Origin of the sequence: Streptomyces sp. NPDC086766 (assembly GCF_044746005.1) — a bacterium.
GTDB lineage: Bacteria > Actinomycetota > Actinomycetes > Streptomycetales > Streptomycetaceae > Streptomyces.
The window spans coordinates 1-56,857 of the sequence record NZ_JBIVBI010000011.1; the positions used below are offsets into that span (position 1 = coordinate 1).

Here is a 56,857-nt window from a genome sequence, read left to right on the forward strand (position 1 = left end):
CCCGCGAGGTCTACAAGCAGCTCACCCGCCCCCACCACACACCAAAACCGCTCACACAGACCACTTGACGGTCTATAGGAGCTTCATCAACGACAGCGGACACCAGCGGATCGCCGCGGTTCTCGGCGGAGTAGGTGCGGTCGTACAGCCGTAGCGATCCGGGGCTGGCGCTGTCGCGGATCGAACTTCTCAAGCGGTGCTCACGCACGAGCGCTCTCCGGGGCCGTCCAGGGCTCGCGGAGGGGCGCTCTGATCAACTAGGCGGCCGCAGGTCATGGGCGCCCGTGATCAGGTGTGGCCGAACCGGCGCCTACCGGGGCGACGCTCCGCGTCGACGCCCTCCTCCGCCTTGCATCTGGGCGCCCCAGACCCCGCTCGCCTACGCTGATGAGGCGCCGTTGCCTCTCTGCGACTTGATCCGCCGGACAGCCCCTGGTGGATCCCCGTTTCCGGCCCCCGGTCACCACCCGTACAGCACCGACCCGCGCGGGCCGGATTGCTGCGGTTGCTCGGGACTCGCGTGAGCATGACCCAGCCGGTCACCGTGCCCGGGCAGCGGCTGCGGTCGATGGGGCGACCTCTACGGGCGACCTCTACGGGCAGGCCAGTGTCGACGGCCTCTTCGGCGACCCACCCCCCGCCGGTGGCCAGGCACGGGTCGGTCTCCGGGGAGACGGCGCGCGTGGCCTCCTGGAGCCGGCCGAGGATCTGCAGGCACTCGTCCCAGCCGCGCATGATGAAGTGCTCGGGGCTGGGATCCTGGGAGCGGGTCCACAGGTCGCCGAGCCAGGTGTGGTGGTAGCGGGTGCGGTTGTCGTAGGCGTACGAACGCAGTTGGCCGACGAGTCCGGCGGGGTCGGTGCCCTGGGCGAGCAGGTGCACGGCTCGGGCGGTGAGGTCCGAGGCGGCCAGGGCCGTGGGGTGGCCGTGGGTGAGCGCGGACTGCAGCTGGGCGGCGCCGGCGCGGTGTTCTGGCGAACGCCGAGTCCGATTCTCGCCAGCTTTCGACGACGACGTCCGCAAAGCTCCTCAGCATGAAGCGACTTGAAGGAAACGTAGCCATGGTCACGGGCGGAAGCCGGGGCATCGGTGCCGCTGTGGCGTTACGACTGGCCGAAGAAGGTGCGGACGTCGTCCTGACCTATGAGAACAGCGCGGAACACGCCACCAAGGTTGCGGAGCAGATCAAGGCCGGCGGACGCCGGGCGCTTGCCGTCCAAGCCGACAGCGCGGTCCCTGAGGCCCTCACCGCCGCGGTGAACGAGGCGGCCGCGACGTTCGGCAGGCTCGACATCCTGGTAAACAACGCCGGCGTCTTCCTCGTCGGCCCCCTTGAGGACTTGGGGCCGGCCGAGATCGATCGCACTCTCGCGGTGAACGTCCGGGCGCCGTTCGCAGCCTCCCAGGCGGCAGCGCGTCACATGGGCCAAGGCGGCCGCATCATCAGCATCGGCAGCAATGTCGCCGAGCGTGCGGTCTTCCCGGGACTGGCGCTGTACTCGATGAGCAAGACGGCTCTGGTCGGGATGACCAAGGGGCTGGCCCGAGAACTCGGCCCGCGAGGAATCAACGTCACTCTCGTGCATCCCGGTCCCACTGACACGGACAGCAACCCCGCCGATGGGCCGAACGCCGAGATGATCTCTGGCTTCACCGCTGTCGGCCGCTACGCGGAAGCGTCCGAGATCGCGGCCACCGTCGCCCACCTGGCGAGTCCGGACGGTGCGTACATCACCGGAGCGTCGATCCACGTCGATGGTGGCTTCACCGCCTGACACGCGGACCGGCTCTGCGACCACGCTGCTGAGGGGCAGCCGAGGGCGGCAGCCGCGTGATCAAATGGGAAACTGGGCACTCCCGCTCGGGCCGTCTCCGGGCTGTGCGGGGGTGCTCATAGACAACCAACGCCGACAACCACCGACAGCCACGTCACAGGTCGCAGCGTTGATCGTGCACACGGACGCAGGTCGGAGACCGGTCTGTACCTCTTCCCCGACTGTTCGCGTCCCACGGCGCTTGACTCGGTCATTGAGACGTGACCGACCGCGTGGTCACCTTCGACACGCAGCGGAACTCAGGCGAGCGCCACCGGGACAGCGTCCAGAGGAGAGGGCGAGCCGACCATTTTTCACCAGGTAGAAGGCGCAGTCCCCGGGTACCCGCGGTAACAACATGTGCCGTACGGCAATCGTGCCGCCACGCCCCTGGGAGAAAAATGACGACCCCTCCGGATGCCCGGTTTCCTGATGCCTCTCGGGCTTCCAGGCTCGCAGGTCGGTACGAACTGGGTGAACATCTGGGGGCCGGCGGTGCCGCGGACGTCTATCGTGGCACTGATCTGCGGCTTGGCCGTCCGGTGGCGGTCAAGGTCTTCCGGCCGGGGAGCGGCACGGGCCTGAAGGACCGGTTCGAGGACGAAGCCCTCGTACTGGCCCGCCTGCAACATCCGGGACTGGTCACCGTCTTCGACGTCGGCCGCCACGACGGACAGGCCTTTCTCGTCATGCAACTGGTCGAGGGCAGCACCCTGCGCAGGCGCATCACCGGGACCACAATGGTCGTTCCCGCTTTGGTCGAGCTCGGGGTCCGGCTGGCCGACGCCCTCGGACATGTACACCGGGCGGGGATCCTGCACCGTGACGTCAAGCCGTCCAACATCCTCCTGGACGCACAGCACCGGCCCTACCTCACCGACTTCGGCCTCTCCCGGGCGATTGACGCCACTGCGTCCACGCAGGCCGGCGCCCTCGTGGGAACCGCCGCGTACCTGGCCCCCGAGCAGGTCGCCGGCCGTCGCGTCGAGCAGAAGGCCGACGTCTACGCTCTCGGTCTCGTGCTACTGGAGTGCCTGACGGGCCGGCTGGAGTACGAGGGAGCCCCGTTGGAATCCGCGGTCGCCCGGCTGCACCGGGCGCCGCGGATACCGAGGCGACTGCCTGCGGAACTGCGCGATCTCCTGCGCTCCATGACCGCGACCGAGCCGGCGGACCGACCCGATGCACTGACCTGTGCGGCAGTCCTGGCGGGGTTGCAGCGCAGCGGGGGAACGGGCGGCGCTTCGATGACCACAGGCGGCCTGCCGGACGGCATACGGCCCGGTTCCGAGTGCGGCACCCGTCGCGAAGGGAGCCGATCGGCTTCCCGACGTCGCGGGAGGAGGCTCGCCGCGGCCGGAGCGATGGTCGCCGCGACAGCGCTCGGGATGACGGTGCCGACCTGGGGCTCCGAGGCTCCTGGCGAGCACGGAACGTCCGCGAGCCGGTCCACCCCGCAGAAGGACTCGGCGTCCGCCGAAAGCAGGGAGCACAAGGCTGGGAACAGCACTGCCCCGCCTGCCCGGACGGGGGAGCCGGTGCCCACAATCGGCGTAGCGGCCGACGACTTGATTCCGATCTCGGCTCGGTTCCCGCAGTCAGAGCCGGCCGGCAACAGGGGCCACCATCACGCCGAAGAGGTTTCAGCCGCACCCATCTCCTCTCGGTTCCCGCGGTCGCAGCCGGTCGGCAAGAGGAGCCACCATCACGCCGAAGGGGGGGACGAGGGACATAGGCAAGCCATTCGGTCCGGCGGCGGACACCCGGCCGGGAGTGGGCCAAAGGCAGAGGAGGACACGCCGGGCCAGGGCGGAAGCCGAGGTAAACCGCACCGGTAGTGACGGGTGGAAGAACGCACCGCATCGGCCCAGCCGAAAGCCCTCCCAAGCCAGGTGAAGGTGCCGCCGACTCGCCGTAGCGTCTGCCGTCGGGGCCGACTGCGGGCCGTCCGAGGGCGGCCGGCGACGACAGATGGTTCGAGGCCTGGGGGATCTGGTGGGTCGAGCGGCTCACTCTGCGGTCTCGTAGCGAGCGACGTTCTTCGAGACCGCTTTGGGCAACGGTTCCAAGCGATCTACCAGCTTCTGGTACTCGCTCGTCCGGCCGTCCGACCACTGGCCGAGTCCCGCCACCATGCCACGGCCCTGCCCGGTGAAGGCCCCCTGCGCCCGGCCCGGCGTCGCACGAGTTCGACGGTCTCCCACGACGCGGAGGCGACGCCCACCAGCGCCAGGAGCAGGTAGAAGACGAACAGTTTGTGCAGGTCGTCGAGGAAGTACCAGATCGATGCGGTGGCACTGAACCAGAAGGCGACCAATGAGCCGGCGCCGCGCTCCCGGCTGCGTACCGCGCTGATGAGGCAGCAGGCGGCGGCCAGTGCCAGCAAGGCGGCGACGGCGACGTAGGAGCCGGCCCATCCGGCCTCGGCGCGCCGCAATTCGGAGTTGACCGCGACGGCCTCGGCCACCGGCCCCCAGCCCACCGCGCACGCCAGGCGTGTCGACCATGGCAGCACCACCATTCCCAAAACCCCGGCGACGACGGCGACTTGGCCGAAGTGAGCGGTCTCCACCAGATCGCCGCGTGCGCACAGCAGGGAAAGGAGGCATCCGAGCAGGGCCAGAGCGCTGTCGGCGAAAGGGCGCAGTGAGATACGGAACCTGTCGCGGTGAGCGGTTCGGCCGCCGGACCACGTCGCTCGGGGCGGGGGCGGAGGAGCGATGGCCTTGACCGTCGGCATGGAACTCCGGGTGAGGGTGTCGGCGAGGGCCGCGCGCATCTCTCCCGCTTCGGTGAAACGTTCCTCCGGGTCTTTGCGCAGTGCGCGCAGGATCACTGCCTCCACCGCCGGCGGTATCTGCGGCCGGAACCGGGCGGCCGGCTCGGGTTCGGCGTACAGGTGTTGATGCATGACGGCGAAGGGCGAATCGCCGCGGAACGGCGTCTGTCCGGTGAGCAGTTCGTGCAGGAGGCACCCCATCGCGTACAGATCGGCCCGATGGTCGATTTCCGCCCCGTTGATCTGCTCGGGCGAGAGGTAGGCGGGGGTGCCTATGGCCGCGCCGCTGCCGGTGATGCGGGTGGCTGCCTCGGTGAACGCCTTGGCGATGCCGAAGTCGAGGACCTTCACGGTGCCGGGTCCGGTGAGCATGATGTTCGAGGGCTTGATGTCCCTGTGCACGATGCCGCGTTCGTGGCTGTGCCGCAGCGCGTCCAGTACGGCGCATGCCGTGTGGATGGCGTCGGCGACAGGCAGTGGACCGTCACGCAGGGCCTCGGCGAGGGTGACGCCCTGCACGTACTCCATGACCAGGTAGGGCCGCGGGCCGTCCGGGTGCGGTTCCTCTCCGACGTCATGGATGGTGGCCACCGCGGGGTGGTTCAGCGCGGCGGCCGCGTGCGCCTCGCGCCGGAAGCGGGCCCGCGAAGGCGGGTCGTGGGCCAACTCCGAGGAGAGCAGCTTGACTGCCACGGTCCGGCGCAGCTGCCGGTCCACCCCCCGATGAACCGTTCCCATACCGCCCTGCCCGAGCTTCTCGGCCAGTTCGTACCGGCCACTGAGGATCACATCCCGCCCCACTCACGCCTCCCGTGAATCGGAAACCCGGCGCAGCTTACGGCGCGACCTCGGCGGCCCCGTCACCACCGCTGCAGCCCGGCGGGTCGCAGTGCGGCGTCGGCACGCTGTCGAGCCTTCGTGACCAGTCGGCCAGGGCCTGGACCCAGGAGGCTCTCGGGGCAGGGTCACGCAGACGCGCCGTGCAGCAGGATCGCGTGGATGATGTCCGGGGCCCGACGCGCGCCCATGTGGCCTTCGAGTGTCAGCTCCCACGCGGTCTCGGCCAGACCACAGAACGTCGAAGCCAGCCAGGTGGCCGGCATATCTCCCCGCAGCAGCCCGGAGTCCTGGCTCTGCCGCGTCGGTACGCAACGGGAGCGTGCGCCTGCTCCCACGGCACGCCGCCGCCGGGAGCCACCGGTGAGGACCATCCCCCGAACAGAGGCGTCCCGTCGTTACGGAGGCCATTGGGCCGTTCGACGGAAATCGAGCCGGCGATACCGCCCCCGGTTTCGCGGACCGTCAGCTGTCCTTTCTCCTGCTCTCGGCCTTGATTCCAAGCCGGGACGGGGGCGGCACACAGAACCCTTCCCGGTATCAATGGCCCATACAAGGGAGAGTTACGGATATATCTGCGCTTTGTAACGCGAATCCTGTCCTCGGTGTCGTCCCGCCGTGGCGGGCCACAGTGTGGGGCCTCGGCACCGAGCCGGGAATTTCGGATCGCACATCCGGCTCCGACCAGGGTCGGTGTGCACGAACGTGAGGTGACAGATTCATGTCTGTTTCTCGTACGACGGTCCGTCTGATCGCCACCTTCGTGGCTTCGGGCGCGCTCGTCGGCGCGGCCGCCATGCCGGCGCTGGCCGCCGGATCCGGCCATGACCGCGACAGCGGGAGGGGTTACTCGCAGAGCTACAGGATCGACCACGACCGCCACTTCGGCGACCGGGACGGCGACCGGGACGGCGACCGCGACCGGGACGGCGACCGGGGCCGGCACCACGACCGGGACCGGGACCGGGGCCGGCACCACGACCGCGATCGCGACCGGGACTGGGACCACCGTTGGGACCGCCGCTGGGACCATCGCTGGGACCGGGACTGGGACCGGCGCTGGGACCGGGACTGGGACCACCGCTGGGACCGGGGCTGGCACCACGGCTGGTACAACGACCGGCGCTGGGATCACGACCGCTACCCCGGCCGCCGCTAGCCCGCCTCGGAGGCCGGACTGTGACGCGGAGGCCCCCCTCTGCCACCCGTCGTCATAGCCGGCACTGCGGCTGCACCCGTCCGGAGAGCCGGAGGCCGTCCCCTGCGGCCTTCGGCCCTCCGGGCCCTGAGGAGCCCGACTGCTGCCGCGCCACCCAGCCGCCCGGTGCCCGGCACACCGGTCCGACCAGCACCCCGAACCTGCGCGAGCGGGTGCGCTGTCACTCCCGGAGCAGCGCGGCGCTACGCGGCCGGCTCGCGGCGCAGGAAGAAGAACCCCCCAATGATCAAGCCCCCTACCGGCGGAGTACCGCGAGTAGGGGGCTTGTTGCCGTGGTCGCCGATCGACTGTCAGGCCGCCGGTCGGACCATCAGCGATCGCGTGACGAGGAACTCCCGCGATCCGGCGATCCGGAGATCAGAAGGAGACCGTGAGGCCGGCCGAGTGGTACTGGCTGACGGTGTCCAGGACCTCGTCCTTGGCCGCGCCGAACTGGGCCGCGAGGTCCGTGGTGCTGATCGCCGTGGGGCCGGCGGCGATGCCGACCTGCGGGCTCAGGCCGCCGGAGACGGCGTCGAGGTCGGCGTCGGAGATCTCAAGGGTCTGAACCTGGGGAGCGGAGTTCATGATGAAACTGCCCTTCGTATGAATGTTCCACAAGGGGGGAGCGGCCAAGCTGGGGACGGACGGTGGGCCGCTACCGCAGCGCGCGCCATCCGTTTCCGGACGCCTTGGCGCGATCCCGGCGGTGCGAAGGATCAAATCACGTGGCGTGCCGGGCATCCAGTCGTTCGCTGCTCCGAGCAGGGCAGTTGGAACATTCGGCTACGCATCCGTGCGCCCGTGTACACGAATTGGGGGCAGTTTCTCTACAAGTACCGCCCCCCGGGAAACCGGTGGCTCTTGCCAAGGTGGCTCCGTCCAGGACAACTCGCCATCAACAGAACGCATCTGTGTCGCAGTTGAGCCTTCGCTGTGCAGATTCGGTTGCAGAATCAATTGCACACGTATCCGCGCGCCCTTCAGGTGTCGGCGTCGCTTCGCCGCGTCAGGGCCCGTGCCAGTCCAGGCACAGCACGGTGGCGTCGTCGCGCGGGTCGTGGCCCGTGGTCTCCAGGACGGCTTCGGTGAAGGTACGCACAGCATCGCGTGGGTGCCGGTCGCCGGTCCGCTCGATCAGATCGCGCAGGGCGGAGTCAGCACCGTGGGGTTCCAGCATGCCGTCGGTGAGGAGGACCAAGCGGTCGCCCGGACGCAGGTCGAGGCTCTGGACGCGATACCCCGGGTTCGGAGTGATACCGAAAGGCAAGTCGACCAAGGGCGCGATCTCCTGGACTTTCCCGTCGCGCAGACGCATCGGCCAGACATGGCCCGCGTTGACGAAGGCAGTATGGCCGGTGTCGAGAGCGACACGTAGCAGTTGACCGGTGACCATGGCCTGGCCGCCGTGCTCGGCGAGGGCCTGATGCACCCGGTCGGACTGGTCGGCAACGGCTTGATGGGCCTGGTCGGCGTAGTGGGCGACCGCCCGATGTGCGTCCTCGGCCTGGGCGACCAGGTCGGCGCCCGCACGCCGGGCGTTGCGCAGGGCGCCGACGACCACGGTGGCCAGCAGTGCGGCCTGCACGTCGTGGCCCATGGCATCGGTGAGGGACAGGTGCAGGGCGCGATGGTCGAGGGTGTAGTCGAAGGTGTCCCCGCCGATGTCGTGGGCCGGTTCCAGCGCTCCGGCGACGGTGAACCGACCGGCAGCGCAGGTGAAGGAATCGGGGAGCAGGCGGTGCTGGATCTCGGCCGCCAAGGACAGGCGCGTGGTGCGTCGGCCCCATTCGTACAGGTCGGTGAAGCGGCGATTGACGATCACCACGTAGGCCAAAGCGTGGGCGGCCTCCGAGATGAGTTGTGCCGTTCGCCGGTCGGGAGGAGCGGCCAGGGTCAGCTCCAGCACACCGATCGCGTCCCCCCGGTCGGTCACCGGCGCAAGGACCCGGACCGGGGCCGACCCGGCTTCTCCCGCCCGCTCACCGACCTCCGTCTGCACGTGCTGGGAGTGAATCACCCGGTCGTAGACAGTCCCCGGCAGGTCGATCCGCTCCGGCTGCCCCCTGTCTTCCTCACCAACCGCCCCGGTCAGCCGTACGAGAGCTTTGCCACCGAGGTCCGTGATCAGGAAGGACACATCGACCGCGGCAATCCGTTCCTTCAGGGTCAGTGCCATAACGGCGATGGATTCCGCCGGCGGTGCCTCCTCCACCGACGCCAGCAAGCCGCCCAGCCACGTCCCTTCATCAGCCACGTTCCGTACCTCCCTCGTCGGCGTCAGGGGCCCACGGGACAACCGGCGTGGGGACATGGAGATCCGCCGCGACTGGCCCCTGCCCGTTCCACTGGAGCGGCAACGGGTCGCGGCGGTGGCCCGGGAGGCCCGCGGCGCACCCGCACAGGCCGGTCCGTCGGGGTCAGGCGGTGGGCCCCGCGAGTCGGTCTTCCGCCGAGGCCGTCGCCATGAGCCGCTCGGCCTCCGCCTCCGTGGCGGCGGGTGGCACGACGAGCAGGTCCCAGCGGCCGTGTCCGGGAGCGAGCAGGCAAACGGTGTGTCCGGCTCGCGGCGAGTCCGTCCCGCGCGCGTGCACCCACTCGTCGTCGATGAGCATGCCGTCCCCGGACAGCGACCACATCGCCCCGTTCACGAGGACGCTGCTGATGTGTCCCCAGCGGTGCGGCAGAGCGGCGAGCAGTTCGGGGAGTTCGGCCGTCAGGTCGTACGACCTCGGCCACCAGGCCCCGTCGATCTGCCGGGCCGAGCCGCCCCGCTCGGACTGCTCCCCCAGCCGCAGCCGGACGTCAGGCGGTGGGAGCGAAGGGGTGGTCGTCATGAGGACTCCTGGAGTCGTGGGGGCGGAGGACTCGCCAGGGTCGGGGGTCCGGCGGGCGTCGGCCGGTCCGGCGTCCGCACGCGTCGCATGGTCTCGCCTTGATGTGTCCGGTCGACGAGCGGTCTGCTGGCCTCCAGCCAGGACAGGAGCGGGCCGGCGTCCCGCGCCGGGTCGAGCGTGAGGTGCAGACGCGTCCCACTGCCGGACGGAAAGGCCGGATAGCTGCGTTGCTCGCCCCCGGCGAACAGCAGCCGGAGGGCGTCCGCGACGAGGCGGGCCGCCTCGGCGTCCGTGGAAACGATGCGCACCTCGACCCTGCCCTCGGCGGGAGCGTCGTTCGGAATGTCCGCGGGTGGGTGCGGGGATTCGTTGTTCATAGGGCACAGCCTGCCCCGGGCCGTGGAAACGGCTCGTGTCGTGTCGCGCGGCGCTTGCCGTGCCGCGCGCCGAGGACGAGACCAGCCCTGTCACCGGTGTACGAAGTACCCTCGACGCTCTCCAGCGTACTCCCGGCACGCCCGGCGCAGCGGATTGCGATCACGGGCTGCTCACGGACTGTTCACTGGAAGGGCGTACCGGCTTTCTGAGCCGAATGGCGGTCACGGCCCGGCGCCCCGGCTTCGCACTGCCGGTCGCCGGGACCGCGGCGCCGCTCGGCCGTGCCCTCGGCTCTACGGCCGGCGCGGCGCCCGTACCGGCCGGGAGGGGCACGCCGCCGGGACGAGCACGCGGGCGTCGTCCGCCGTACGAGCGGTGTCCGTGCGCGACGGCCGCGCGTCACGCCGTCCGCGCCTCGGCCGGGAGTAGCCTGGTCACCGAGAGCCTTTCGGGCGCGCGTACGCGGCTGCGCCCGTTCCCGGCGAGTGACAGACACGGGCAGCACGGAAGCCGCCCGGGACGGGATCGCACGATGGGAACCGTCACCAGGCCCGCCGAAGGGACGCCCCCGGGCGCCGCACACCCACCGGATGCCCTTGCCCCGGCCGAGCCGGCCGGAACGGCCGCCGAGTCGCTGACCGCTGCCGCCGCTCCCGGGAACACGCCGCCCGGATGACGCCCGGCCGCCGCACGGACCGCTCCGAGGGCTTCGGGGAAGCTCTGCTGGGCGAGATCCTAGATCGGGCGCACGAACTGCCGCCCCATCTCATCGGGCCCTTGGTCGCCGACGTGGTGGAACGGCTCGGGTGCCGCCGACCGCAGGTGCTGCTGCAGGACTACGGCCAGCTCCTGCTGGTACCCCTGCCCGGCGACGGCCTCACGGACGGGGAACCGCAGGTGATCGACGACTCCGAGGCGGGCCTCTGCTTCCTCGACGCCCACCCCGTCGAAGTGCCCGAGGACGACGGGGTGCGGGTCCACCTGCCGCTGCTGGACGGCGGCGACCAGGTCGGTGTCATGGCGGTGACGTTGGACGGCGTCGACGACGACGACCGCCGCCTGTTGCGCAGGATCGCCGGCCTGGTGGCCGACCTGCTGGTGACCAAGCACGGCTACTCCGACCTCTTCTTCGGTGTCCGGCGCAGTGAACCGATGGGCGTAGCCGCGGAGATCCAGTGGTCCCTGCTGCCACCGCTGGCCATGGCCATGCCCCGGGTCGCCGTGGCCGGGATCCTGGAACCCGCCTATGACGTGGCGGGGGACAGCTTCGACTACGCCCTCAACGGAGACATCCTCCACGTGGCCATGATCGACGCGATGGGGCACGGACTGGACGCGGCCACGATGGCCACCGTGGCCATCGGCGCCTACCGCCATGCCCGGCGCGCCGGCACCGGGCTGCCGGAGATCTACGACTTCATGGACCGGGCGGTGGCGAACCAGTTCGGCCCCGAGCACTTCGTCACCGCGCAGATGCTGCAGCTGGACACCACGACGGGACATCTTCAGTGGGTCAACGCAGGGCACCCGTCGCCCATGCTCGTCCGCGATTACCACGTCGCGCTCCGGCTGACCGGTCCGACGACCCTCCCGGTCGGCTTCGGCGGTTGGGAGCCGCAGATGAGCGAGATGACGCTGGAGCCGGGGGATCGCCTGCTCTGCTTCACCGACGGGCTGATCGAGGAACACATGACAGGTGAGAAGCAGTTCGGCGAGGATCAGCTGATCGACTGGGTGAACCAGTTGGAGAGAACCGGCCGCGGGATCCGGGCGGTGGCGCGCGCCCTGTCCCACACGCTCAAGCGGGCGCGGGGCGGGCACACCACGGATGACGCGACGCTGCTCCTGGTGGAGTGGCGCGGCTGACCTCCCACGCGTCATCCGTGTCGGTCCGGCGCCGCTGCACCGGCCACGGCCCGGTCGTCACTCCGGCGCCACCCGCGCGCTCGCGGTGTCGATGAGAATCTGCTCCGCCTGGGTGACGTTGTCGGCCCGGACGGCCTGGGCCATCGCGGCGCGGGCGGCCTCGGGTGCCGTGTCCGGCGGAACCACCAGCAGCGAGAAGATGTCCTTGTCCCCGCGGGTGATCAGGACGGTGTCGTCGCCCACCGGAAAAGAGTCGATACGCACCACTTGGTCGTCGACGACGATCCGCGTCGGGAGCCCGTCCCAGGCCGCGGTGTCCAACCCGACGCGCGTGATGGGGCCGAGGTGGCCGGTGAGGGCGCTCAGCAGCGCGGGCAGCTCGGCACCGATGTCGCGCGACTGAGGCCACCACGCACCGTCGAGGACGCCTTCGCGCGACTCCGTGGTCTGCAGCCGGAGCAGCGCGCTCCCCGGCCGTACGGCCTCGTGGGCGCCACTGGGCAGGTGCCGGTCAACCGGAGGTGGAGGGGGGCCGGTCATGAGGATCACCCCGCGTTCGGGGAATCGGTGCGACGACGGGACTCGCCTCGCGCTCTCCACGCTACTCCTCGCGCCAGGGGCTCCGATGTTGTTGGTCATCGCCACCATCGGCCGTGGACTGGCCGTGAGAACCGGCGGAGCCCAGCCCTCGCGTGCGGATCAGTGCCCGGCCTGTAGCGCGTGGTCGGCGGACGTCGGTGGCGCCCGGGTGGCGGGGGGAGCCGTGGGTCACGCCGCGCGGCCGAAGGTGCGCAGGCGGGTGAAGGAGGAGTCGAGGCCCCGCTTCAGCAGGCGCGCGGACGGCCGCTCCACGAGGTGATGGACCAGCCAGCTCAGGACCAGGAAGGCGGCGATGAGGAGGGCGACCAGCAGCCGGGCGTCCATGGTGTCGCGCAGGCGGCTGATCAGCGTCGTACCGGCGACGTAGTGCATCAGGTAGAGCGGGTAGGTCAGACAGCCCGCCGTGGCGAGCCACTTCCAGCGCACGCGGTCGGTGTGGCCGAGCGCGACGGCCACCATGAAGAGAAGGAACGCCGTGAAGATCAGCAGGGACCCTCGCCAGCTGGAGACGCCTTCGTAGGCGACCCGCAGGCCCAGCTCCCGCTGCCCCATCAGCCATGCCATGGCGAGGATGCCCCAGAGCAGGAGGTCCTGGCCGAAGCGGTGCATGAGGTAGAGGGCCAGGCCGGCGACGAAGTACCAGGTGCTGCCCGGGTCGGCCACCAGCACGAGCAGCGGGAACCCGGACACGGGGGCGAGCATCGCGGCCGCGCCCCACACGCAGCAGAACACCACGACCCTGCGGTAGGTCAGCCCCATGGCGACCACGACGGTGAAGAGCAGGTAGAACCGCAGCTCCGACCAGAGGGTCCAGTAGACGAGGTCCACGTTCGGCACGCCGGAGCCGGACTGCAGCATCGTGAGGTTGAGCAGGATGTCCCGCCCCTGCGGCCGGCGCCAGGCGCCCGGCAGGACGAGCAGGACGGTGGTGGTGAAGGCCACGGCGGCCCAGTAGGCGGGGTAGAGGCGGGTCACCCGCGAGACGAAGAAGTCCTTCGGAGCGCGGCCCCAGCACGACATGCAGATCACGAAGCCGCTGATCACGAAGAAGATCTCCACGCCGATCCAGCCGAAGGACGCGAGGTGGAAGACCGTGGGCATGATCTCGGACACCGGCCGGCCCCAGATCGCGTTGCCCGGCTGGTTCAGCCGGCGGGTGCCCGCGTAGTGGTGCAGGACGACCATGAGCGCCGCGATCAGGCGTATGCCGTCGATGACGTAGAGCCGGGGCCGGGCCCGTACGGCGGTACCCGCCTTCCGCATCGGCGCCGTCCACGGCGGCGGCTCGGCCAGGGCGAGGCCGGCACGCCCGAGCGCGTCACCGGCCGGGGGAAGCGGCTGCTGAAACCTGCTCCGCATCAGAACTGAGCCATCCTCACGAGGTGAACCGACGGGGGCCCGGGCCGGATGGCTCCGGACGGCTCACGCTACGTTCCCCGCGATCGCGCCAAACCGGGCGAACCATGGCCATCCGCCTGTACGCCGGCCGAACTCCCGAAGACTCTCGCGGACACGCCACTCGGCGTTCTCCGCCGCTTCACCCGACGCGGACCGCCCTCACCCCAGCCGACGCGGACCGCCCGCGCTCCAGCCGACGCGGGCCGCCCTCACCCCAGCCGACGCGGACCGCCCGCGCTCCAGCCGACACGGACCGCCCGCGCTCCACGCGACCGGACCGCCCCCGCGCCACCCGACACCCGACACCCGACACCGGCCACGCTCCAGCCCGTACCGCCTGCCGTCGGGGCTCGCCCCTCCCGGGCTCCCTGTTCCCGGCAAGGCAGGAGCCCCGGCCGCACGGGGGGAAGCGGCCGGGGCTCCTCTGGGGGAAAGGTCTGGCGGTGGGAAGCTCAGGCGGCGAGGGGGACCTCGGTGCCCGGGGTGGCGGCCGGGTAGGCGTCGACGACCAGGTTGAGCTGGCGCTGGATGTACCAGATGTTCAGGCCGAAGACGAAGGCCAGCCAGGTGCTCGCGGCGGGGCTGCAGGTCACCGGGAGGCCGGCCGCGCGCTGGGCGTTCGCGATGGCCTTGCCGGTGTTGTGGTACGAGATCAGCGGGGCGATCAGGGTCCAGCCCAGGAAGATCATGACGAGCACGCTGCCCGCCGGGCTGAGGGCGCGGCGCCGGTCGAACTCCTGCAGCTCCTTGTGGATCTTGTAGTACCAGACCAGCGAGTAGATCCCGAAGGTGATCAGCGGCAGGCCGAGCCACACCGCGACGGGGCCGCGGCGCTTCATGGCCAGGCCGGTCAGGCGGTGCGCGACAGGGGCGCCGGGCGCGACGGCGCCGGCGGCCGGGGCGGCGGCACCCTGGGCGGCCTGCGCGGTGGGCTGGATGTCGTCCATGTGGTCTGCTCTCCCAAGACTGGTGCTGATCTCAGCCGGAGCAGACTGGCAGGCAAGTCGTCGCGTTGTGAAGGTAGTTGTCGATTGAAGTGATTGTTTGTCACATGATCGTGATCAAGGCGGGATCTTTTCGGTCAGACACCCCGATCGGGGCCGGGTGACGACCCCGCACCGACCACGTGACCGGGGCACACGGACGGACCGGTCCGGTGCGCCGGGCGGGCCATAATCGGCGCGTGATCGTTTCACTGCGCGAGGTCCGCGGGACGTGTCCGGGGGCGAGGGGCCGCCGGGTGTCCGGGGGCCGCGGTCGGGAGGGCCGGACGGATGGATGAGGAGCGCCGGCGGCTGCTGGTGGATGTGCTCGCGGTGGGCGCGCCGTACGGTCTGCTGTTGGCCGGCGGGCACGCGGTGCGGGCGCACGGGCTGGTGGACCGGCCGAGTCCGGACGTGGACGTCGCCACCGAGAGCGCGGTGGACACGCAGGACATCGTGGGCGCGCTGCTGCGCGGGCTGGAGGAGCGCGGCTGGGGGGTGCGGGCACCGGAGACCGAGCCGCTGGGCGGGCGACTGGTCGTCAGCGACCCGGTGAGCGGTGCGGAGTGCGCGGTGCAGGTGCTCAAGGAGGTGCTGTGGCGGCCGCCGGCCGAGACCGGGCTGGGCCCCGCGCTCTCCCTGGAGGACCTCGTCGGGACCAGGGTGCGGGCGCTGGCCGAGCAGGGCCTCGCCGCCGACCTCGTCGACGTGCACGCCGCCGTGGACCGCTGGAGCCACCCGGAGCTGGAGGAACTCGGCCGCCGCCACGCCGGTGACGCCTTCGACCTCGCCGACCTCCAGGCCCGCCTCGACGGTACGGAGTTGATCGACGACCGGGAGTTCGCCGCCCACGGGCTCGACGACGCGGCCGTCGCCGGGCTCCGCCGGTGGGCGCAGGAGTGGGCGGACGACATCGGCGAGCGGCTGGCGGAGTCCGCCGCACCCGAGGACGAGTGACGGGCCGCCGCCGCTTTCTTGACGAAGTCCTGACGCTGACGGCCGCATCCTTTCCGTCGTGCGCCATGTCCTCATCGGTGTCTCAGCCGACACTTTGAGGAGTGGAGTGCCATGGAAGGCACCGTCGTCGCGATCGTGGTGGTGGCCGTGCTGGCCCTGCTCGTGCTGCGCAGTGGGATGAAGGTGGTCAACCAGGTCGAGCGCGGGGTCGTGTTCCGCTTCGGCCGGGCGCGGCCGGGCTACCGGCAGCCGGGCGTCACCTTCCTCATCCCGTTCGCCGACCGGATGCGCAAGGTGAACGTGCAGGTGGTCACCATGCCGGTGCCCACGCAGGAGGGCATCACCAAGGACAACGTCTCGGTCAAGGTGGACGCCGTCGTGTACTTCCGGGTGACGGACCCGGTGCGGGCCTCCATCGAGGTGCAGGACTACGTCTTCGCCGTCGGCCAGGTCGCCCAGTCCTCGCTGCGGTCCATCATCGGCAAGAGCGACCTCGACGACCTCCTCACCGACCGGGAACGGCTGCACGAGGGGCTGGCCCTGATGATCGACAGCCCGGCCGCCGGGTGGGGCGTCCACATCGACCGCGTCGAGATCAAGGACGTACAGCTGCCCGAGTCCCTCAAGCGGTCCATGTCCCGGCAGGCGGAGGCCGAGCGGGAGCGGCGGGCGAGGGTCATCACCGCGGACGGCGAGTTCCAGGCCGCGCAGCAGCTCGCCAACGCCTCCCGGATCATGTCGGACACCCCGGAGGCCATGCAGCTGCGTCTGCTCCAGACGGTCGTGGAGGTCGCGGCCGAGAAGAACTCGACGCTCGTGATGCCCTTCCCGGTGGAGCTGCTGCGGTACTTCGACCGGGCCGCCCAGCACCTGGGCGGTGGGGCACCGGCTGCGGCGGGCGCCGCGCGGGAGGCCGCGGCGCCCGCGGTCCCCGCGCAGGAAGCGGTGGTGCCCACGGCGCCGCGGCCGGCCGGCGAGAGCCGGGAGGCACCGGCCGCTACGGCGCCGGAGCCGGCCGTGGAGCAGGGGCCGGCGTCCGCCGAGCTGCCGTAGCCAGCGCCAGCGTCACCACGGCCGACGCCAGGGCCATCGCCGTCATCGCCACGGCGGGCGAGGTGAGTTGTGCCACCGAGCCCGCCAGCGCGGCGCTCACCCCCTGGAGCGTGAGCATCCCGGCCGAATGCAACCCCAGCGCGTGGCCGCCGAGTTCGTCCGGGGTGAACTCCAGCAGCCGCTCCTGCTGCACCAGGCTCGCGCCGAAGCCGACGGAGGCGACCGCCACCAGGCAGGCGGCCACGGCGAGGTTCGGGTGCAGGGCGAACACCGCGTACGGGGCGGCCAGCAGCAACAGCAGCGGGGTGGCCAGGCGGCGGCGCCGCGCCGGCGGCAGCAGCCGGCCCACCGTCACGTCCCCCGCGAGCATCCCGAACGCCGCGCACGCGAACAGGGTGCCGGCCGCGCCGGGCGCGTACGACACGTAGAGCGACTCGCAGCCGACCACGAGGCCGTTGGGCAGCCACAGCCCGAGGTAGGTCAGACGGCGTGGACGGTGCGACCACAGGCGGGCGTTGGTGCGCCACGTCGCCGACACCGACGCGCGGCCCGCTGACCGGGGCGGACGGCGGCCGAGGCCGAGGCGGAACCCGGCGGCCGCGGCCGTGTGGAGCACGGCCGCCAGGGCGAGCGAGAGCCGCGGGGACAGGACCGCCACGAGCAGCCCGCCCGTCGCGTATCCGGCGATCTGCATGACCCCGTTCATCATGTTGAACACCGAACGCCCCAGCAGATAGCCGTCCTTGGCCAGGATCTCGTTCAGCAGGCCCCAGCGGACTCCCCCGCCCAGCGACGCGACCAGACCCTCCACGAGGACGACGGCGAAGACCGCCCACAGCGGCAGGCCGGGCAGCGCCAGGAGCGCAGTGCCCGCCGCGAACGCCAGGGAGATGCCCGCCAGCGCCCGGCGCGGGGGTAACCGGTCGGCACCCGAGAGGAGGAGGGTCGCGCCGAGCACCTGGGCCAGCGACGGGCCGAACATGCTCACCGCGGACAGCAGCGGCGAGTGGGTCGACCGGTACACCAGCGTGCCGAGCGACAGACCGCCCACCGTCTGGGCCACCGCCTGCGCCGAGGAGGAGAGGAAGAGCGGGGTGAACTCCCGCGTGCGGAAGAGGTCCTGGTAGCTGCGCATGGTGCGGAGTCTCGGCCGGGCCCGGCACCGGACGTTATTGTTTCGCGCGGGTGCGAAACGTCGTGTGACGCCGGGGGGACGATGGGCTGGTGGCAGGTCAGCGCGGACACGCTCGCCGGCAGCCGTTTCGTGCTCTCCCCGCTCGCCGAGACCTTCGCGTGCCTGAAGCTGCTGCACGCGGGCGTGGGCGGGCACCCCGGTGAGCAGGCGTGGCTGCGCGCGCACCTGCCCGCCTACCGCCGGCGGCTGGCGCGCGACCCCGTCACCGCGTGGCTGGTGCGCGCCGGGCTGGGCCGGAGCTGGATCGCCGACTTCCTCACGCCCACCCCGAAGGACGCGGAGAGCTTCGAGGAGGGGGTCGCCCGGGTGCGCGCGACCGACCCGGCACGGGCCCGCGCGGACCTGCGGGTCTCGCTCGCCGAGCCGCTGGCAGCCGGCGCCGCCGAGCGGCTGGGGGAATCCTCGTGGCAGGCCCGGGACGACCTGCCCGAGCGTGCGGCCCGGCTCCTGGAGTACGTCTGGGCCGAGGCCGTACGCCCGGACTGGGACCGGCGGCGGCGCGTCCTGGAGGCCGATGTGGTGGCGCGGACCGCGCAGGTGAGCCGGGGCGGCTGGGTCGCCGTGCTGGACGCGCTGAGGCCCGGGACACGCTGGCTGGGCGAGAGCCGGCTCCAGGTCAACGCGCACGAGTACCCGCCGCGCGAGATCTCCGGCGCCCAGCTCGTCTTCGTGCCGGTCACCCCGCAGACCGGCTGGGTGTCCTGGGAGGAGCCGCGCCGGTACGCCGTCGTCTACCCGTGCGCGGGCGCCCTCGCCGGCACCGGCGGGCGGCGGACCCGCGTGCCCACGGCGCTCGGCGCGCTGCTGGGTCCCGGCCGGGCCCGGGTGCTGGTGCTGCTCGACTCCCCCCTCAGCACGACCCAGCTGACCGCCGTCACCGGACAGGCCCTCGGCTCCGTCGGCCGCCACCTGAGGGTGCTTCTGGACGCGGGCCTGGTGGAACGCCGCCGCGCGGGCCGCTCGGTCCTGTACGCCCGCACCGGCGCGGGCCAGGTCCTCGTGGACGCCGCGGGGGACACGGGTGAACGGGACGGCGGGGCGGGGCGTGGACGCCCGGACGGGCGGAGTTAGCATCCGGCCATGACCACTGCAGACAGCAACGGCGCCGCTCCCCTCGAGGTGGAGATCGGCGCCCTCCAGGGCGGACCGGCGGACCTGAAGAGGTACGCGGGCCGGCCCGTCCTCGTCGTGAACGTGGCGTCCAAGTGCGGCCTGACCCCGCAGTACGCGGGCCTGGAGAGGCTGCACGAGCGGTACGCCGCACAGGGCTTCACCGTGCTCGGCGTGCCGTGCAACCAGTTCCTCGGGCAGGAGCCGGGCAGCGCCGAGGAGATCGCCGAGTTCTGCTCGGCGACGTACGGCGTCACCTTCCCCATGACCGAGAAGGTCGAGGTCAACGGCGCCGGGCGGCACGCGCTCTACGACCGTCTGGTGGGCTTCGCCGACGCGGAGGGGCACAGCGGGGACGTCCGCTGGAACTTCGAGAAGTTCCTGATCGGGCGGGACGGGCGGGTCGCCGCCCGCTTCTCCCCGCAGACCGACCCGGAGGCCGCCGAGGTCGTCGCGGCCGTAGAGGGGCAGCTCGGCCGGCCGTAGCCCGGATCGGGCGGTGGCACGGCGCGGACCGCGCCGTGAGGCGGACCGGGCCGTGACGCGGACCGCGCCGTGACGCGGCTCGGTCCCCGCCACGGCTCACCCCGGCGTCACCTCAGTTCCTCGGGGCACGGGGTGCCCCGGGGCAGCTGGTACGGCGCTGCCAGCCGGTAGGTGCCCGCCTTCGGCGCCAGCAGTTCCGTCCACCGGTCGCCCTTGGCGTCCTGCTCGGTCTCCCGCAGGCACCCGTTGACGTTGACGTACGTCTTCGGCGCGCCCTCGGGCCGGTGCCGGGAGGCCTCGGTCTCCTGGGGCGGCTTGAGGCTCTTGCCCTCGGAGTCGACCAGGCTCAGCCACGGCGAGTACGGGATGCGGATGAGGATGCGGCCCGCGTGGCGCACCTCGATGGTCAGTTCGCCCTGCTCGGCACGGTCGACGACGGCGCCGGGCTCGGCGAGCGGCGCAGGGTCGGTCACCCGGAACAGCTGCCAGTTGGCGTCGCCCCAGACCTGGGTGAGGTACGGCATGCCCCGCTGCACGAGCGTGCGTTCGCGTTCGCCGCCGTCGCCGTCCGGTTCGCCCTTGGGCAGCACCACGTAGTGGACGGCCCAGCGCTGGAGCCATTCGTGGTAGTTCGCGGAGTTGAGGGTGTCGTCGTAGAAGAGCGGGTTGCGCTCCATGTCGGCCTGGCGGTTCCAGCCGCGGGCCAGGTTGACGTACGGCGCGAGCGCGGAGGCCTCGCGGTGGGACCGGGCCGGGACCACCTCGACGCGGCCCTTCTCCGCGCCGACCTGCTGCAACTGGTGGACGAGCGGGGCCAGCTCGCGCGTCCAGGAGGCGACGGGGGTGGTGTGGACGATGTCGTCGACCGACTTGAAGCCGATCCAGCCGACGAATCCGGCGAGGGCCACCACGAGGGCGTACCAGCTCCGGGAGCGCGGCACGGCGAAGGGCAGGGCCGCCACCAGGACCACCCCGGCGAACAGCATCGACAGCCGGGTGATGTTCGAGCCGATCTGGGAGCTGACCAGCCAGACCAGGACGACCGACAGGCCGTAGACCGCGGCCGTCAGACGGATCGTCGTCCACTCCTTCGGGACCAGGGCGACACACAGGACCGAGTAGAAGAGGGGCAGGAGCACCGAGGCGAACGTCATGGGCTGGGTGCCCGAGAAGGGGAACAGCCAGGCCGACACGGCGACCACCGCGGCGGGCGCCAGCCCCAGCGCCCAGGCGCCCGGCCGGCGCTTCTGCAGGAACAGCGCCACGGCCACCAGGCCCACGAACAGCCCGGCGACCGGTGAGGACATGGTGGCGAGCGCGGCCAGCGGGGCCGCCACCAGCGCCTTCGCCCAGCGTTTGTAGCGCCAGCGGTACGGCCAGCAGAAGACGGCCGCGACCGCGCCCAGCGCGAACGTCGTGCCCAGGCCGAAGGTGACCCGGCCGGACACCGCGTTGCACAGCAGCCCGAAGACCCCGGCCAGCGCGGCCCACAGCGGATTGCGCACCGAGCGGCTGCGGATGAGGACCATCGTCAGCAGGCCCGCCGACACCGTCCCCGCGATCATCATGGTCGTACGGACGCCGAGGACCGACATCAGATACGGCGACACCACGCTGTACGACACCGGGTGCATCCCGCCGTACCAGGCGAGGTTGTACGCCGAGTCGGGGTGGCGGCCGACGAACTCGGCCCAGGCGTCCTGGGCCGCGAGGTCGCCGCCGCTGTTGGCGAAGGTGAAGAACCAGACGACGTGGAGCAGGCCCGCGAGGGCGGTGACGGACAGCGCGGGGTGCCGCAGCATCCGCTCCCGGACGGCCAGGACGGCGGTGCCGCCGCCCCAGGACCCCCGCGGCGTAGGGCCGTTCGGGTGAAGGGGGCCGTGGTCACCGTTCGTGCCGGTCGTGGACAGGCGTATTCGCGGGCCGGTCTCCGGGCCCGGATCGGCGTCGTCGGCGTGTGTCGGCTCCGCAGTGGCCACCTGAGGCACTCCCCGTGTCCCGTCATTCTGTTCTCGGCCGCGTCCCGTTCGGGTGCCCGGCCTTTCCCCGTCCGTGCGCGGCCGGGTCCCGCGACCCACGACGTGCCCCGTTTCGTGACGCTAGCACGCACCCCGCCGGGCAGCCCCTGGAGTGGGGCCGCTCGGCGGGGAGTGCGCGTCGGCCGGTCCGGTTCCCCGGTGACCGGCGGGCCGGCCCGGGGCGGGCCGGGTGAGGCCGGCCGGGGACGGTGCGGTCGGTCAGAGGATGCGGGTCAGCTTGTCCGAGAAGCCGGGTTCGGTGAGGTCCTCCTGGAGGGCGACCGGGACCCGGACGGCTCCGCCGGAGCCGTCACCGACGGTGAGCGTGCCCACCTTGGTGCCGGCCTTCGCGGTGTGCGGCACCTGGTCGGAGGCGAAGGACAGCTTCACCTTCAGGCCCGCCCAGCCGACCGCCGGGACGTCCTCGGTGACGACGACCGGCGTGTGCCCGCCGAGCTGGTCGTCCACATAGCCGACGACGTCGCCCTTCTTCAGGATCTTCGCCGAGGTCAGCGCGTTCTGCGCGGCGACCAGCGCGGTCTTGCTGACCGCGTTGACCGTGTCGAGGATCGACGGCTTGTGCTGGCCGAGGATGGCGCCGACGACGGTGACCGTCTGGCCGCCGACCTTCTTGCGGGCGGCGAAGAGCAGGTTGCCGCCGGCCGCGGTGGTCGTGCCGGTCTTGATGCCGATGGCGCCGATGGAGTACGGAAGCTGGTTGTAGTTGGGCCAGTTGCGCCCGGACGGGTCCTTCCAGCTGGAGGCGCTGGTGATGGCGACGAGCGCCGGGATCTCCACCACCGCGTTGCCGAGCTTCACCTGGTCCTCGGCCGTGGAGACCGTGGTCTCCTTCAGACCCGAGGGGTCGGTGTACGTCGTGCCGGTCATCCCGAGTTCCTTGGCGGTGGCGTTCATCTTCTTGACGAACGCCGCCTCCGAGCCCGCGTCCCAACGCGCCAGCAGCCGGGCGATGTTGTTCGCGGAGGGGACCATGATGGCGGACAGCGCCTGCTTCTCGGTGAGCTTGTCGCCCTCCTTGACGGTGTTGAGCGTGGACTCGTTGTCCTTGTCGTAACCGCCCTCCTTCTCCGCCGTCGCGTCGACCGTGATCCGCGGGCCCTCCTGACCCGGCTTCAGCGGGTGGTCCTTGAGGACGATGTAGGCGGTCATGGTCTTGGCGACCGACCCGATGGCGACCGGCGTCTGCTTGCCGAAGTGGTCCATCGTGCCGATGTCGTTGACGTCCATCCAGCCCTGGCCCTCGGTCGGCCAGGGCAGGTTCACCCGGCTGCCGTCGAAGGTGTAGCTGTCCTTCGCGGTGAGGGCGAGGGTGGGCGTGGGCAGCGGCCGCAGGGCCTGCGCGATCGCAAAGACGATCGCGAGCAGGATGACCAGCGGGGTCCAGATCTTGACCCGGCGCACGGCGGTGCGCAGCGGGGTCTCCGGCGGCGGCGGAGTGTTCGTCAGCTCCGCCAGCAGGTCCAGCGGCGGCTTCGGCGGCAGGGGCTGCTGCGTGGTGCGCTCGGGGCCGAACTGCGGGACGGGGGCGGTGGCGTCCGCGGGCACCTTCGGCAGCGCGGTCGTGGCCTCGGCGGCGGGCGCGGACGGCTTCGGCCGGCGCGTCTCGGGCGCGTCCAGCGGCTTGAGCGCGACGAACTTGCTGGTGCGCTCGGCTTCGGGCTCGGGCTTCTTGCCCGTGCGTTCGGCGTCGGCCTCGGGCCTCTTGGCGCCGAGCTTGAGCATGGTGGTCGGCTGGTCGACGGTCGGGCGGGACTTGGCGGCGCCGCCCAGCTTCAGCATGGTGGTGGGCTGGTCGACGGGGGGCTTGGGCTTGGCGCCGCCGCCGGACTTGGGGTCTTCGTCGCCTTCGGGCGCTTTGCCGGTTTCGTCGACTTCGTCGGATTCTTCTGCTTCGTTGGCCTTGAGGGATTCTTCGGCGTCGTCGGCGTCGTCGGTGTCGTCGGCTTCGGGGGTGGCGTCGGCCTTCGGCGTGTCCTCGGCGGGGCGCTTGGGGGCGTCCTTCGGAGCGGCCTTCGGGGAGTCCTGGGGAGCGTCCTCGGGTTCGTCGGCGGCCTCGGGGGCGGTGGCGGCCTCGGGCTTGTCCCGGGGCTCGTCCTCGGGCTCGTCCTCGGCGGTGTGCTCGTCCGTCGCGGCCGCGGAGTCGGCGGCGGCCGCTTCGACGTCCTCGTCGGCGCCGGCGGCTTCCTCGGCGTCGGAGTCGGCGTCGGCGTCGGACTCCTCGGTCTCGGCCGCGGCTTCACCCTTCGCGCCCTCGGCCGCGTCGGAGTCCTCCCCGGACTCCTCGGCACCCACGACGTCCTCGACGTTCTCGACGTCCTCGGCGCTCTTCGCCTCCGCCGGCCCGCCCTTGCCGCCGTTCGCGGAGTCCACCCAGGCGACCACCGCGTCGCGCAGGCGCGCGTCATCCGCCGCGCCCTCGGACCCGGCCTCGCCCTCGTCGCGGGAGCCGCCCGCCGCGTCGGCCTCCTCGCCGTCGTCAGCGACCTCCGCCGCGTCCTGGGCGCGCTCGGCGTCCCCGTCCTCGGCCTTCGTGGCCGTGGGCGTCACGTCGCGCACGGAGAGCACCTTCGTCGCCGTGTCGACGCCGCCGCGCTTCCCGGACGCCCCGGAGTCCCCCGCCAGCGCGAGCCGGGGGTCGCGGACTTCGCGCCCCTCGCCCCTGGCCTCGGGAACCGGACCCGCGCTCCCCGACGTCGGTTCTGCCGACGACTCGCGCTGCTTCGACCTGTCGGGGGACTCGCCCGCCACCGATGCCTCCTCCTCGCGCCGCACGCCCCGCGTGCGACTGCCCAACCGTGAACCGCCGCCCGGACGAAGCGGCCGTACCCACCCGGCCGTACCGCTGTCCGAACCATGTACCAGTGTCCTGTGTGCGGGCTATACCCGTGCGGTAGACGAGAACGACATATCTATCGGTTCCCTCACGAACCGGTCACGCGCCCTCGACAGACCAATGTGAGAGGGGTCACCCTGTCTTTCATCCACGCGGGGAGGCATGGATGGGCAGGAGCCGCAGAACACTTCCGGAGGAGCTTCTGCTGCTGGCACTGGACCCGGCCACGGGTACCACTGCGCAGCCGCAGTCGCTCGACCTCGGTCTGGCCGGAGCACAGCTAGTGGAGCTGGCGCTGGCCGGACGGATAGCCCCAGACGGGGATCGTATCGCCGTGGTGGCACCACGGCCGACAGGAGATCCAACTCTGGACTGCGCGTTGGAGTTGCTGCGAAGGCGCGGCGCTCCGGTGCGGGCGGTCCACTGGATCGGCGGGCCACGTCTCGGGCTCCGCCAGATCTACCTGACGCATCTGGAGCGGTGCGGCATGGTCGCCGCCGTGCCCGGCCAGATGTGCGGGGTGCTGCCGACGACTCGCTACCAGGCGACGGACACCGCCATCAGCCGGGAGATCAGGTCCCGGCTGGACTCCGCGATCCGCACCGGCGTACCGCCGGACCCGCGGACCGCGGCGCTCGCCGCGCTGGCGCACGCGGTCGGCCTCGGCAAGCACCTGTACCCGGGCAACGAAGGACGCTCGTCGCGTTCCCGGTTGCGGGATCTGATCAGGCACGACCCGATGGGCGGGCTCGTCGCGCACGCCGTGATGGACGTCCAGAACGGCGCCGCGGCCCAGCCGCGGCGCAGCCCGGGCCCGACGGGCCGCCAGGCCCCCGGCGTGAGGTCGGCTTCGGAACCCGCCCGCGGTGTTCCGATGCAGCCGCGCCACGGATCCATGGCGCGCGCCGTGGCCCACTAGCCGCACCGGCACCGGCACCACAGCACCGCCGGCGCGCCGAGCCGCGCGCCCCGCACGACCCGGCGCCGCACCGTCTCGGTCCCCACGACCCGGTACGGAAGCCACCGGCGAGCGGGGTGGCGGGATCACGAGGTCCCGCCACCCCGCCCGGCGGCATGTCCGGGTCGCTCGGGTGATCGGTCGAACCGACGCGTACGTGCCGCATATCCGGCGTTTTCCAGCGGTAGGAAGCACCGTGGTGGCAGTCTGCTGAGCAGCAGATACGCAAAGTAGAAGTATGCAGCCGGAGGTGCGCGTCCCGTGGCGTCCAATGTCAATCCCACCGTCAGACGACGCCGGCTGGGCCAGGAGCTCCGCAGGCTCCGCGAGCTCAAGGGCATGACGGCCGAGGAAGTGGCCGAGCGGCTGCTGGTGTCGCAGTCGAAGATCAGCCGTCTGGAGAACGGGCGGCGCAGTATCAGCCAGCGCGACGTCCGCGACCTGTGCGGGGTCTACGAGGTGGAGGACCACCGGATCGTCGACTCGCTGATGCAGATGGCCAAGGACTCGCGCCAGCAGGGCTGGTGGCACTCCTTCGGCGACATCCCGTACAGCGTCTACATCGGCCTGGAGACGGACGCGGCGAGCCTGAGGGTGTACGACCCGCAGGTGGTGCCGGGGCTGCTCCAGACCCGTCAGTACGCCGAGTCGCTCATCGCGGGAGCGCTGCCCGAGACGGCGTCCGCGGACATCGAGAAGCGCGTCCAGGTCCGGATGCGGCGGCAGGAACGAATCTCCGCCGCCGAGAACCCGCTGCGCCTGTGGACGGTGCTGGACGAGGCCGCGCTGCGCCGGGTGGTCGGCAACCGGTCCCTGATGCGCGATCAGCTCGAGCACCTCGTCGAGCAGTCGAACCTGCCGCATGTGACCGTGCAGGTCATCCCGTTCGACATGGGCGCGCATCCGGGCCTCAACGGCCAGTACGCGATCCTGGAGTTCCCGGACGCCGCCGACTCCAGCGTCGTCTACATCGAGGGCGTCACCAGCGACCTGTATCTGGAGAAGGCGAACGACGTCCAGAAGTACAGCGTGATGTACGAGCATCTGCGGGCGCAGGCACTGAACGTGGAACAGTCGCGCCAGTTCATCGCGGACATCGCCAAGGACTACGCACGCTGAGAGGTGCGCGCACGGTACACCTTCACCCGGCCGAATTGGAAGCTCCAGTGGTATATGCCATCCGGTCGAGTGAATAGTCGCTTCGGATGCCGAGCGTGGCGAGTAGCGTCGATCACGCCAACGGACATCAAGGTTGGCGTAAACCGCGCGATGGGTTTCCGAACCGGAACGCGTCGTGCGGTGACAGCAATTCGACAACTTGCAATCCGGAGCAGAAATGGCAATTCGTCAGGGTGCCACGGACACGTGGACCAAGTCCTCGTACTCCACGGGCAACGGCGCGTGCGTCGAGGTCAAGTCACCGGTGGTCGCGGCCATGGCCGTGCGGGACTCCAAGGTCCCCGCGGGCCCGGTGCTGGGCTTCCCCGCCGCGGCGTGGAACGCCTTCGTGGCCTCCGTCAAGGCGTGAGGGGAGGGTCTTCCTGATCCTCGCCGACGCCGGGACCGACCCGGCACCGTCGTCAACCGCACAAGCACCGTCGCAAGAGCCCTCTCGACCAGTTCGCCGTCCTCGCCGAGGGGGCTCGGCTTGTGCCCTGCCGCAGCCCGTCGACGTACGTGTGCGTGCCCGGCGCGGCCGGCAGGAACGGCTCGGCCGGTTCCGCTCTCCCCGGTTCCGCCCGGGCGACCCGCTTTGATACCCGTCCCGGCTCCGGCGGGGCGGGGCACGACATGGTGGGCGGCAGCCGTCGCACCGACCCTCCGCGACCCACGGCCGGTCAGGCCCCGCGCGGATAGCGGGCCAGCCACCCCGGGGACGACCCGGCGGGTCCGTGCAGGGCGGGTCCCTGCGTCATCTCCATCGCGAAGTCGTCCGCCAGCACCAGCAGCGTGGGACGGCCCTCCAGTTCGGCCAGCCAGGCCGGCGGGAGGGCCGTCTCGCCGTGCAGGGCGCCCAGCAGCCCGCCGGTGAGGGCGCCGGCCGCGCCCGAGGACCCGCTCTGGTTCACCGCGAGGCACAGCCCGTGCCGGACGTCCTCGCCGACGAGGGCGCAGTACACGGAGGCGGCCAGCAGCCCCTCCGCCGTGCCCTCCCCCACCAGCTCCTCCACCCGGGACGGGGTCGGCATCCCCTGCCGCACCGCGCCCAGGGCGTGCTGGAGGGCGTCCGACACCGGCTGGTGCCCCGGGCGCACGGCGAGCAGCGCCAGCGTCTTCTGCACGGCGCCGTCGAGCCCGTCGCCGCGCGCGAGGGCGTGCACGAGCGCGGCGTACGCGCCCGCCGTCAGGCAGGCGGTGGGGTGGCCGTGGGTCTGCGCGGCGCACTCCACGGCGAGCTGCATGACGAGTTGGGGCTCCCAGCCGACCAGCAGGCCGAAGGGGGCGGAGCGGCCGGCCGCCTCGGGGCCGGCCTCGCCGGGGTTCTTGGGCGCCTCCAGCGTCCCCATGGTCTCGTCGCCGAACCCGGTGAGCAGCGCCCGGGTGGGATCGCGACGGGCGTAGAGCCACTCCTCGCGGGCCAGCCAGCCGTCGTCCTTGCGGCGCTCGTCGGGGCCCCAGTCCCGCTGGGTGGCGGCCCAGCGCAGATACGCCCGGTGCAGATCGGTCGGCGGGTGCCAGACGCCGGTGTCCCGGCGGACCTGCGCCCTGATCAGCCCGTCGAGGGAGAAGAGGGTGAGCTGGGTGAAGTGGGTGACGGCGCCGCGCCGCCCGTAGGACGGGGCGAGGTCGACGAGCCCCTCGGCCCCGTGCGCCTCCCGGATCCCGGCGAGGTCCAGCCGGTCCGCCGGCGCCCCCAGGGCGTCCCCCACGGCCACCCCGAGCAGGGTGCCGCGCACCCTGCTGCGAAAGTCCTGCTGCTCACCGCGTCCCCAGACGGCACCGGACGTCGTACTCACCCTGGCCTCCTCCCGGCACCGTCCGTACGTACGACAGCTCAGCACTGTATTCGAACGGGAACGGTCTGTTCAGGACCAGGATCGGTACCGGAAGTGGAGCCCGGATGGTCACGCCGTGAAGACTTCTCAGGCGTGGCAGGTGACGTTGCCCACGTGCGCCGCCAGGGCACGGGGCTGCGCGATCCACGGTCGTCCTCCTCTTCGTGGACCAGCACCCGCGCCGGCTTCCTACTTGACGACCGTCACCTTCGTCGGGGCCGAGGTGAAGGTCCACAGGGCCGTGCCGTCGGGCTTGGGCATGCGGATGCCGCCGGTCGGCTTGCCCGCGGCGGGCGGGGGCGGCGAGGAGCCGTCCACGGCGTTGGAGAAGGCGACGGAGACACCGGACTCGGCGGCGAAGTAGACGATGTGCTCGACCTGGACGCCGTCGGAGCCGGTGGTGGCGGCCAGGCGGCGGGAGACCGCGTAGGTGCCGGGGGCCGGGTCGACCGTGCCGGGCCAGACCGTGAAGGTGCGGCTGGGCGAGTCGCTCGCGTCGACCAGCCAGACCCGGTGCTGCCCGACGGAGTAGACGATCCGACGGCCGGTCCCGCTGCCGGGCGGCACGGCCGGCGGAGCGGGCTTCTTCGGGGTGGCGGAAGGACGCGCGCCCGCCGACGCGGAGGCGCTCGGCCGGGCGGTGCCGGCCGTCGGGTGCGCTCCGTGGTCCGCCTGCACCGCCAGCACGACGACCGCGGCGACCGCTCCCGCGGTCAGACCCCCGACCCAGGCCCACGACGGTATTCGGGCAGGCATGGGCACGCATCTCCTCGGCTACGGTGCGACCCCTCCGGCGGGGGCCGGATCATCGTACTGTGGGCCGGCCCGCGCTCCGGCGGCCCGGTGGTCAGTCCAGGACCGGCAGCAGCTCCGGCAGGTGGCCGTCCGAGGCCGCCGCGGTGCGCTGCCGTTCCTCGGGGACCTCTCCGTAGACCGTGGTCCGCGGCTTCGCCGGGCGTCCGGCCGCCTCCGCCACCGCGACCAGGTCCTTGACCGACTTGTAGGAGCCGTAGGAGGACCCCGCCATGCGGGAGATGGTCTCCTCCATCAGCGTGCCGCCCAGGTCGTTGGCGCCGGAGCGGAGCATCTCCGCCGCGCCCTCGGTGCCCAGCTTCACCCAGCTGGTCTGGATGTGGGGGATGTGCGGGTGGAGCAGGAGGCGCGCCATGGCCGTCACCGCGCGGTTGTCGCGGATGGTCGGGCCCGGGCGGGCGATGCCCGCCAGGTAGACGGGCGCGTTGGTGTGGATGAAGGGGAGCGTGACGAACTCGGTGAAGCCGCCCGTGCGCTGCTGGATGCCGGCCAGGGTGCGCAGATGGCCGAGCCAGTGGCGGGGCTGGTCGACGTGGCCGTACATCATCGTCGACGACGAGCGGATGCCCAGCTCGTGGGCCGTGGTGACGACCTCGATCCAGGTCGCCGCCGGCAGCTTGCCCTTGGTGAGGATCCACCGGACCTCGTCGTCCAGGATCTCCGCGGCCGTGCCGGGGATGGTGTCGAGGCCGGCCTCCTTCGCCGCCGTCAGCCACTCCCGGACGGACATGCCGGTGCGGGTGGCGCCGTTGACGACCTCCATCGGGGAGAAGGCGTGCACGTGCATGCCCGGCACGCGCTCCTTCACCGCCCGCGCGATGTCGAAGTACGCCGTGCCCGGCAGGTCCGGGTGGATGCCGCCCTGCATGCACACCTCCACCGCGCCCACGTCCCACGCCTGCTGGGCGCGGTCGGCGACCTGCTCCAGGGAGAGGGTGTAGGCGTCGGCGTCGGTGCGGCGCTGCGCGAAGGCGCAGAAACGGCAGCCGGTGTAGCAGACGTTGGTGAAGTTGATGTTGCGGGTGACGATGTACGTCACGTCGTCGCCCACCGCGGACCTGCGCACGTCGTCCGCGATCCGGCACAGCGCGTCCAGCGCCGGGCCGTCCGCGTGGAGGAGCGCGAGGGCCTCCTCGTCCGTCAGCCGCGTCGGGTCGTCGGCGGCCGTGCGCAGGGCGGCCCGTACGTCGGTGTCGATGCGCTCCGGCGCCATCCCGGGGGCGGCCGCCTCGCGCAGGGCGTCCCAGTCGCCGTACACCTCGTCGAAGTCGGCGCGCCGGTTGGACGTTCGGCCCTCGGTGTCGATCGACGTGTGCAGGTCCGTACGCCCGGAGGACGTGAACGCCTCCTCCGGCTCCTGCCACGGCCGGCCCTCCACCACGGCGTCCTCGCGCGCCAGCCCGGTCCGCGGGTCCGCCAGCGCCCGCACGTGCGGCAGCAGCCGCGGGTCGAGCCAGGGCTCGCCGCGGGTGACGAACTCCGGGTAGACGCAGAGCCGTTCGCGCAGTTCGAAGCCGGCGGCCGCCGACCGCTCGGCCAGCTGCTCGATCTGCGGCCAGGGGCGCTCGGGGTTGACGTGGTCGATGGTGAGCGGGGAGACCCCGCCCCAGTCGTCGATGCCGGCGCCGATGAGCCGCTCGTACTCGGCGTCGACCAGGTTGGGCGGGGCCTGGAGGCAGGCGGACGGGCCCATGATGTGCCGGGCCACGGCCACCGTGGCGACCAGGTCGTCCAGTTCGGCGTCCGGCATGCCGCGCATGGCCGTGTCCGGCTTGGCGCGGAAGTTCTGGATGATCAGTTCCTGGATGCCGTGGTGGGCGCGGGCGACCTTGCGCAGCGCGAACAGGGACTCCGCGCGCTCCTCGTACGTCTCGCCGATGCCGATGAGGACGCCGGAGGTGAAGGGGACCGAGGAGCGGCCGGCGTCCTCCAGGACGCGCAGGCGTACGGCGGGTTCCTTGTCGGGGGAGCCGTGGTGGGGGCCGCCGGGCTCGGACCACAGGCGGGTGGCGGTCGTCTCCAGCATCATGCCCATGGACGGGGCCACGGGCTTGAGGCGCTGGAAGTCCGTCCAGCTCAGGACGCCCGGGTTGAGGTGGGGCAGCAACCCGGTCTCCTCCAGGATGCGGACGGAGACGGCCCGGACGTAGGCGATGGTGTCGTCGTAGCCGTGCGCGTCGAGCCACTCGCGCGCCTCAGACCAGCGGTCCTCCGGCTTGTCGCCGAGGGTGATGAGGGCTTCCTTGCAGCCGAGTTCGGCGCCCCGGCGGGCGATGTCGAGGACCTCGTCCGGCGACATGAACATCCCGTGCCCGGCGCGGCGCAGCCTGCCGGGCACGGTGACGAACGTGCAGTAGTGGCACTTGTCCCGGCACAGCCGGGTCAGCGGGACGAAGACGCTCTTCGAGTAGGTGATGACGCCGGGCCGGCCGGCCGCCTCCAGGCCCGCGTCCCGCACCCGGGCGGCGGACGCGGCCAGGTCCCGCAGGTGCTCGCCGCGCGCCTGGAGCAGCACCGCCGCCTCCGCGACGTCGAGGGCGACGCCGTCCCGGGCGCGTTTGAGGGCGCGACGCATGGAGTTCTCGGTGGGGCCGGTTCCGGAGGCCGCGGAGGTCGTCATTCTTCGAGCATACGATCGCGGTGATCAGCCGGGCGGAGTCCCGTCGAGGCCCCGGAGCCGAGTCCCGGCGGGCCTCCGGCTCCGAGTCCCGTCGGGCCCCGGAGCCGCGTGCCGTCAGGCCCCCAGAAAGGCCGTGAAGCCGTCCAGGGCGCGCAGGACCTCGGCCTCCCCGGCCGCGGGCAGCTGGACCACGACCTCCTCGATGCCGAGGTCGGCGTAGTGCGCGAGCTTGCCGGGGGTGGGCAGGACGGCGTACGGGACGACCTGGAGGGCGGCCGGGTCGCGCCCGGCGTCGGCCCAGGCGGCGCGCAGCACCGGCAGCGACTCCGCCAGGCCGCGCCCGCCGATGGGCAGCCACCCGTCGGCGTACTCGGCGATGTGCGCGAAGAGCTTCGGGCCGGCCGCCCCGCCGACGAGGGTGCGCGGCCCGGCGACCGGCCCGCGCGGCTTCTGCACCGGTTTGGGGAAGGCCAGGCTCGCCCGCACGCTCCCGAAGGGGCCCTGGTGGGCGACCGGTTCCTCGCTCCACAGGGCGCGCATCAGCGCCATCCGGTCCCGCACGAGGTCGCGCCGGCCGCGCCAGTCGACGCCGTGGTCGGCGGCCTCCTCCACGTTCCAGCCGAATCCGAGGCCGAGGGTGAAGCGTCCGCCGGAGAGGTGGTCCAGGGTCGCGATCTGCTTGGCGAGGCCGATCGGGTCGTGCTGGGCGACCAGGGTGATGCCGGTGCCCAGGCCGAGCCGTTCGGTCACCGCGGCGGCCTGGCCGAGGGCGACGAAGGCGTCGAGGGTGCGGCCGTACTCGCGCGGCAGCTCCCCGCCCGCCGGGTACGGGGTGGTCCGCTCGACCGGGATGTGGGTGTGTTCCGGCAGGTAGAGCCCGGCGAAGCCGCGCTGCTCCAGCTCACGGGCGAGCACGGTGGGGGTGACGGTCTCGTCGGTGAGGAAGATCGTGACGGCGATCTGCATGGCGGCGGCCTCCCGGTACGCGGCTGATGCCCCCTCTTGTACCGGCGGAAGCCGCCGGAGTCCATACCGACCGGTCGGGACCACCCGTCCGGAAAGCGCCGTCCCCCACTCCCCGAAAGCCCGCGGGAAGACCACCGGCACGGGCCCGGCGGACGCCCCTCGTTCCGTGACGGGGGCCGCGGCGGCCCCTAGGTTGGGAAGCGTGACCTTCGCGAGCGGCGCCGAGGCCGCGGACGGCGACCGGCGGACCCGGACGATCCGCGGCACCCTGCCGCCCGGGTCGCCGGACTACGTGTACGTCCCCGTCGAAGTCCCCTCAGGCGTGCGGGAGATCAGGGTCTCCTACACCTACGACAGGCCGTCCGTCCCGGCCGGCACCCCCGGCAACGCGCTCGACATCGGCGTCTTCGACGAGCACGGCACCGACCTGGGCGGCCGGGGCTTCCGCGGCTGGTCGGGCGGCGCCCGCACGGAGTTCTTCGTCCGCGCGGACGACGCCACGCCCGGCTACATCCCGGGTCCGGTGGGCGAGGGCACCTGGTACGTCGCCCTGGCCCCCTACACGGTGGCCCCGCAGGGCCTGTCGTACGAGCTGACGGTGACCCTGACGTCCGGCGAGCCGGGCACGACGCCGGAGCCGGTGTATCCGCCGCCCCGGGCCGAGGGCCGGGGCCGGGCCTGGTACCGCGGCGACTGCCACCTGCACTCCTGGCACTCCGACGGCCGCCGCACCCCCGCCCGGATCGCGGCGCTCGCCCGCGCGGCCGGCCTGGACTTCATCAACTCCTCGGAGCACAACACCCACTCCTCCCATCCGCACTGGGCGGCCCACGCGGGCGACGACCTGCTGATCATGCTGGGCGAGGAGGTGACGACCAGGAACGGGCACGTCGTGGCCCTCGGCACCGACCCGGGCACCTTCGTCGACTGGCGCTACCGGGCCCGGGACAACCGCTTCGGCCGCTTCGCCCGCCACATCCGCGCCGCCGGCGGCCTCGTCGTCCCGGCCCACCCGCACGCCACGTGCGTCGGCTGCGGCTGGAGGTTCGGCTTCGGCGAGGCGGACGCGGTGGAGGTGTGGAACGGCCCGTTCACGCCCGACGACGAGGTGGCGCTGGCCGACTGGGACAGCGCGCTGACGGGGGCGGTGCGCGAGGGGCGGGGCTGGACACCCGCGATGGGCGGCAGCGACGCGCACCGGGACCCGGACGTGGTGGGCCTGCCCCAGACGGTCGTGCTGGCCGACGACCTGACCCGGGAGGCGGTCCGGGAGGGCATCCGCGCGGGCCGCTCGTACGTGGCCGAGTCGAAGAGCGTCTCCCTGGCCTTCACGGCGTCGGACGGCCGGGGCCGGCACGCGGGCCTCGGCGAACGGCTGCGGGTGGACCCCGGTACGCCCGTGACGGTGCGTCTGGAGGTGTCGGGCGCCCCGCGCTGCTCGGTCCGTCTCGTGACCGACCAGGGCGTCCTGCTCACCGGTGACCCGCTCCCGGTATCCGGCTCGGGCGTGGTCGAGTGGCACACCACCCCGGCGTACGCGGCCTACGTCCGGGCGGAGGTCCGGCACGAGACGGCGCTGGGGCCGCTGCCGGGGGTGATGGCGGCGTTCACCAACCCGATCTTCCTGGGGCGCGAGTGAGGGAACGACCCGGTCGAGCCCCGGGGCCGCCGCGGTCGCTGTCGTCGGCCGGCGCGTCGGCCTCCTCATCGATCTGACGAGGCGTCACTCATATGAACCCGGCCCCGTACGGGCGGACTTGACGCCGGGAGGTACGGCCGCAGGTGCGGAGAGTATGTGTGGAGGTTGTGGACTCCCGTGTGCCGCCCTGTGATCGGAGTCGCGGGCGGCTGACGCATCCGGCGTGAACAAGGCAAACTGACGTGGTCGGTCAGGATGGCTAGGGGGACGGCATGGACGGTGTACCGCGAGCCGTGGACGGTGTGCCGCGCGTACCGGAGCAGCGGCGTCCCGGCTCCCCGGCGGAGCCGGACCGGCTGCGCTTCAGCGTGCTCGGCCCCGTGCGCGCCTGGCGCGGCGACGCACCGCTGGCCACCGGCTCCCCCCAGCAACGCGCGCTGCTCGCGGCCCTGTTGCTGCGCGAGGGCCGCACCGCGACCGCGGCCGAGCTGATCGACGCGGTGTGGGGCGAGGAGCCGCCGTCGCAGGCCCTGGCGGCGGTTCGGACGTACGCCTCCCGGCTGCGCAAGGCGCTGGACCCCGGGGTGCTGGTCAGCGAGTCGGGCGGGTACGCGGTGCGGGGCCTGGGCGAGGGCGCGCTGGACCTGGCGGCTGCGCAGGACCGGGCGGCCGAGGCGGAGAAGGCCCGGTCCGGCGGCGACCTGGGCCGCGCCCGGGACCTGCTGAACCGTGCGCTGGACCGCTGGGACGGGGAGCCGCTGGCCGGGGTGCCGGGACCGTACGCCCAGGCGCAGCGGGTCCGCCTGGAGGAGTGGCGCCTGCAACTGCTGGAGTCCCGCCTGGACATGGACCTGGAGCAGGGCTGCCACGCGGAGGCGGTGTCCGAGCTGACGGCGCTGACGGCCGCCCACCCGCTGCGCGAGCGGCTGCGCGAACTGCTGATGCTCGCGCTGTACCGCAGCGGCCGGCAGGCGGAGGCGCTCGCCGTCTACGCGGACACCCGCAGGCTGCTCGCCGACGAGCTGGGCGTGGACCCGCGTCCGGGCCTGCGCGAACTCCAGCAGCGGATCCTCCGGGCGGACCCGGCCCTCGCGGAGCCCTCCTCCCCGGTGGCCGAGCCCGCCGTGGTGCAGGTCCGCCCGGCCCAGCTCCCGGCCACCGTGCCCGACTTCACCGGCCGGGCGTCCTTCGTGGCCGAGCTGAGCGAGGTGCTGGCGTCGGCCAAGGGCCGGGTGATGGCGGTCTCGGCGCTCGCCGGGATCGGCGGGGTCGGCAAGACGACGCTGGCGGTGCACATGGCCCACCGGGCGCGCGCCGCCTTCCCGGACGGCCAGCTCTACGTCGACCTCCAGGGCGCCGGCCCGCGCGCGGCGGATCCGGAGACGGTGCTGGGCTCCTTCCTGCGGGCGCTGGGCACCGCGGACTCCGCGATCCCCGACTCGCTCCAGGAGCGGGCGGCGCTGTACCGCTCGGTCCTGGACGGCCGCCGGGTGCTCGTGCTGCTGGACAACGCGCGGGATGCGGCACAGGTGCGGCCCCTGCTGCCGGGCACGGACGGCTGCGCGGCGCTGGTGACGTCCCGGGTGCGGATGGTGGACCTGGCGGGCGCGCACCTCGTCGACCTGGACGTGATGTCCCCGGACGAGGCGCTGGAGCTGTTCACCCGGATCGTCGGCGAGGAGCGGGTGGCCGCCGAGCGGGAGGCCGCCCTGGACGTGGTGGCGGCCTGCGGCTTCCTGCCGCTGGCCATCCGCATCGCCGCCTCGCGCCTGGCCGCCCGCCGCACCTGGACGGTCTCGGTGCTCGCGGCCAAGCTCGCCGACGAGCGGCGCCGCCTGGACGAGCTCCAGGCCGGGGACCTGGCGGTGAAGGCGACCTTCGAACTGGGCTACGGCCAGCTGGAGCCGGCCCAGGCCCGCGCCTTCCGCCTGCTGGGCCTGGCGGACGGCCCGGACATCTCCCTGGCGGCCGCCGCGGCCGTGCTGGACCTGCCCGCGGAGGAGACTGAGGACCTGCTGGAGACCCTCGTCGACACCTCCCTGCTGGAGTCGGCGGCGCCCGGCCGCTACCGGTTCCACGACCTGGTCCGCCTGTACGCGCGCGCCTGCGCGGAGCGGGACGAGCACCGGCCGAGCGAGCGGGACGCGGCGCTCGCGCGGCTGCTGGACTTCTACCTGGCGACAGCGGCAGGGGTGTACGCGATCGAGCGGCCCGGTGACCGGCTGGTGGACCACCTGGCGGCCGCGGAGTACCCGGGTCTGGTCTTCGAGGACCGGCACCGGGCGCAGGACTGGCTGTACGCGGAGGCCGTCTCCCTGCTCGCCTGCGTCCGCCAGTCCACCCGGCCCGGCTTCCTCAGGCGGGCCGTCGACACCCTCTGGGCGGCCGTCGACCTCGCCGAGTCCGGCACCAACTCCAAGGCCTACGAGGGGGTCGCGGCGGCGCTGCGGGACGCGGCGGCGCGGGCCGCCGACCCGCACGCCGAGGCGCGGGCCCTGATCATGACCGCCTATGTCCACCACATCACCGGCCGTTTCGACCTGGCGGTGCGGGCCGCCGAGCGGGCGGCGGAACTCAGCACCGGCGCCGATCCCCTGGCGGCCTGCTGGGCCTACAACACGCTCGGCGTGATCGCGCTCTACCAGAACCGGTACGACGACGGCGAGGCGCAACTCACCCGCGCCATCGCGGGGTTCCGCGCCTGCCTGGACCGGCCGGGCGAGGCGAGCGCGCTGTGCAACCTCTCGCGCATCCACCTGGCGACCGGGCGCACGCACAGCGCGGTCTCCCTGGCCCAGCAGGGCGCCGACACGTACGACGACATGGGGCACGCCCTCAAGGGCGCCAACGGCCGTTACGCGCTGGGCCTGGCGCTCACCGAGAGCGGGCGGCACGGGGAGGCCGCGGCGCGGCTGCAGGAGGCGCTGGCGGTGTTCCGGGACAGCCGGCAGCAACTGTGGGAGGGCATGGCGCTGTTCCGGCTGGCAGAGGTCGATCTCGCCGCGCAGCGCCCGGCGCAGGCGGCGGCGAACGCGGAGACGGCGCTCACCGTGCTGCGGGACATCGGCGGCGACTGGCGGCGGGGCAACGCCCTCGTCGTCCTCGGCCGCGCCCTGCACGGCATCGGCCACGTCGGCCGGGCCCAGGTGTGCTGGCGTGAGTCGCTGGGCCTGTTCGAGGCGCTGGGCGCGCCCGAGGCCGCGACCGTGCGGGCGCTGCTCGCCCCGCTGGCCGTGGCCTGAGCAGGCCCGACGGGGCGTTCATCATTCGTTTATCGCCGCCCGGCAGTCTCGGACATGTCGAACCGTCGCGTCGGGGGGCAGACGGGACGACCGGTGGCCGTGCCATAGGGTGAACGGCCCCGAGTTGCCCGGCCGGCGGCCCACGGGGGAGCTGCCGGCCGGGCGCTCGACCACGGATCAGGAACCGCACGGGGAGGCAGTCGACATGAGCGACGAGAACACCACGGACAACATCCACGCGACCGACACCAAGTCGGGCACCGTCAGCGCGAACAACATCCACGCCACCAGCGAGCCGCTGAGCGGCAAGAACCCGCTCGCAGCGGACGAGGGCACCGGCGAGGCCACCACGGACAACATCCACGCCACGGACGAGCCCGCCTGACCCGACTGCCCCCAGGGGGACGGCCGCGGGAGCACGGAGGGGAGCCGCCGCGGCCGCACGACGTGCCGCCCGCACCGCGTAAGATGGTGCGGGCGGCACGTCGTTCACCGCGTCCCGACGGGGTGGTGCGGCGGACGCCGGTCAGGACGTGGCCGGGGCGGCCGGGTCCAGGGCGCAGTGGTCGGTCCGGGCGACCCGGTCGTCGCCCGGCAGCGGCACCCGCACCGTCGCCTTCCCGAACGCGGGCACCTCGGCCTCCGCCGTCCGGGAGGCGATCTCGTCGTTCCCGGCGTCCCGGAAGCTCACGGTGACGGCGAACGTGCCGTCGGAGCCGTTGGGATTGGCGACCTCGACCGTCGCGTACGGCGTCTTCGGGGCGGCGCAGCTCACCAGCTTCGCCGTGGCGTCCCGCAGGGCCGGCGTGCTCGTACCGCTGCCGCTGCCCTGATCGTCGTCCGTGTCGTACCGGTCCCGGTGGGAGCCGGAGCCGTACGAACCGCCGTAGGAGTCGTCCGTGCCGTCGTCCTTGGAGACGCCGCCGGTGGTGGACGACGAACTGTCGTGGTCCTGACTGGAACTGCTGCAGCCGCCCGAGCCGCCGCCGTGGTAGCCGTGTCCGTGTCCGTGGCCGTGCCCTCGTCCCGACGAGAAACCCGTCAGGGACAGGACCACCAGCGCCGACACCGCCGTGAGCCTGAGTGTGTGCCCCCGTGATCGCATGGCCCCACCCTACGAGCCGCCTGTCACGGGCATGTCACCGCGGGACGACCGGGCCGCACCTGACCCGGGCCGCCGTCGTCCCGCCGCCGGCCCGGGTCAGGTCGTGCGGGCCGTGCCCGTCCCCTTCTCCGCGTCCAGCGCGTACACGCACCGGTCCTTGCTGCACGCGTACACCACCCCGTCCCGGACCACCGGGGAGCCGGTGATCTCGCCGCCGGTGGCGAGCTTCCAGCGCAGCCGGCCGTCGTCGGCCTTGAGGGTGTACAGCAGGTGGTCGGTGGAGCCGAAGTGGATGCGGCCCTCGGCGGCCGCCGGGGAGCCGACGATCTCGCCGCCCGCCTGGAAGCGCCACTTGGGCGTGCCGGTCACCGCGTCCAGGGTGTAGAGGCCCTTGCCGCTGCCTACGTGGACATGGCCCGCGGCGACCAGGACCGGGTCGATCCCGGCGCGGGACTCGGTGGCGATGCGCCAGCGGTCGCGGCCGTCGGCGGCGTCCAGGGCGTAGACCGTGCCGAGGTAGTCGGCCAGGTAGACACCGCCGCCGGTGACCGCGGGACCCGGCGCGAAGGCGGGCGGGCACAGGAACACCGCCGGGGCCTCGAAGTGCCAGCGCACCCGGCCGCTCGCCACGTCGAGGGCGAGGACGCGGGTGCCGGCCGAGACGTACACGCAGCCGTCCGGGGCGGGAGTCAGCCGCACCGGGACTCCGCCGCAGGAGGCGGCGTCGCCGATCGGATAGGACCAGCGCTCCTCGCCCGTGCGGGCCTCCAGGGCTCTCAGCCGGGCGTCCTGCCAGACGTACACCGTGCCGTCGTGGACGAGGGGTCCGGCCTCGGGCGACTCGAAGTCGCTCTGGGCGCCGGTCAGCTCCCACAGCTTCTGGCCGCTCGCGGCCTCCCAGCCCTGGACGCCGCCGCCCCGGGTGCCGGTGACGACCGTGCCCCGGTCGGCTCTGAGCGAGTACACCCAGGCGTCCGTCTGGAGCCGCCACAGGTCAGCTCCCTCCCGGGCGTCCAGGGCGAACAGGGTGGGCCCGTCGGAGGCGTGCACCCGGCCGTCCGCGACCGCCATCGACCAGGCCACGTCCCGCGTCTTGAAGCGGCGGCGGCCGGTGGCCACGTCCAGGGCGTGCACCTCGAAGGAGGTGACGTAGACGAGGTCGTCGGCGACGGCCGGGGTGCCCCACACGTCGTTGGACATGCGGAAGCGCCAGGGCCGCCAGCCGGTGGCGGTCTCCGGGGGCGCGGCGGGCACGGCCGGGTCGGCGCCGTTGACGCCGGGGCGGGGCCGGGACCAGGTGGCGGCGAGGCCGGCCTCGGGCGGGGGCGCCTTGACGGCGGCGGCGCGGGCGTCGGCGACCCGCGGCCCGGGGCCGATGGGGACCTGGGCGCCGGCCAGCCGCACCGGGCCGGAGTCGGGGGCGGGCGCCGGGGCGGGCACGGGCGCCGGGACGACCGGGTCGTGCGACGGCGGGGGCGGCACATGGGCCCGGCCGCCGCTGCGGGGCCCGGCGGCGGGCCGCGCGGGGGGACGGCCGCCGCGACGGCCCTCGATGAGGGCCACCGCCTTCTCCGGCAGCCAGGCCGAGGCGGTCCCGCTGTCGTCGGAGCCGGAGCCGAAGAGGTGAGGGGCCAGCTGGGCCTGGAGGTCGGCGGGCGAGGGCCGTCCTGGGGCCTCCATCTGCATGCAGGACTCGATCAGCGGGCGCAGCTCGTCCGGCAGGCCCTCCAGGTCCGGGCCCTCCCTCAGCAGCATGAAGACCGTCTCGACCGGGTTGGCCCCGTGGTACGGGGCGTGCCCGGTGGCCGCGAAGACGAGCGTCGAGCCGAGCGAGAAGACGTCGCTGGCGCCCGTCACGCTGCGGGAGTCCTTGGCCTGCTCGGGGGACATGTAGGCGGGGGTGCCCACGGCGACGTTCGTCATGGTCAGCCGGGTGTTGGAGACGCCGGAGGCGATGCCGAAGTCGATCACCCGGGGACCGTCCTCGACGACGAGGACGTTGGAGGGCTTCAGGTCGCGGTGGACCAGCCCGGCACCGTGGATGGACTGGAGCGCCTCCGCCACGCCCGCCGCGAGCCAGCGCACCGCCTGGGCCGGGAGGGGCCCGCACTCGGTCACTATCTCCTCGAGGGAGGGCGCGGGGACGTACGCGGTGGCCAGCCACGGCACGGCGGCGCGCGGGTCGGCGTCGACGACCGCGGCCGTGTAGAAGCCCGAGACCGCGCGGGCGGCCTCCACCTCGCGCGTGAAGCGCACCCGGAACAGCTGGTCCTCGGCCAGTTCGGTGCGGACCGTCTTGATCGCCACGCGCCGGCCGGACGCCGAGCGCGCGAGATAGACCAGCCCCATGCCGCCGGCCCCCAGCCGTCCCAGCACCTCGAACGGCCCGATCCGCCGCGGATCGTGCTGCGTCAGCTGATCCACCACTTGCCTGCCACCTCCCCGTACGAGCCGCGCCACCCACATATGTACGCGACCGAAGTGCAGCGTCTCACCACCGCACCGCCGCGGCGGCACGCACCCCGATTCTTCCTGGCCCGGCCACTGGTTGCGAACCAGACGACGAATCGGGATGTCCCGCCGCAAATCCCCCACTTTCCCCGGTGAGGGGCGGCCCTCACCTCTCCAGCAGGGCGAAGGACGCCCCCTGATTGTCGACGACGACGGCCACGGTTCCGTAGGACGTCTCGAAGTGCGGCACCTGCACCCGCCCGCCGAGCCGCTGGACGGCGCCGAGGGCGCCGGCGCCGTCCGCCACCCGGAAGTGCACCAGGAAGTGGGGCGGCATCTCGGTCGGAAAGACGTCGGTGACGGGGGCGCGGCCGAAGTCGGGCCTGGCGTCCGGCCCGAAGAGGGCCTCGTGGAAGACGTCGCCGTAGAAGGCGTTGGCGGTGTCGGTGTCGCGGGCGTACAACTGGGCCCAGGCGAAGGTGCCCGGCTCGTGCCGCCGGCCGAAGCCGGGATGGCCGGCCGGTTCCCACAGGCCGAAGACTGCGCCCTCCGGGTCGACGGCCAGCGCTGCCGTGCCGAGGCCGTCGACGGCCACGGGAGGCACCACGAGCTGCCCGCCCCGCACCCGGATGCGCCGGGCCAGGGCACGGACGTCCGGGGTGGCGAAGTACACGGTCCAGACGGTGGGCATCCGGCCGTCCGACTTGGGCGAGAGCGCGGCGACGCGTTCACCGTCCAGAAGGGCCCACACATAGCCCTCGGGTGCTCCCTCCTCGTCGAAGGTCCACCCGAAGAGCTCACCGTAGAAGCGCCGGCCCGCCCCCACGTCGGCGAGTTGCGCGTCCACCCAGCAGGGGACGCCCTCCGGGTACGCGGATGCCCTGTTTTCGGCCATGCCGTCAACGTAACCGGCTCTCCCGCAGGCCGCAGACCAGGCACACCAGCCTCCCCGAGCCCGTGCACCCCATTTGCAGTCGGCCGAATCGCGCTCCCATCACCCCTCGGTAAGCTGACGTCATGACAGGACAAGTGCGTACCGTCGACGGCCGCGTGGCCGGTCGGCGTGGGCAGGCGACCCGGCAGAAGCTGCTCGACTGCCTCAGAGAGATGCTCAGCTCCTCCCCGTACCGCGACGTCAAAGTCATCGATGTCGCCCGGAAGGCGGGCACTTCGCCCGCGACCTTCTACCAGTACTTCCCGGACGTCGAAGGCGCCGTCCTGGAGATCGCCGAGCAAATGGCCTCCGAGGGCGCCGGGTTGACCGATCTGCTCGAAGGGCATTCGTGGGTCGGCAAGGCCGGCTGGCAGACCGCCCAGGAACTCGTCGACGGATTCCTGGACTTCTGGCGCCGCAACGACGCGATCCTGCGCGTGGTCGACCTCGGGGCCGCCGAGGGCGACAAGCGCTTCTACAAGCTCCGTATGAAGATTCTGAACTCGGTGAACAGCGCCCTGGCGGACGCGGTCGCCGAACTCCAGTCCAAGGGACGGGTCGACAAGGACGTGAACCCGGCGGCGATCGCCGGTTCGCTGGTCACGATGCTCGCCGCGGTCGCCTCGCACCAGAAGGGCTTCACCTCCTGGGGCGTGAAACAGGCCGAACTGAAGCCCAACCTGGCGCTGCTGGTGCATCTGGGCATCACCGGCCGGAAGCCGACGCGGTAGCCCGCGGCCCGGCTCCGGCCTCGTTTTCTCCACGCCCCACGTCCTGTCAGGCAGGCGGCGGTCCACCCGGGTGGACCGCCGCCTGTCGCGCTGTGGGGCCCCGTGTGCTACGCCGGCAACGGCCGGGCCTCGACGACGTGCTTCATCACCAGGGTGGAGGTCAGCCGCTGCACACCCGGCAGCGTCGCCAGCCGTTCGTCGTACAGACGCTGGAAGGCGGCGAGGTCGGCGGTGGCCACCCGCAGCAGGTAGTCCGGGTCGCCGAAGAGCCGCTGCGCCTCCAGCACGTGCTCCACCTCGCTGACCGCCCGCTCGAACTCGACGACCGTGTCGCGGTCCTCCTGGCGCATGGAGACGAAGACCAGCGCCTCGAAGGTCAGGCCCACGGCGGCCGGATCCACCACGGCACGGTAGCCGCGCACGGCCCCCGACCGCTCCAGCTCCCGCAGCCGGCGGTGGCACGGCGAGACGCTCAGCCGCACCCGCGCGGCCAGCTCGGTCACGGTCAGCCGCCCATCCTGCTGCAGTTCCGCAAGAATCTTCCGGTCCACCTCGTCCATGGGGACGATTCTCCCCTGACCACCCCGATTTCGAGCAAACTTAAGAAACACTTTCGGAACAATCGGGCCTAATGTCCCTACCATGCACTACGGACCGCTCCTCTCCTTCCTCGCCGTCGACCTGCTCCTGGTCTGCGTACCGGGCGCCGACTGGGCGTACGCGATCGGCGCCGGGCTCAGGAACCGCTCGGTCGCGGTGGCGGTGGGGGGCCTGGTCGCCGGCTACGCCCTGCACACCGCGCTGGCGGTGGCCGGTCTCGCGGTCCTGGTCGCCGGGTCCCCGCGGCTGCTCACCGCCCTCACCGTGGCGGGCGCGGGCTATCTGGTGTGGCTCGGCTGGGGCGTGCTGCGCTCCCCGGCCGCGCCCGGTGCGGCCGAGGAGGGGCTCGGCGCGACCGGCCCCCGTGTCTTCCTGCGGGGCGCCGCGATCAGCGGCCTGAACCCCAAGGGGCTGCTGCTGTACCTCTCCGTCCTGCCCCAGTTCCTCGTCACACGGGACGCGCCCGTGCCCGTACCCGTGCAGACCGCCGTCCTCGGGCTGCTGCACATGGCGTGCTGCGCGGCCGTCTACCTCACGGTCGGCACGCTGGCCCGCGCACTCCTGCGCGCCCGGCCGTCGACGGCGCGGGCGGTGACCCGGACGTCGGGGGCGGCGATGCTGGGGATCGGCGCGTTCCTGCTGGTGGAGCGACTGGCGACGCTGTAGCGGCCGGTTCCGCCCGTCGGGGGCGGTGGTGCCGGGGCGTGGCCGATACTCGGGGGATGGAGACGGATCTGCACGAGCTGCTGAGGTCGCTGCGGGTGTGGGACCCGGAGGTCACCGAACTGGCGTCGTTCGACCCAGGGGCCGTGCCCGCGGACCCGCTGCCCCTGTTCACGACGTGGTTCGCCGAGGCGGTGGCTGCCGGGGAGCGGGAGCCGCACACCATGTCCCTGGCCACCGCCGACGCGGAGGGGCGGCCGGACGTCCGGATCGTGGTGCTGCACGGCGCCGACGAGAGCGGCTGGTCCTTCGGGACGCACGCCGACAGCCGCAAGGGCCACCAGCTCGCGGCCCGCCCGCAGGCGGCGCTCGCCTTCTACTGGCCGCTCCAGGGCCGTCAGGTCCGGGTGCGCGGGCCGGTCACCGCGGCGACGGCCGAGGAGTCCCGGACGGACCTGCACGCCCGCTCGACCGGCGCGCTGGCCGCCGCTCTCACCGGCCACCAGAGCCATGTGCTGGGGTCGGTGGAGGAGCTGCGGCAGGCGTCCGAGGCGGCCTGGGAGCGTGCCCGGAGCGAGCCGGACGCCGAGGTGCCCTCGTGGACCCTGTTCCAGCTCAGGCCCGAGGAGGTGGAGTTCTTCCAGGGCGAGGCCCGGCGCCGGCACGTCCGCCTGCGCTACCGCCGCGCCGGGGAGGGCTGGAGGCACGAGCTGCTGTGGCCCTGACCCCGCGCCGATCGCCCCTGCCCCGGTGACCCCCCGCCCGAGCGGCCTCCGCCCCCGTGGCCCCCTGCCGGGTGTCCCCCCGCCCAGGTGAGCCCCGCGCCGGTGACCCTCGCCCAGGTGAGCCCCGCGCCCGTGGTCTCCGCCCAGGTCCGCCGGAGGCGCGCGGCTCACGCGAAGGCGTACACCGCGAAGTCGGAGACCGGCCGGTAGCCGATCCGCTGGTACAGCCCGTTGCTGGTGGGGTTGGCGAGGTCGGTGAACAGCAGCACCTCGTCGGCCTCCGAGGCCAGCGCGCCCCGGGTGACCTCCGCCGTCACGGCGCCCGCGTAGCCCCGGCCCCGCAGCCCGGCCGGGGTGTAGACGGCGAGCACACGCACCTGCCCGGCGACCTTCGGGGCGGTCCCGGCCATGGCGGCGGGCGTCCCGTCGGGCAGCTCCCAGAGCATGAGGTCCCCGCACTCGGCCCGCTCGTCCGCCCAGTCCCCCGGGTCCCTGCCGGCCGGCTCGCCGACCTCGGCGCAGAACTCTCCGTACCACCGGGCCAGCAGCTCCCGGTCCTCCGCGCCCGCCACCCTCGCCCGGCCCGGCGGGACCGGCTCCGGCACGGTCAACTCGCCCAGCCGGTACAGCCGAAGCCGCTGGTGGAGGGCCGCCTCGGCGCCGGTTCGGCGCTGCCAGGCCGCGGCGAACGCTGCGGCGGTGTCGCGGTCGGCGTTGACCCCGGACAGGGCGCACCCGGAGACGGCCAGCCGTCCGGCCAGCGCGTCGGCCTCCTCCTCGGTGAGGGAGGTGAGCACGAGCGGATGGGGCGGGGTGCGGAAGAAGGCGGCCCGCACGGCCCCCTCCCCCCGCAGCACGCCGAACTCGGGTGCGCCGCCGCCGTAGAGGTGCACTCCGCGGGCGCGCAGGTTCTCCGTCACGGTCAGCGGCACGGTGTGCATCGCGGGCCGCCCGCGGAGGAAGTCGCCCGCGTGCGCGAGGAATTCGTCGAGAGCGCCGGTGAGGTACCAGTCGTCGTCGGAAGCCATGCCCCATGGTGCCGCCCCGCGGCCGGCCGTCGCCTCCGAATTACGGCGCCTCCGGCCAGGTCTCCGGCTCCGGGTCCGTGGCGAGGCGCGCGTGCAGGTGGGCGTCGCGGAAGGCGTCCCGCCGCCCCGCCTCGAAGACCGAGCCGCGCATCGTCCCCTCGTAGCGGAACCCGCACTTCTCCGCGACCCGGCAGGACACCTCGTGACCCACGGCGTGGTTCAACTCCAGCCGGTGAAGCCCCAGTTCGTGGTGCCCCCAGCGGGCGACCAGGCTCAGGGCCCGGGTGGCCACGCCCTGCCCGCGCGCCTCGGGGAGCACCCAGTACCCGAGCGTGGCGGCACCCAGAGCGCGCCTGATGTCGGTGGCGCCGATGTGCCCGAGCGTCGCACCGCTCTCCGCGTCCGCGATCAGGAACGACACGCTCGTCCCGTCCGCGCAGCGCCCTGCCCGCACCCGGAGTGAGTTCCGGGCGGCCGCCCGGTCGGTGACCGGGGTGAGCGGAGTGTTCCAGCGCGCGAACTCGGGGTCGGTGAGGCCGCGCAGCCACGCCTCGACGTCGGCGCGGGAGTCCGGGTCCCAGGGGCGCAGCCGCAGGCCCCGGCCGGCCAGCCATATGGACGAGAGGTTCGGGGAGTCACTGGGGTCGACGGTCACCGCCTCATTCAACACGGCGTGCCCGCGCGGCGCCCGCCCCTTCCGGACGGAAGGCGGGCACGCGGAACTCCCCGGCCGCGCGGAACCCCAACCCCAGCGGCGGCCCGGCCCGCACTCCCCCGGCCGCCGCCTCCTCGGCCATCCTCCGCGGCTCCCCGGCGAGTTCGGCCGCGACGGCGACGTACCGCGTCCGGTGCGGCCGCGCCTGCGGGCCGCCGGTGCCATCGCTCGCGCACACTCTCCCCACAGGCGTGATCAATCCGCAACCAATTCCGGTCTTGACCGAGACCCATCAACGGGTTGCGTGATTACGCTCGCGACCATGACCGACTCCTCCACATCCGTCCTCTCTGGCGCTCCGCACCCCGCCGACCGCCCCGTCTACGTCATCGGGGGCGGCCCGGGCGGCCTCGCCGCCGCGTACGCGCTGCGCGCCCGGGGGATACGCGCCGTCGTCCTGGAGCGGTCCGACCGGGTCGGGGCGTCCTGGCGGCGCCACTACGACCGGCTGCGCCTGCACACCACCCGGCGCCTGTCGGCGCTGCCGGGCCTGGCGATGCCCCGGCGGTTCGGGCGCTGGGTCGCCCGGGACGACGTGGTGCGCTACCTGGAGAAGTACGCCGAGCACCACGGACTGGAGATCGTGACCGGCGTCGAGGTCTCCCGCGTCGAGCGCCTGCCCGACGGCACCGGCTGGCTGCTGCGCGCCTCCGGCGGCCGGGAGCTGACCGGCGGCGCGGTCGTCGTCGCCACCGGCTTCAACCACACGCCCCGCGTGCCCGACTGGCCCGGAAGAGACACCTACACCGGCGAGTTCCTGCACGCCTCCGCGTACCGCGACGCCGGACCCTACGCGGGCCGTGACGTCCTCGTCGTCGGCGTCGGCAACACCGGCGCCGAGATCGCCGTGGACCTGGTGGAGGGCGGGGCCGCACGGGTCCGGCTGTCCGTGCGCACCGCCCCGCACATCGTGCGCCGGTCGACCGCCGGGTGGGCCGCGCAGTACACGGGCATCCTGGTACGGCGGCTGCCGGTCGGGCTCGTCGACCGGCTGGCCCGGCCGCTGGCGAGGCTGAGCGTGCCGGACCTCTCGGCGCACGGCCTGCCGCGCCCCGAGACCGGCCTGTACTCCCGCGTCACCGAGGGCGCGATCCCGGTCCAGGACGTCGGCCTGGTCGACGCGGTGCGCACGGGCAAGGTCGAGGTGGTCGCCGCCGTCGACGCCTTCGACGAGGGCAAGGTCGTGCTCGCCGACGGCAGCCGGATCGGACCGGACGCCGTCGTCGCGGCGACCGGGTACGTCCGCGGCCTGGAGGACCTCGTCGGCCATCTCGGCGTGCTGGACGGCCACGGCCGGCCGGCCGTCCACGGCCCCCGCGCCCCGCACGGCGCGCCCGGCCTGTACTTCACCGGCTTCACCAACCCCATCAGCGGCATGTTCCGCGAGCTGGCGATCGACGCGGAGCGCATCGCCAGGGCGGTCGCACGGGAGAACGCGCGGAGCGGCGGCGGCCGGGTGTCCCGCCTGCCGGCCTGAGAACCCGCCCGCCCGTCACCGGCGCCGGTTCCTCCGCGGCCGGGGCCGGCCCGCCCGGTTCCGCCAGGGCCTCCCTTCCGGATCGGCCCCGCTCCGGGCGGCGGTGCCTTCTGGGGCCCCGATCCCCGGGCGGGACACGAAGGAGAGGTCCTTCAGGCCGGCACCGGCGCGAGGGCCGCCGGGCGGCGGCGGATCACCAGGGCCATCAGGGCGGCCGCCGCGCACAGCGCTCCCGAGGCGTACCAGACCATGTCGTAGGAGCCGAAGACGTCCCGGGCGGCGCCGCCGAGGAAGGCGACGAGGGCGGCCCCGACCTGGTGGGAGGCGAGCACCCAGCCGAAGACGATCGCGCTGTCCTCGCCGTACTGCTCCCGGCACAGGGCGAGGGTGGGCGGGACGGTGGCGACCCAGTCGAGGCCGTAGAAGACGATGAAGAAGATCATCGGCGGGTGCACCGAGGGGGCCAGCAGCATCGGCAGGAACAGCAGGGAGACACCGCGCAGCGCGTAGTACACCGCGAGCAGGCGGCGCGGCTCGAAGCGGTCGGTGAACCAGCCCGAGGCGATGGTGCCGACCACGTCGAACACCCCGATGACGGCGAGCAGCGAGGCGGCCGCGGTGATGGGCATGCCGTGGTCGTGGGCGGCAGGCACGAAGTGGGTCTGGATCAGGCCGTTGGTGGAGGCCCCGCAGATGGCGAACGTGCCCGCGAGCAGCCAGAACGGCCCGGTGCGGACCGCCGAGGACAGCACGGTGAGCGTGCGCCGCGCGGCGCCGGCCACGGGCTCCGGCCGGGGGACGAACCGCGTCGCGCCGTACGGCTTCAGGCCCACGTCCGCCGGGTGGTCGCGCAGCAGCACCCAGACGAAGGGGACGACCGCGAGGGCGGCCAGAGCCACCGTCACCGCGGCGGGTCGCCAGCCGTGGTTCTCGACCGTCCAGGACAGCACGGGCAGGAAGATGAGCTGGCCGGAGGCGGACGCGGCGGTGAGGATGCCGCTGACCAGGCCGCGGCGCTCGGTGAACCAGCGGTTGGTGACCGTCGCCGCGAACGCCAGCGCCATCGCGCCGGTGCCGAGGCCGACCAGCAGCCCCCAGCAGAGCAGGAGCTGCCAGGCGGCCGTCATCCACACGGTGGCGCCGGAGCCCAGGGCGATGACCGCGAGCGCCGCGGCGACCACCCGGCGGATGCCGAAGCGGTCCATCAGCGCGGCGGCGAAGGGCGCGGTGATCCCGTACAGCGCGAGGTTGACCGAGACGGCGGCGCCGATCGTGCCCCGCGACCAGCCGAACTCCCGGTGCAGGGGGTCGAAGAGCAGGCCCGGCAGGGAGCGGAAGGCGGCCGCGCCGAGGATGGTCACGAAGGTGACGGCGGCGACGAACCAGGCCCGGTGGACGCGGGACGGCCTCCGGTCGGGACGGGGGGCGGGTGCTTCGGCGCCCGCGGGTCCCGCGGTCGCGGCTCCCGTGGCTGCGGATTCCGTTGTCTGGGTCACGTCATCGAGCTTCCAATGTTCCGTCCCTCCGATCGAGTGGCCCGAAGGACAGTGTTCGGTAGGATCGGGCCATGGATACGGTCACCGCTTCCCGTCCTCACCGCGTCGTCGTCCTCGCCCTCGACGGACTGCTCCCCTTCGAGCTGGGCATCCCGCACCGGATCTTCGGGCGGCCCCGGGACGCGGCGGGCCGGCCGCTGTACGAGGTGGTCACCTGCTCCGTGCGACCGCCGGGCCCGGTGGAGACGGACGCCGACTTCGCCGTGCACGTCCCGCACGGCCCGGAGACCCTCGCCACCGCCGACACCGTGGTCGTCCCCGCCTCGTACGAGCTCGGCCCGGTCTTCGAGGAGGGCGTGCTCACCGGCGAACTCGCCGCCGCCCTCGCGCACATCCGGCCCGGCACCCGGCTCGCCTCCATCTGCACGGGCGTCTACGTCCTCGCCGCGGGCGGATACCTCGACGGCCGCCCCGCGACCACGCACTGGGCCGACGCCGGCCGCTTCCAGCGGATGTTCCCGCGGATCAGGGTGGACGCGGACGTGCTGTTCATCGACGACGGGGACGTGCTCACCTCGGCGGGCGTCGCCGCCGGGATCGACCTGTGCCTGCACATGGTGCGCCGCGACCACGGCACCGCGGTCGCCAACGACGTGGCCCGGCGGACGGTCGTACCGCCCCACCGCGACGGCGGGCAGGCGCAGTTCATCGAGCGGCCGGTGCCCGACCCGCAGCAGGCGACCACCACCACGGCACGGGCGTGGGCGCTGGGCCGGCTGCACGAACCGATCCAGCTGCGCGACATGGCCGCCCAGGAGTCCATGTCGGTACGCACCTTCACCCGGCGCTTCCGCGAGGAGGTCGGGGTCAGCCCCGGGCAGTGGATCACCCAGCAGCGGGTGGAGCGGGCACGGCACCTGCTGGAGTCCACCGGCCTGTCCGTCGACCAGGTGGCCCGCGACTCCGGTTTCGGCACGGCCCAGTCGATGCGCCAGCATCTGCAGGCGGCGCTCGGGGTGACGCCCACGGCGTACCGGCGGACGTTCCGGGCGACCGTCAGAACGTGAGCGGCGCGCTCCGGCCGGACACCGGTGCCGCGCGCCCCGCCTCCGCGCCGGCCCGGGCGGTCTCGACGTCGACCGCCGTCCGCCCGACCTCGTGGACACGTCGCGGGAAGGCGGAGGTTGCGGGGCCGGAACGGGAATCTCGAGAAGTTGTCCACAGCCTGTGGAGAAGAGGGCCGGCTCGCGTTCCCGCCGCCGGCGGGATCCGGGCCGTTCGCCGGCGCGACGGGCACACCGGTGGCACCGCCGGCCGCTCTTCAGGGCCGTAGTGAACGCGACCTCCGGGGCAGCGCGGAGAGTCCGGGTGGCGGCGCGCTGTGCCCGCCCCGAGCACGGCACCCCGCGCCACCATCCGGCTCCGGCGCACCGATCCCCGCCCCCCTCGGCCCTGAAGGGACCGGTCGGCGCCGACGCGCGACTCACACTCGCCGAGGGCCTCCGTCACGCGGGCCCTCGCCGTCCCCTCACGGCGAATCGCTGCCCCCAAGCGTGATCAAACGCGCACGTCCCGTCAACAGCCGCGAGGCAATTTGTCCGTTGCGTCCGCTTCACAGTGGCCGCGCACGGAAGCATCTCCCGGCGCACGGTCCACTCACCGGCCGCACCGGCAGCGCTTTCCGCAGCGGTGGAACCGGCCTTCCGCCCCGGCGCGCCCCGTCACCGCCTCACACGGCTTCGTACGCCAGTCCGTCGTACGCGGGGGCCTCGCTGCCGCAGCGTCTGCGCATCGCGCTCTGGGCGGACGGCGCGCAGCGGTCCAGTTCGCACCAGATGCGCTTGCCTGCCCCCTCGCGGCTCCAGCCCCAGCGGTCGGCCAGGCCGTCCACGAGGGCGAGTCCGCGGCCACCGGTGGCGTCGTCGTCCGCGCAGCGGGGTACGGGGGCGCGGGTGCTGGTGTCGGCCACCTCCAGGCGGACCGTGGCCGCCTCGGCCGCCCCTCCGGGCAGCGACAGCCGCAGCACGGCCGGGCAGCCGGTGTGCACCACGGCGTTGGTGACCAGTTCGGAGACGAGCAGGATCAGTGTCTCGGCGAGCGACTCGTCGACCTCTATGCCCGACCCGGCGAGCCGGGAGCGGGCCCACTTCCGGGCTCGCCCGACCTCCGCGGGGTCGGGCCGGATCTCCAGCTGCACTTGAAGCACCTGCACCGCTCACACCATCCGAACCGGCGGACACATAGCCTCGCGCCACACGAGGGCCACGATCGTAGCCATTTTCTGCATGGCCAGAACAACGGCCAGAGCAAGGGTCACGGAACGTGACTCCCTTGCGAGACAGCATGGTTGACGTACTGTCACCGCTACAAGCGCTTCGGGCATATTCCCGCGCGAAGGAGTACTCGTGCGGCATACTGTGCGACGCTCGTCGCGGGAAGTCGAACGGGCGGGGGGCGAAGGCCGCCCGACCTCGCGAACAGGCCCGCGCACCGCCTGATCCGGCGCCGCCTCAGGGGCCGCACCGGGATGGCTCGTCCTCGGGACCACTCGCATTGCACACAAGGTACCCGAGCCGGGCGGCGACTCCAGGACGTGACGAGTCACACCTAGGACACAACCCGGTATCAACGCTCTGTAATTCCGGTATGCCACGATCCGTGACATTCGATCCGGCGCCTTCGGGTCGCCGCAGCCCAGGGCCCTCCCAGTCCGCTCCGGGCGCCCGATCGGCCGCGAACAGCCCCTCACTCTCCGTCACGACGCCGCCACGGTGGGGCCGCCCCAACACCCGCTTCAACGGCGGACCGACCTCGCTTTCCCAGGTGAAGCCCCTGCCGCCGTGCGCCCGGAGGCGGTCGCGGGCCCCGCGCACGGCGGCCCCGTGGGCGAGCAGCCGGGCCGCCGCGACGTCCGCGGGGCCGGCGGTGAGGGCGGCCGCGCGGCCGGCGACCCGGGCCGTGTCCGTGCGGATCAGCAGGGCCGCGCGCGGGTGCCCCCGCCGCCCGGGAGGCACCGATCGGCCGACCGAACTGCTCATGCGCCCGGGCGTGTTGCACGGCCGGACCGGCGCGCCGTCGAGGCCACGCCGAGCTGCTCGGCGGCGACCGGCGGAGCCACCGGCGGATGGTCGGTCAGGAGGGGTGGGGCAGGCACGCCACCACGCCGGAACCGGGCACGTCCCGCACGCCCTGGGAGCCGGTGGCCCCCTTGCCGCCTTCGCCCGCGGCGGGGGACGTCGTCGTCCGCGGGACGGAACATCTCCGCGGAGGAGGGCGAGGACCCGCCGCACCGGCACCCGGCGCGCGGGGGCGTGGCCGCGACCGCGCTGCCGGACCCGGAGCGCGGGGAGCGGGTCCGCGTGGTGGTGGAGCAGCCTCCGGGAGCGCCGGAGTTGAGGCTCGACGCGGTGACGTCGCGCCTCTGCGCGCGGAAGGGCCGCCGGTCCACGAGTCGCCGCGGCGGCTGGAGACGGTGGACGTCCTTGCGCGGGGCGGGACCCCGCGCAAGGGGCTCAAGTACGGGCCGTGCGAGCGTTATTCGGGCACGGTGAAGTACCGCGCGAAGGCGGGCACGACCTCCTGCTCGCCCACCTTGCCGTCCCCGTCGGTGTCGAGGGAGGCGGCGATCGCCCGGGCTCCGTCCTCGGGGACGCCGAGGACTCTGAGGACCCGTACGGTGTCCTCGACGGTGGCGGCCCCGTCCCCGTCGGGGTCGGCGACGGCCAGGGCCGCGTGCAGGAAGGGGCGGGCGATCTCCGCGAACCGGTCGGGGTTGTCGCGCAGGCGCTTGACCGCGCCGCCGACGAACTCCTCCCGGGTGATGCGCTGGTCGCCGTCGCGGTCGGCCATTCCGGCCATGCCCTGCCAGAAGGCCTCCGCCCCGGCGTACAGTGCCTGGCCCTTGTCGGACCGGGCGGGGGTGGCGAACTCGGCGAGCAGCGCCTTGGCCGCCACGCTGAAGTCCTCGCGGTCGATCGTGCCGTTGCCGTCCTGGTCGAAGGTGGCGAACCGGGCCGCGATCCTGCGCTCGTACTCGCTGCTGACCATCTCTTCTCTGGCCGCCTTACGTGTGGGGTGCATCTGGCAGGGAGCGTACGACGCCGAGGACCGTCCGCGGACGGGAAACCGACGGTTGTGCCAACTCCGGGGGAATTTCGGGACACCGCCGGGGGAATTTCCGGACATTGATGCGGCACGGAGCACCCGTGACGGACCGCCGGGCGGCCACGCGGCGGGTGGGGCACCCGGGGACGGCGGCTCAGGCCGACAGCGGCTCCTCGTCCACCGCGGCCGCGAGGTCCGGGTAGACGTCGAACAGGCGCCGGACACCGAGGGCGCCGAGCACGCGGTTGACGTGGGAGCCGTCGACGGCTCCGCGGGCCGGAAGGATCAGGCGCAGCCCGCCCTGGCAGGAACGGAACAGGCGGCGGGCGGCGATGAGGACGCCGACGCCGCTGGAGTCGCAGAAGAAGACCTCGGACAGGTCGAGGACGAGATGGTGGCGCCCCTGGGCCACCGCGTCGTGCACCCGCTGACGCAGCACGGGCGAGGTCACCAGGTCCAGTTCCCCCGAGACCCGGAGTACGGCCCACTCACCTTGTTCGTCATCGGTCACCTTGAACGTCACGGTCTGCCCTCCGCTCGCCGGAACTTCCCCGGAACCGCCCGGAACGGAAGCAGTTCCTACGCTTCTTTCCGCGCGGCTGCCCAGCGGCCGTTCCCCCAAACTCCTTGCGGCAAACCGATGACGGTCAACTAGGGTCTTGTTTGGGTCATCTTCGATCGTGTTCGATCGGGGTTGGTCGGAAAGTGCAGGGGTAGGCGAGACGGACGATATGAGCCGTACCGCCGTCCCCACACCCGGAACCGCACCCCGCGAACCCCTACCACCTGCGGCTCACCGGGGGGCGCACATTGCCACAAAGGGGCGTGCGCTGTCGGACGTGCCGACTACATTCGAGGAGACGGCAGGAACACGGTGGACACGGAGACGGAACGGGGCGGCGGCACGACACGACCGACACAACGGTCGTAACGGATATGACGGACATTAAGGGCGCAAGGGGGCCGTATGGCGAAGCAGGACGCACCGCCCCGCTGGGACCGCAAGATGCAGCAGCGGCTCGCACGCGGCGAGGCGGCCGCCCTCGGTGAGCTCTACGACCGCTACGCCTCGCTGGTGCACGGCCTCGCCCACCGCGTGCTCGGCGACGAGCACGCCGCCGACACCGTCACCCGCGAGGTCTTCGCCCACGTCTGGGAACACCCCGACGTCTACGACCCCAAGCAGGGGCCGCTGCGCTCCTGGGTCGCCGCACTGACCCACCGGCTCGCCGTGCAGCGCCTGCGCACCACGGAGACCGCCGCGCTGGCCCGGGGCGGCCAGGGGTCGCCGGAGGAGCTGGAGCACAAGGTGCGCCGCGCCTCGGCCGCCGCCCGGGCCGACTACATCGTCCACTCCATGCCCGCCCCGTTGCGCGCCGCGCTGGAACTGGCCTACTTCCAGCGCCGTGACTACCGCCAGACCGCCGCCGACCTCGGCGTCACCGAGGACGAGGCCCGCCGCCGGCTCCGCCTCGGCCTCCAGCTCCTGTCCACCGCCCACGACGCCGGGGCCCCCGGGGCACCGCCCGAGTACGGGGGTGCGGCATGAGCGGGCCACCCGAGGACCCCCAGGGCCGTCCCGAGCCGGTCGGGCCGCCCCGCATCCCGATGCCCCGCGCCTCCGTCGAGGACGGCGAGCGGCCGCTGCCCCCGCCGCCGGTGCCCGCCGGGCCGGACGCCCCGGAGCCGCCCCCGGCGGACCGGCGCGCGCCGCTCGTGCTGGAGCACCACGTCCTGAAGTCGTTGCTCGGCGCCTGGGCGCTGGCCGCCTGCTCGCCGCAGGAGACGGCCGCCGTGGAGGAGCACCTCGGCGAGTGCGGCGGTTGCGCGGAGGAGGCGCTGCGGCTGCGGGACGCCGTCGCACTGCTCCACCCGCCCGAGAGCCTGGACCTCGATCCGGGGCTGCGCACCCGCGTCCTGCGGGGCTGCCTGGACCGGCGGCCGCCGCGCATCCCGGTGCCCGAGTGGGCGGCGCCCTACGACGCCGAGACCGCGCGGCTGGACGCGCTGCTCCAGGACATCGGGGACTCCGAGTGGCACGCGCCGGTGCGGCTGCGGTGGTTCGAGCGCGAGGAGACGGCGGACCGCCGTACCACCGTCGCCGGGGTCATCGCGCATCTGCTGTGCGTCGACGGGCTGGTCGCCACGGCGCTCGGGCTCGACGACCCGCTGGGCGACCTCGCGACGGCCGCTCCCGGACCCAGGCAGCGCACCGAGACGTACTGGCGGACCGCGCACCTCCCGCCCACCCGGGACGTCCGGGCGCCCTGGCGGGAGCAGTCGCACGCCCTGGTGCGGACGGTCTCCTTCACCGGCGGCCCCGCCGGGAAGCTGGCGGTGGGGTACGGCGACTTCGAGCTGCCGCTGCGCGACGCGATGCTGGACCGGGCCTTCGAGTGCTGGGTGCACGCGGAGGACATCGCGGACGCGGTGGACTACCCGTACGCGCCGCCCGCGCCGCGGCATCTGCACCGCATGATCGACCTCGCGGCCCGGATGCTGCCGGTCGCGCTGGCCGCGCGGCGGCAGGCGGGCCTGGCCGCACCGGCGCCCACCCGGCACCTCGTGCCCGCGGGCGAACCCGGGCGCAGCCTGCGGCTGGAGATCGAGGGGCTGGGCGGCGGCGAGTGGCTGATCCCGCTGGACGCGCCGGGAGCGGCGGGCTCCGCGGACCACGAGGTGGCCCATGTCGCCCTGGACGGCGTGGAGTTCTGCCGGCTCGCGGCGGGTCACGTGGCCCCGCGGGAGGCGGCGGCCGGTCAGGTGGGCGACCGGGAGGCCATCAGGGACGTGCTGTACGCGGCGGCGTCGCTCAGCCGCCTGTAGCCGCGGCCCCGGACGGTCCGGCGCGCGCCGCGCGCACGCCGGGCCTCGGGCCTCGGGCCTCGGGCCTCTAGGCGAAGACCACGGTCCGGCGCCCGTTCAGCAGGATGCGCCGCTCGGCGTGCCACTTCACCGCGCGGGCCAGCGCCTGGCACTCCACGTCCCGGCCGATCGCGACGAGCTGGTCCGGCGTGACGTCGTGGCCGACCCGCTCGACCTCCTGCTCGATGATCGGCCCCTCGTCGAGGTCGGCCGTCACGTAGTGCGCGGTCGCGCCGATCAGCTTCACGCCCCGCTTGTGCGCCTGGTGGTACGGTTTGGCGCCCTTGAAGCTCGGCAGGAAGGAGTGGTGGATGTTGATGATCCGCCCGCTGAGCTGCTTGCACAGGTCGTCGGAGAGCACCTGCA

At 73.2% G+C, this 56,857-nt stretch carries 47 protein-coding genes and 2 pseudogenes (1 of these 49 cut by a window edge); 21 read left to right on the plus strand and 28 right to left on the minus strand.

What is annotated here, in order from left to right:
* Positions 1-600 precede the first annotated feature (600 nt).
* Positions 601-978 (minus strand): annotated as a pseudogene (locus ACIPM1_RS20530) (ADP-ribosylglycohydrolase family protein); the annotation flags it as partial.
* Between the two features lie 56 nt (positions 979-1,034).
* On the opposite strand from ACIPM1_RS20530, the gene ACIPM1_RS20535 reads away from it, so the two are divergent.
* The gene (locus ACIPM1_RS20535) at positions 1,035-1,775 is read left to right on the plus strand and encodes an SDR family oxidoreductase (RefSeq protein WP_402436696.1); all 741 of its coding nucleotides are present in this window, start codon (positions 1,035-1,037) and stop codon (positions 1,773-1,775) included.
* 440 nt (positions 1,776-2,215) lie between these two features.
* Entirely contained in the window at positions 2,216-3,652 is a 1,437-nt protein-coding gene (locus tag ACIPM1_RS20540; protein WP_402436699.1) for a serine/threonine-protein kinase, read from the plus strand.
* Between the two features lie 236 nt (positions 3,653-3,888).
* On the opposite strand, the gene ACIPM1_RS20545 is transcribed toward ACIPM1_RS20540, so the two are convergent.
* Both ACIPM1_RS20545 and ACIPM1_RS20550 read right to left on the minus strand, forming a co-directional pair.
* A complete protein-coding gene (locus ACIPM1_RS20545) occupies positions 3,889-5,394 on the minus strand; it encodes a protein kinase (RefSeq protein ID WP_402436702.1) in 1,506 nt (501 codons plus the stop codon).
* Between the two features lie 164 nt (positions 5,395-5,558).
* Entirely contained in the window at positions 5,559-5,696 is a 138-nt protein-coding gene (locus ACIPM1_RS20550; RefSeq protein WP_402436705.1) for a hypothetical protein, read from the minus strand.
* Between the two features lie 455 nt (positions 5,697-6,151).
* Here ACIPM1_RS20550 and ACIPM1_RS20555 point away from each other — a divergent pair, with 455 nt between their 5' ends.
* On the plus strand, positions 6,152-6,589 hold the full coding sequence (locus ACIPM1_RS20555) for a hypothetical protein (protein WP_402436708.1): 438 nt from the start codon (positions 6,152-6,154) through the stop codon (positions 6,587-6,589).
* Positions 6,590-7,006: 417 nt separating this feature from the next.
* Here ACIPM1_RS20555 and ACIPM1_RS20560 read toward each other — a convergent pair whose 3' ends face one another.
* The 4 genes from ACIPM1_RS20560 to ACIPM1_RS20575 all read right to left on the minus strand — a co-directional run bounded on the left by ACIPM1_RS20560 (position 7,007) and on the right by ACIPM1_RS20575 (position 9,842).
* Positions 7,007-7,216, minus strand: coding sequence for a hypothetical protein (locus ACIPM1_RS20560; protein WP_356188892.1), 210 nt, complete (start codon positions 7,214-7,216; stop codon positions 7,007-7,009).
* A 421-nt stretch (positions 7,217-7,637) separates the two neighbouring features.
* Positions 7,638-8,885 (minus strand): PP2C family protein-serine/threonine phosphatase, encoded by a 1,248-nt coding sequence (locus tag ACIPM1_RS20565; protein ID WP_402436712.1) that lies wholly within the window; start codon positions 8,883-8,885, stop codon positions 7,638-7,640.
* Between the two features lie 163 nt (positions 8,886-9,048).
* Complete coding sequence (locus tag ACIPM1_RS20570) at positions 9,049-9,465, minus strand: DUF5994 family protein (protein WP_402436716.1); 417 nt, start codon at positions 9,463-9,465, stop codon at positions 9,049-9,051.
* Positions 9,462-9,842, minus strand: a complete 381-nt coding sequence (locus ACIPM1_RS20575) for a hypothetical protein (RefSeq protein ID WP_402436719.1) — start codon at positions 9,840-9,842, stop codon at positions 9,462-9,464. Before ACIPM1_RS20575 ends, ACIPM1_RS20570 begins: the two co-directional genes overlap by 4 nt.
* Positions 9,843-10,515: 673 nt before the next feature.
* On the opposite strand from ACIPM1_RS20575, the gene ACIPM1_RS20580 reads away from it, so the two are divergent.
* The gene (locus ACIPM1_RS20580; RefSeq protein WP_402436722.1) at positions 10,516-11,709 is read left to right on the plus strand and encodes a PP2C family protein-serine/threonine phosphatase; all 1,194 of its coding nucleotides are present in this window, start codon (positions 10,516-10,518) and stop codon (positions 11,707-11,709) included.
* Positions 11,710-11,766: 57 nt separating this feature from the next.
* Here ACIPM1_RS20580 and ACIPM1_RS20585 read toward each other — a convergent pair whose 3' ends face one another.
* The 3 genes from ACIPM1_RS20585 to ACIPM1_RS20595 form a co-directional block, all read right to left on the minus strand.
* Positions 11,767-12,249: a DUF5994 family protein gene (locus ACIPM1_RS20585; protein ID WP_402436725.1), complete on the minus strand. Its 483-nt coding sequence runs from the start codon at positions 12,247-12,249 to the stop codon at positions 11,767-11,769.
* 228 nt (positions 12,250-12,477) lie between these two features.
* Complete coding sequence (locus tag ACIPM1_RS20590; RefSeq protein ID WP_402436728.1) at positions 12,478-13,668, minus strand: acyltransferase family protein; 1,191 nt, start codon at positions 13,666-13,668, stop codon at positions 12,478-12,480.
* A gap of 491 nt (positions 13,669-14,159) precedes the next feature.
* Positions 14,160-14,654 (minus strand): DUF4234 domain-containing protein, encoded by a 495-nt coding sequence (locus ACIPM1_RS20595; RefSeq protein WP_356188896.1) that lies wholly within the window; start codon positions 14,652-14,654, stop codon positions 14,160-14,162.
* A 327-nt stretch (positions 14,655-14,981) separates the two neighbouring features.
* Here ACIPM1_RS20595 and ACIPM1_RS20600 point away from each other — a divergent pair, with 327 nt between their 5' ends.
* Positions 14,982-15,647: a hypothetical protein gene (locus tag ACIPM1_RS20600; RefSeq protein ID WP_402436732.1), complete on the plus strand. Its 666-nt coding sequence runs from the start codon at positions 14,982-14,984 to the stop codon at positions 15,645-15,647.
* A 111-nt stretch (positions 15,648-15,758) separates the two neighbouring features.
* On the plus strand, positions 15,759-16,700 hold the full coding sequence (locus tag ACIPM1_RS20605; protein WP_402436735.1) for a slipin family protein: 942 nt from the start codon (positions 15,759-15,761) through the stop codon (positions 16,698-16,700).
* On the opposite strand, the gene ACIPM1_RS20610 is transcribed toward ACIPM1_RS20605, so the two are convergent.
* A complete protein-coding gene (locus tag ACIPM1_RS20610; RefSeq protein WP_402436738.1) occupies positions 16,645-17,835 on the minus strand; it encodes an MFS transporter in 1,191 nt (396 codons plus the stop codon). The two genes, ACIPM1_RS20605 and ACIPM1_RS20610, sit on opposite strands and share 56 nt — an antisense overlap.
* An 81-nt stretch (positions 17,836-17,916) precedes the next feature.
* Between ACIPM1_RS20610 and ACIPM1_RS20615 the strand changes: the two genes are divergently transcribed.
* Positions 17,917-18,966, plus strand: coding sequence for an ArsR/SmtB family transcription factor (locus tag ACIPM1_RS20615; RefSeq protein WP_402436741.1), 1,050 nt, complete (start codon positions 17,917-17,919; stop codon positions 18,964-18,966).
* Between the two features lie 9 nt (positions 18,967-18,975).
* Positions 18,976-19,491 (plus strand): glutathione peroxidase, encoded by a 516-nt coding sequence (locus ACIPM1_RS20620; RefSeq protein WP_402436744.1) that lies wholly within the window; start codon positions 18,976-18,978, stop codon positions 19,489-19,491.
* A gap of 107 nt (positions 19,492-19,598) precedes the next feature.
* Here ACIPM1_RS20620 and ACIPM1_RS20625 read toward each other — a convergent pair whose 3' ends face one another.
* On the minus strand, positions 19,599-21,470 hold the full coding sequence (locus ACIPM1_RS20625; protein ID WP_402436747.1) for an MFS transporter: 1,872 nt from the start codon (positions 21,468-21,470) through the stop codon (positions 19,599-19,601).
* Between the two features lie 258 nt (positions 21,471-21,728).
* Positions 21,729-24,278, minus strand: a complete 2,550-nt coding sequence (locus tag ACIPM1_RS20630) for a D-alanyl-D-alanine carboxypeptidase (protein WP_402436750.1) — start codon at positions 24,276-24,278, stop codon at positions 21,729-21,731.
* A 251-nt stretch (positions 24,279-24,529) separates the two neighbouring features.
* On the opposite strand from ACIPM1_RS20630, the gene ACIPM1_RS20635 reads away from it, so the two are divergent.
* The 3 genes from ACIPM1_RS20635 to ACIPM1_RS20645 all read left to right on the plus strand — a co-directional run bounded on the left by ACIPM1_RS20635 (position 24,530) and on the right by ACIPM1_RS20645 (position 26,849).
* On the plus strand, positions 24,530-25,282 hold the full coding sequence (locus ACIPM1_RS20635; RefSeq protein ID WP_356188908.1) for a GPP34 family phosphoprotein: 753 nt from the start codon (positions 24,530-24,532) through the stop codon (positions 25,280-25,282).
* Between the two features lie 300 nt (positions 25,283-25,582).
* Positions 25,583-26,440, plus strand: a complete 858-nt coding sequence (locus ACIPM1_RS20640; RefSeq protein WP_402436753.1) for a helix-turn-helix domain-containing protein — start codon at positions 25,583-25,585, stop codon at positions 26,438-26,440.
* A 217-nt stretch (positions 26,441-26,657) separates the two neighbouring features.
* The gene (locus ACIPM1_RS20645; protein WP_356188912.1) at positions 26,658-26,849 is read left to right on the plus strand and encodes a DUF397 domain-containing protein; all 192 of its coding nucleotides are present in this window, start codon (positions 26,658-26,660) and stop codon (positions 26,847-26,849) included.
* Between the two features lie 310 nt (positions 26,850-27,159).
* On the opposite strand, the gene ACIPM1_RS20650 is transcribed toward ACIPM1_RS20645, so the two are convergent.
* The 4 genes from ACIPM1_RS20650 to ACIPM1_RS20665 all read right to left on the minus strand — a co-directional run bounded on the left by ACIPM1_RS20650 (position 27,160) and on the right by ACIPM1_RS20665 (position 32,716).
* Positions 27,160-28,278 (minus strand): ADP-ribosylglycohydrolase family protein, encoded by a 1,119-nt coding sequence (locus ACIPM1_RS20650; protein ID WP_402436757.1) that lies wholly within the window; start codon positions 28,276-28,278, stop codon positions 27,160-27,162.
* A gap of 228 nt (positions 28,279-28,506) precedes the next feature.
* The gene (locus ACIPM1_RS20655; RefSeq protein WP_356188916.1) at positions 28,507-29,073 is read right to left on the minus strand and encodes a hypothetical protein; all 567 of its coding nucleotides are present in this window, start codon (positions 29,071-29,073) and stop codon (positions 28,507-28,509) included.
* 91 nt (positions 29,074-29,164) lie between these two features.
* Positions 29,165-31,750: a bifunctional FO biosynthesis protein CofGH gene (locus ACIPM1_RS20660; RefSeq protein ID WP_402436761.1), complete on the minus strand. Its 2,586-nt coding sequence runs from the start codon at positions 31,748-31,750 to the stop codon at positions 29,165-29,167.
* A gap of 114 nt (positions 31,751-31,864) precedes the next feature.
* Positions 31,865-32,716, minus strand: coding sequence for an LLM class F420-dependent oxidoreductase (locus ACIPM1_RS20665; protein WP_402436764.1), 852 nt, complete (start codon positions 32,714-32,716; stop codon positions 31,865-31,867).
* A gap of 153 nt (positions 32,717-32,869) precedes the next feature.
* Here ACIPM1_RS20665 and ACIPM1_RS20670 point away from each other — a divergent pair.
* The 3 genes and pseudogenes from ACIPM1_RS20670 to ACIPM1_RS20680 all read left to right on the plus strand — a co-directional run.
* Positions 32,870-34,355 (plus strand): annotated as a pseudogene (locus tag ACIPM1_RS20670) (CehA/McbA family metallohydrolase); the annotation flags it as partial.
* Between the two features lie 293 nt (positions 34,356-34,648).
* Positions 34,649-37,597 (plus strand): BTAD domain-containing putative transcriptional regulator, encoded by a 2,949-nt coding sequence (locus tag ACIPM1_RS20675; RefSeq protein ID WP_402437112.1) that lies wholly within the window; start codon positions 34,649-34,651, stop codon positions 37,595-37,597.
* A gap of 205 nt (positions 37,598-37,802) precedes the next feature.
* The gene (locus tag ACIPM1_RS20680; RefSeq protein ID WP_402436766.1) at positions 37,803-37,982 is read left to right on the plus strand and encodes a hypothetical protein; all 180 of its coding nucleotides are present in this window, start codon (positions 37,803-37,805) and stop codon (positions 37,980-37,982) included.
* Between the two features lie 141 nt (positions 37,983-38,123).
* Here ACIPM1_RS20680 and ACIPM1_RS20685 read toward each other — a convergent pair whose 3' ends face one another.
* From ACIPM1_RS20685 to ACIPM1_RS20695, 3 genes are all read right to left on the minus strand, one after another.
* Entirely contained in the window at positions 38,124-38,702 is a 579-nt protein-coding gene (locus ACIPM1_RS20685) for a hypothetical protein (protein WP_402436769.1), read from the minus strand.
* A 96-nt stretch (positions 38,703-38,798) separates the two neighbouring features.
* The gene (locus ACIPM1_RS20690) at positions 38,799-41,129 is read right to left on the minus strand and encodes a PQQ-binding-like beta-propeller repeat protein (RefSeq protein ID WP_402436772.1); all 2,331 of its coding nucleotides are present in this window, start codon (positions 41,127-41,129) and stop codon (positions 38,799-38,801) included.
* A 190-nt stretch (positions 41,130-41,319) separates the two neighbouring features.
* Complete coding sequence (locus ACIPM1_RS20695) at positions 41,320-42,048, minus strand: VOC family protein (protein WP_402436775.1); 729 nt, start codon at positions 42,046-42,048, stop codon at positions 41,320-41,322.
* A gap of 134 nt (positions 42,049-42,182) precedes the next feature.
* On the opposite strand from ACIPM1_RS20695, the gene ACIPM1_RS20700 reads away from it, so the two are divergent.
* Complete coding sequence (locus ACIPM1_RS20700; protein ID WP_402437114.1) at positions 42,183-42,818, plus strand: TetR family transcriptional regulator; 636 nt, start codon at positions 42,183-42,185, stop codon at positions 42,816-42,818.
* Between the two features lie 107 nt (positions 42,819-42,925).
* Here ACIPM1_RS20700 and ACIPM1_RS20705 read toward each other — a convergent pair whose 3' ends face one another.
* On the minus strand, positions 42,926-43,378 hold the full coding sequence (locus ACIPM1_RS20705; RefSeq protein WP_402436778.1) for an Lrp/AsnC family transcriptional regulator: 453 nt from the start codon (positions 43,376-43,378) through the stop codon (positions 42,926-42,928).
* Positions 43,379-43,460: 82 nt separating this feature from the next.
* Between ACIPM1_RS20705 and ACIPM1_RS20710 the strand changes: the two genes are divergently transcribed.
* Both ACIPM1_RS20710 and ACIPM1_RS20715 read left to right on the plus strand, forming a co-directional pair.
* On the plus strand, positions 43,461-44,084 hold the full coding sequence (locus ACIPM1_RS20710; protein ID WP_402436781.1) for a LysE family translocator: 624 nt from the start codon (positions 43,461-43,463) through the stop codon (positions 44,082-44,084).
* Positions 44,085-44,140: 56 nt separating this feature from the next.
* On the plus strand, positions 44,141-44,806 hold the full coding sequence (locus ACIPM1_RS20715) for a pyridoxal 5'-phosphate synthase (RefSeq protein ID WP_402436784.1): 666 nt from the start codon (positions 44,141-44,143) through the stop codon (positions 44,804-44,806).
* Between the two features lie 167 nt (positions 44,807-44,973).
* Here the strand turns inward: ACIPM1_RS20715 and ACIPM1_RS20720 are convergent, their stop codons facing one another.
* Both ACIPM1_RS20720 and ACIPM1_RS20725 read right to left on the minus strand, forming a co-directional pair.
* Entirely contained in the window at positions 44,974-45,834 is an 861-nt protein-coding gene (locus ACIPM1_RS20720) for a GNAT family N-acetyltransferase (RefSeq protein ID WP_402436787.1), read from the minus strand.
* Between the two features lie 40 nt (positions 45,835-45,874).
* The gene (locus tag ACIPM1_RS20725) at positions 45,875-46,489 is read right to left on the minus strand and encodes a GNAT family N-acetyltransferase (protein WP_402436790.1); all 615 of its coding nucleotides are present in this window, start codon (positions 46,487-46,489) and stop codon (positions 45,875-45,877) included.
* 322 nt (positions 46,490-46,811) lie between these two features.
* Between ACIPM1_RS20725 and ACIPM1_RS20730 the strand changes: the two genes are divergently transcribed.
* A complete protein-coding gene (locus tag ACIPM1_RS20730; protein ID WP_402436792.1) occupies positions 46,812-48,026 on the plus strand; it encodes a flavin-containing monooxygenase in 1,215 nt (404 codons plus the stop codon).
* Between the two features lie 152 nt (positions 48,027-48,178).
* On the opposite strand, the gene ACIPM1_RS20735 is transcribed toward ACIPM1_RS20730, so the two are convergent.
* Complete coding sequence (locus tag ACIPM1_RS20735) at positions 48,179-49,522, minus strand: MFS transporter (RefSeq protein WP_402436794.1); 1,344 nt, start codon at positions 49,520-49,522, stop codon at positions 48,179-48,181.
* A gap of 71 nt (positions 49,523-49,593) precedes the next feature.
* On the opposite strand from ACIPM1_RS20735, the gene ACIPM1_RS20740 reads away from it, so the two are divergent.
* On the plus strand, positions 49,594-50,589 hold the full coding sequence (locus ACIPM1_RS20740; protein WP_402436796.1) for a GlxA family transcriptional regulator: 996 nt from the start codon (positions 49,594-49,596) through the stop codon (positions 50,587-50,589).
* A gap of 662 nt (positions 50,590-51,251) precedes the next feature.
* Here the strand turns inward: ACIPM1_RS20740 and ACIPM1_RS20745 are convergent.
* The 3 genes from ACIPM1_RS20745 to ACIPM1_RS20755 all read right to left on the minus strand — a co-directional run bounded on the left by ACIPM1_RS20745 (position 51,252) and on the right by ACIPM1_RS20755 (position 54,149).
* Complete coding sequence (locus tag ACIPM1_RS20745) at positions 51,252-51,719, minus strand: ATP-binding protein (RefSeq protein WP_402437116.1); 468 nt, start codon at positions 51,717-51,719, stop codon at positions 51,252-51,254.
* Positions 51,720-53,056: 1,337 nt separating this feature from the next.
* Positions 53,057-53,569, minus strand: a complete 513-nt coding sequence (locus ACIPM1_RS20750; RefSeq protein ID WP_356189054.1) for an EF-hand domain-containing protein — start codon at positions 53,567-53,569, stop codon at positions 53,057-53,059.
* A gap of 211 nt (positions 53,570-53,780) precedes the next feature.
* Entirely contained in the window at positions 53,781-54,149 is a 369-nt protein-coding gene (locus tag ACIPM1_RS20755; protein ID WP_402436797.1) for an STAS domain-containing protein, read from the minus strand.
* A gap of 444 nt (positions 54,150-54,593) precedes the next feature.
* Between ACIPM1_RS20755 and ACIPM1_RS20760 the strand changes: the two genes are divergently transcribed.
* Both ACIPM1_RS20760 and ACIPM1_RS20765 read left to right on the plus strand, forming a co-directional pair.
* Positions 54,594-55,175: a sigma-70 family RNA polymerase sigma factor gene (locus ACIPM1_RS20760; RefSeq protein WP_402436799.1), complete on the plus strand. Its 582-nt coding sequence runs from the start codon at positions 54,594-54,596 to the stop codon at positions 55,173-55,175.
* On the plus strand, positions 55,172-56,452 hold the full coding sequence (locus ACIPM1_RS20765) for a zf-HC2 domain-containing protein (protein WP_402436801.1): 1,281 nt from the start codon (positions 55,172-55,174) through the stop codon (positions 56,450-56,452). Before ACIPM1_RS20760 ends, ACIPM1_RS20765 begins: the two co-directional genes overlap by 4 nt.
* Before the next feature lie 67 nt (positions 56,453-56,519).
* Here the strand turns inward: ACIPM1_RS20765 and purU are convergent, their stop codons facing one another.
* Positions 56,520-56,857 carry the 3' portion of a formyltetrahydrofolate deformylase gene (gene purU, locus ACIPM1_RS20770; protein WP_402436803.1) on the minus strand. It continues 544 nt past the right edge of the window, so the window shows 338 of its 882 coding nt (coding positions 545-882); its start codon lies beyond the right edge, outside the window — the gene reads right to left on this strand; the stop codon is at positions 56,520-56,522.

Coding starts and splice junctions, on each gene's coding strand:
- ACIPM1_RS20535 (WP_402436696.1), top strand. CDS start 1,035: ATGAAGCGACTTGAAGGAAACGTAGCCATGGTCACGGGCGGAAGCCGG.
- ACIPM1_RS20540 (WP_402436699.1), top strand. CDS start 2,216: ATGACGACCCCTCCGGATGCCCGGTTTCCTGATGCCTCTCGGGCTTCC.
- ACIPM1_RS20550 (WP_402436705.1), bottom strand. CDS start 5,696: ATGCCGGCCACCTGGCTGGCTTCGACGTTCTGTGGTCTGGCCGAGACC.
- ACIPM1_RS20555 (WP_402436708.1), top strand. CDS start 6,152: ATGTCTGTTTCTCGTACGACGGTCCGTCTGATCGCCACCTTCGTGGCT.
- ACIPM1_RS20560 (WP_356188892.1), bottom strand. CDS start 7,216: ATGAACTCCGCTCCCCAGGTTCAGACCCTTGAGATCTCCGACGCCGAC.
- ACIPM1_RS20570 (WP_402436716.1), bottom strand. CDS start 9,465: ATGACGACCACCCCTTCGCTCCCACCGCCTGACGTCCGGCTGCGGCTG.
- ACIPM1_RS20575 (WP_402436719.1), bottom strand. CDS start 9,842: ATGAACAACGAATCCCCGCACCCACCCGCGGACATTCCGAACGACGCT.
- ACIPM1_RS20580 (WP_402436722.1), top strand. CDS start 10,516: ATGACGCCCGGCCGCCGCACGGACCGCTCCGAGGGCTTCGGGGAAGCT.
- ACIPM1_RS20585 (WP_402436725.1), bottom strand. CDS start 12,249: ATGACCGGCCCCCCTCCACCTCCGGTTGACCGGCACCTGCCCAGTGGC.
- ACIPM1_RS20590 (WP_402436728.1), bottom strand. CDS start 13,668: ATGCGGAGCAGGTTTCAGCAGCCGCTTCCCCCGGCCGGTGACGCGCTC.
- ACIPM1_RS20595 (WP_356188896.1), bottom strand. CDS start 14,654: ATGGACGACATCCAGCCCACCGCGCAGGCCGCCCAGGGTGCCGCCGCC.
- ACIPM1_RS20600 (WP_402436732.1), top strand. CDS start 14,982: ATGGATGAGGAGCGCCGGCGGCTGCTGGTGGATGTGCTCGCGGTGGGC.
- ACIPM1_RS20605 (WP_402436735.1), top strand. CDS start 15,759: ATGGAAGGCACCGTCGTCGCGATCGTGGTGGTGGCCGTGCTGGCCCTG.
- ACIPM1_RS20610 (WP_402436738.1), bottom strand. CDS start 17,835: ATGCGCAGCTACCAGGACCTCTTCCGCACGCGGGAGTTCACCCCGCTC.
- ACIPM1_RS20615 (WP_402436741.1), top strand. CDS start 17,917: ATGGGCTGGTGGCAGGTCAGCGCGGACACGCTCGCCGGCAGCCGTTTC.
- ACIPM1_RS20620 (WP_402436744.1), top strand. CDS start 18,976: ATGACCACTGCAGACAGCAACGGCGCCGCTCCCCTCGAGGTGGAGATC.
- ACIPM1_RS20635 (WP_356188908.1), top strand. CDS start 24,530: ATGGGCAGGAGCCGCAGAACACTTCCGGAGGAGCTTCTGCTGCTGGCA.
- ACIPM1_RS20645 (WP_356188912.1), top strand. CDS start 26,658: ATGGCAATTCGTCAGGGTGCCACGGACACGTGGACCAAGTCCTCGTAC.
- ACIPM1_RS20655 (WP_356188916.1), bottom strand. CDS start 29,073: ATGCCTGCCCGAATACCGTCGTGGGCCTGGGTCGGGGGTCTGACCGCG.
- ACIPM1_RS20660 (WP_402436761.1), bottom strand. CDS start 31,750: ATGACGACCTCCGCGGCCTCCGGAACCGGCCCCACCGAGAACTCCATG.
- ACIPM1_RS20665 (WP_402436764.1), bottom strand. CDS start 32,716: ATGCAGATCGCCGTCACGATCTTCCTCACCGACGAGACCGTCACCCCC.
- ACIPM1_RS20680 (WP_402436766.1), top strand. CDS start 37,803: ATGAGCGACGAGAACACCACGGACAACATCCACGCGACCGACACCAAG.
- ACIPM1_RS20685 (WP_402436769.1), bottom strand. CDS start 38,702: ATGCGATCACGGGGGCACACACTCAGGCTCACGGCGGTGTCGGCGCTG.
- ACIPM1_RS20695 (WP_402436775.1), bottom strand. CDS start 42,048: ATGGCCGAAAACAGGGCATCCGCGTACCCGGAGGGCGTCCCCTGCTGG.
- ACIPM1_RS20705 (WP_402436778.1), bottom strand. CDS start 43,378: ATGGACGAGGTGGACCGGAAGATTCTTGCGGAACTGCAGCAGGATGGG.
- ACIPM1_RS20710 (WP_402436781.1), top strand. CDS start 43,461: ATGCACTACGGACCGCTCCTCTCCTTCCTCGCCGTCGACCTGCTCCTG.
- ACIPM1_RS20715 (WP_402436784.1), top strand. CDS start 44,141: ATGGAGACGGATCTGCACGAGCTGCTGAGGTCGCTGCGGGTGTGGGAC.
- ACIPM1_RS20720 (WP_402436787.1), bottom strand. CDS start 45,834: ATGGCTTCCGACGACGACTGGTACCTCACCGGCGCTCTCGACGAATTC.
- ACIPM1_RS20730 (WP_402436792.1), top strand. CDS start 46,812: ATGACCGACTCCTCCACATCCGTCCTCTCTGGCGCTCCGCACCCCGCC.
- ACIPM1_RS20740 (WP_402436796.1), top strand. CDS start 49,594: ATGGATACGGTCACCGCTTCCCGTCCTCACCGCGTCGTCGTCCTCGCC.
- ACIPM1_RS20750 (WP_356189054.1), bottom strand. CDS start 53,569: ATGGTCAGCAGCGAGTACGAGCGCAGGATCGCGGCCCGGTTCGCCACC.
- ACIPM1_RS20760 (WP_402436799.1), top strand. CDS start 54,594: ATGGCGAAGCAGGACGCACCGCCCCGCTGGGACCGCAAGATGCAGCAG.
- ACIPM1_RS20765 (WP_402436801.1), top strand. CDS start 55,172: ATGAGCGGGCCACCCGAGGACCCCCAGGGCCGTCCCGAGCCGGTCGGG.